Source organism: Streptomyces regalis, from assembly GCF_001509475.1.
Classification (GTDB): domain Bacteria; phylum Actinomycetota; class Actinomycetes; order Streptomycetales; family Streptomycetaceae; genus Streptomyces; species Streptomyces regalis.
The window spans coordinates 1-49,966 of sequence record NZ_LLZG01000374.1 but is presented as its reverse complement, the minus strand read 5'-3'; the positions used below and the strand labels follow the sequence as shown (position 1 = coordinate 49,966).

39 protein-coding genes and 3 pseudogenes are annotated in these 49,966 nt (G+C 71.0%); 30 read left to right on the top strand and 12 right to left on the bottom strand.

Translation table 11 applies throughout. From position 1 onward, the window contains the following. Positions 1-3,870, top strand: a 3,870-nt coding sequence (locus ADL12_RS36220) for an SDR family NAD(P)-dependent oxidoreductase (RefSeq protein ID WP_159053391.1), incomplete at its 5' end; no start/stop codon positions are given. Between the two features lie 97 nt (positions 3,871-3,967). Further along, positions 3,968-7,099, top strand: coding sequence for a type I polyketide synthase (locus ADL12_RS36215; protein ID WP_062710596.1), 3,132 nt, complete (start codon positions 3,968-3,970; stop codon positions 7,097-7,099). 81 nt (positions 7,100-7,180) lie between these two features. On the opposite strand, the gene ADL12_RS36210 is transcribed toward ADL12_RS36215, so the two are convergent. Next, positions 7,181-8,407 carry a cytochrome P450 gene (locus ADL12_RS36210; RefSeq protein ID WP_062710580.1) on the bottom strand — a complete coding sequence of 409 codons (1,227 nt, stop codon included), beginning with the start codon at positions 8,405-8,407 and terminating at the stop codon, positions 7,181-7,183. Between the two features lie 501 nt (positions 8,408-8,908). Between ADL12_RS36210 and ADL12_RS36205 the strand changes: the two genes are divergently transcribed. The 3 genes from ADL12_RS36205 to ADL12_RS36200 all read left to right on the top strand — a co-directional run bounded on the left by ADL12_RS36205 (position 8,909) and on the right by ADL12_RS36200 (position 11,803). Then, the gene (locus ADL12_RS36205; RefSeq protein WP_062710594.1) at positions 8,909-10,087 is read left to right on the top strand and encodes a Cmx/CmrA family chloramphenicol efflux MFS transporter; all 1,179 of its coding nucleotides are present in this window, start codon (positions 8,909-8,911) and stop codon (positions 10,085-10,087) included. Continuing rightward, positions 10,084-10,227 (top strand): hypothetical protein, encoded by a 144-nt coding sequence (locus tag ADL12_RS54435; protein WP_159053390.1) that lies wholly within the window; start codon positions 10,084-10,086, stop codon positions 10,225-10,227. The genes ADL12_RS36205 and ADL12_RS54435 overlap by 4 nt, the downstream gene beginning before the upstream one ends. A gap of 247 nt (positions 10,228-10,474) precedes the next feature. After that, positions 10,475-11,803, top strand: a complete 1,329-nt coding sequence (locus ADL12_RS36200) for a nicotinate phosphoribosyltransferase (RefSeq protein ID WP_062710591.1) — start codon at positions 10,475-10,477, stop codon at positions 11,801-11,803. A gap of 115 nt (positions 11,804-11,918) precedes the next feature. Here ADL12_RS36200 and ADL12_RS36195 read toward each other — a convergent pair whose 3' ends face one another. Beyond that, entirely contained in the window at positions 11,919-12,422 is a 504-nt protein-coding gene (locus ADL12_RS36195; protein ID WP_062710576.1) for a DUF3291 domain-containing protein, read from the bottom strand. Between the two features lie 137 nt (positions 12,423-12,559). Here ADL12_RS36195 and ADL12_RS36190 point away from each other — a divergent pair, with 137 nt between their 5' ends. Next, positions 12,560-13,129 (top strand): transposase, encoded by a 570-nt coding sequence (locus tag ADL12_RS36190; protein ID WP_244188169.1) that lies wholly within the window; start codon positions 12,560-12,562, stop codon positions 13,127-13,129. Between the two features lie 44 nt (positions 13,130-13,173). On the opposite strand, the gene ADL12_RS36185 is transcribed toward ADL12_RS36190, so the two are convergent. After that, entirely contained in the window at positions 13,174-14,046 is an 873-nt protein-coding gene (locus tag ADL12_RS36185) for a universal stress protein (protein WP_062710588.1), read from the bottom strand. A gap of 480 nt (positions 14,047-14,526) precedes the next feature. Here ADL12_RS36185 and ADL12_RS36180 point away from each other — a divergent pair, with 480 nt between their 5' ends. After that, on the top strand, positions 14,527-14,865 hold the full coding sequence (locus ADL12_RS36180) for an STAS domain-containing protein (RefSeq protein ID WP_062710586.1): 339 nt from the start codon (positions 14,527-14,529) through the stop codon (positions 14,863-14,865). Positions 14,866-15,167: 302 nt separating this feature from the next. Here the strand turns inward: ADL12_RS36180 and ADL12_RS36175 are convergent, their stop codons facing one another. The 3 genes from ADL12_RS36175 to ADL12_RS54430 all read right to left on the bottom strand — a co-directional run bounded on the left by ADL12_RS36175 (position 15,168) and on the right by ADL12_RS54430 (position 16,194). Continuing rightward, positions 15,168-15,404 (bottom strand): YciI family protein, encoded by a 237-nt coding sequence (locus ADL12_RS36175; protein WP_062710574.1) that lies wholly within the window; start codon positions 15,402-15,404, stop codon positions 15,168-15,170. A gap of 303 nt (positions 15,405-15,707) precedes the next feature. Then, complete coding sequence (locus ADL12_RS36170) at positions 15,708-16,046, bottom strand: TfoX/Sxy family protein (protein WP_062710571.1); 339 nt, start codon at positions 16,044-16,046, stop codon at positions 15,708-15,710. Beyond that, complete coding sequence (locus ADL12_RS54430; RefSeq protein ID WP_159053389.1) at positions 16,036-16,194, bottom strand: hypothetical protein; 159 nt, start codon at positions 16,192-16,194, stop codon at positions 16,036-16,038. Before ADL12_RS54430 ends, ADL12_RS36170 begins: the two co-directional genes overlap by 11 nt. A gap of 214 nt (positions 16,195-16,408) precedes the next feature. On the opposite strand from ADL12_RS54430, the gene ADL12_RS36165 reads away from it, so the two are divergent. Together ADL12_RS36165 and ADL12_RS36160 are read left to right on the top strand one after the other, a co-directional pair. Continuing rightward, positions 16,409-17,068: a DUF1326 domain-containing protein gene (locus ADL12_RS36165; RefSeq protein ID WP_062710567.1), complete on the top strand. Its 660-nt coding sequence runs from the start codon at positions 16,409-16,411 to the stop codon at positions 17,066-17,068. A 166-nt stretch (positions 17,069-17,234) separates the two neighbouring features. Then, entirely contained in the window at positions 17,235-17,858 is a 624-nt protein-coding gene (locus ADL12_RS36160; protein WP_062710566.1) for a DUF1326 domain-containing protein, read from the top strand. A gap of 162 nt (positions 17,859-18,020) precedes the next feature. Here the strand turns inward: ADL12_RS36160 and ADL12_RS36155 are convergent, their stop codons facing one another. Both ADL12_RS36155 and ADL12_RS36150 read right to left on the bottom strand, forming a co-directional pair. Further along, positions 18,021-18,857, bottom strand: a complete 837-nt coding sequence (locus ADL12_RS36155) for a DUF2182 domain-containing protein (RefSeq protein ID WP_062710563.1) — start codon at positions 18,855-18,857, stop codon at positions 18,021-18,023. A gap of 398 nt (positions 18,858-19,255) precedes the next feature. Next, entirely contained in the window at positions 19,256-20,002 is a 747-nt protein-coding gene (locus ADL12_RS36150) for a phosphotransferase family protein (RefSeq protein WP_062710559.1), read from the bottom strand. Between the two features lie 228 nt (positions 20,003-20,230). Here ADL12_RS36150 and ADL12_RS36145 point away from each other — a divergent pair, with 228 nt between their 5' ends. The 3 genes and pseudogenes from ADL12_RS36145 to ADL12_RS58645 form a co-directional block, all read left to right on the top strand. Continuing rightward, positions 20,231-21,562: a cytochrome P450 gene (locus ADL12_RS36145; protein ID WP_062710556.1), complete on the top strand. Its 1,332-nt coding sequence runs from the start codon at positions 20,231-20,233 to the stop codon at positions 21,560-21,562. Between the two features lie 1,311 nt (positions 21,563-22,873). Then, entirely contained in the window at positions 22,874-26,230 is a 3,357-nt protein-coding gene (locus ADL12_RS36140; RefSeq protein WP_062710553.1) for a DEAD/DEAH box helicase, read from the top strand. Continuing rightward, positions 26,227-26,565: pseudogene (locus tag ADL12_RS58645) on the top strand (hypothetical protein); the annotation flags it as partial. The gene ADL12_RS36140 and the pseudogene ADL12_RS58645, both read left to right, overlap by 4 nt. 199 nt (positions 26,566-26,764) lie before the next feature. On the opposite strand, the gene ADL12_RS36130 reads toward ADL12_RS58645, so the two are convergent. After that, positions 26,765-28,153, bottom strand: coding sequence for a glycoside hydrolase family 43 protein (locus ADL12_RS36130; protein ID WP_062710548.1), 1,389 nt, complete (start codon positions 28,151-28,153; stop codon positions 26,765-26,767). 221 nt (positions 28,154-28,374) lie between these two features. On the opposite strand from ADL12_RS36130, the gene ADL12_RS36125 reads away from it, so the two are divergent. The 4 genes and pseudogenes from ADL12_RS36125 (at position 28,375) to ADL12_RS36110 (ending at position 31,476) form a co-directional block, all read left to right on the top strand. Beyond that, entirely contained in the window at positions 28,375-29,799 is a 1,425-nt protein-coding gene (locus ADL12_RS36125; protein ID WP_062710545.1) for an amidase, read from the top strand. A 63-nt stretch (positions 29,800-29,862) separates the two neighbouring features. Beyond that, complete coding sequence (locus tag ADL12_RS57860) at positions 29,863-29,997, top strand: hypothetical protein (RefSeq protein ID WP_279617183.1); 135 nt, start codon at positions 29,863-29,865, stop codon at positions 29,995-29,997. Positions 29,998-30,069: 72 nt separating this feature from the next. Further along, positions 30,070-30,986 (top strand): annotated as a pseudogene (locus ADL12_RS51420) (flotillin family protein); the annotation flags it as partial. A 43-nt stretch (positions 30,987-31,029) separates the two neighbouring features. Continuing rightward, complete coding sequence (locus ADL12_RS36110) at positions 31,030-31,476, top strand: type II toxin-antitoxin system PemK/MazF family toxin (RefSeq protein WP_062710535.1); 447 nt, start codon at positions 31,030-31,032, stop codon at positions 31,474-31,476. Between the two features lie 2 nt (positions 31,477-31,478). Here ADL12_RS36110 and ADL12_RS36105 read toward each other — a convergent pair whose 3' ends face one another. Further along, complete coding sequence (locus ADL12_RS36105) at positions 31,479-32,303, bottom strand: TIGR02452 family protein (protein ID WP_062710530.1); 825 nt, start codon at positions 32,301-32,303, stop codon at positions 31,479-31,481. Between the two features lie 357 nt (positions 32,304-32,660). Here ADL12_RS36105 and egtA point away from each other — a divergent pair, with 357 nt between their 5' ends. From egtA to ADL12_RS36080, 5 genes are all read left to right on the top strand, one after another. Then, a complete protein-coding gene (gene egtA / locus ADL12_RS36100) occupies positions 32,661-33,965 on the top strand; it encodes an ergothioneine biosynthesis glutamate--cysteine ligase EgtA (protein WP_062710527.1) in 1,305 nt (434 codons plus the stop codon). Beyond that, positions 33,962-35,266 carry an ergothioneine biosynthesis protein EgtB gene (gene egtB / locus ADL12_RS36095; protein ID WP_062710524.1) on the top strand — a complete coding sequence of 435 codons (1,305 nt, stop codon included), beginning with the start codon at positions 33,962-33,964 and terminating at the stop codon, positions 35,264-35,266. Before egtA ends, egtB begins: the two co-directional genes overlap by 4 nt. Then, positions 35,266-36,057 carry an ergothioneine biosynthesis protein EgtC gene (gene egtC / locus ADL12_RS36090; RefSeq protein WP_062710520.1) on the top strand — a complete coding sequence of 264 codons (792 nt, stop codon included), beginning with the start codon at positions 35,266-35,268 and terminating at the stop codon, positions 36,055-36,057. Before egtB ends, egtC begins: the two co-directional genes overlap by 1 nt. Continuing rightward, entirely contained in the window at positions 36,054-37,016 is a 963-nt protein-coding gene (gene egtD, locus ADL12_RS36085) for an L-histidine N(alpha)-methyltransferase (RefSeq protein WP_062710518.1), read from the top strand. Before egtC ends, egtD begins: the two co-directional genes overlap by 4 nt. 79 nt (positions 37,017-37,095) lie before the next feature. Next, positions 37,096-37,311: a dodecin gene (locus tag ADL12_RS36080; RefSeq protein ID WP_062710514.1), complete on the top strand. Its 216-nt coding sequence runs from the start codon at positions 37,096-37,098 to the stop codon at positions 37,309-37,311. A gap of 54 nt (positions 37,312-37,365) precedes the next feature. Here the strand turns inward: ADL12_RS36080 and ADL12_RS36075 are convergent, their stop codons facing one another. Continuing rightward, positions 37,366-37,857, bottom strand: coding sequence for a phosphatase domain-containing protein (locus ADL12_RS36075; protein ID WP_062710512.1), 492 nt, complete (start codon positions 37,855-37,857; stop codon positions 37,366-37,368). Between the two features lie 131 nt (positions 37,858-37,988). Here ADL12_RS36075 and ADL12_RS36070 point away from each other — a divergent pair, with 131 nt between their 5' ends. From ADL12_RS36070 to ADL12_RS36035, 8 genes and pseudogenes are all read left to right on the top strand, one after another. Further along, entirely contained in the window at positions 37,989-39,212 is a 1,224-nt protein-coding gene (locus tag ADL12_RS36070) for a right-handed parallel beta-helix repeat-containing protein (protein WP_079052458.1), read from the top strand. 368 nt (positions 39,213-39,580) lie between these two features. Beyond that, positions 39,581-39,949, top strand: coding sequence for a DUF485 domain-containing protein (locus ADL12_RS36065; protein WP_425265183.1), 369 nt, complete (start codon positions 39,581-39,583; stop codon positions 39,947-39,949). A gap of 2 nt (positions 39,950-39,951) precedes the next feature. After that, the gene (locus ADL12_RS36060) at positions 39,952-41,547 is read left to right on the top strand and encodes a solute symporter family protein (protein ID WP_425265182.1); all 1,596 of its coding nucleotides are present in this window, start codon (positions 39,952-39,954) and stop codon (positions 41,545-41,547) included. Positions 41,548-41,561: 14 nt separating this feature from the next. Then, positions 41,562-41,969, top strand: coding sequence for a hypothetical protein (locus tag ADL12_RS36055; RefSeq protein WP_062710499.1), 408 nt, complete (start codon positions 41,562-41,564; stop codon positions 41,967-41,969). A 71-nt stretch (positions 41,970-42,040) separates the two neighbouring features. Continuing rightward, complete coding sequence (rpmF, locus tag ADL12_RS36050) at positions 42,041-42,211, top strand: 50S ribosomal protein L32 (protein ID WP_062710496.1); 171 nt, start codon at positions 42,041-42,043, stop codon at positions 42,209-42,211. A gap of 6 nt (positions 42,212-42,217) precedes the next feature. Then, positions 42,218-43,399, top strand: coding sequence for a GTP-binding protein (locus ADL12_RS36045; protein WP_062710492.1), 1,182 nt, complete (start codon positions 42,218-42,220; stop codon positions 43,397-43,399). A gap of 419 nt (positions 43,400-43,818) precedes the next feature. Next, positions 43,819-44,988 (top strand): annotated as a pseudogene (locus ADL12_RS36040) (FAD-binding oxidoreductase); the annotation flags it as partial. Positions 44,989-45,022: 34 nt separating this feature from the next. Next, a complete protein-coding gene (locus ADL12_RS36035; RefSeq protein ID WP_062710489.1) occupies positions 45,023-46,021 on the top strand; it encodes an LLM class flavin-dependent oxidoreductase in 999 nt (332 codons plus the stop codon). A 25-nt stretch (positions 46,022-46,046) separates the two neighbouring features. On the opposite strand, the gene ADL12_RS36030 is transcribed toward ADL12_RS36035, so the two are convergent. After that, positions 46,047-47,363, bottom strand: coding sequence for a phytase (locus ADL12_RS36030; RefSeq protein WP_062710486.1), 1,317 nt, complete (start codon positions 47,361-47,363; stop codon positions 46,047-46,049). Positions 47,364-47,530: 167 nt separating this feature from the next. Between ADL12_RS36030 and ADL12_RS36025 the strand changes: the two genes are divergently transcribed. Further along, positions 47,531-49,864, top strand: coding sequence for an ATP-binding cassette domain-containing protein (locus ADL12_RS36025; RefSeq protein ID WP_062710483.1), 2,334 nt, complete (start codon positions 47,531-47,533; stop codon positions 49,862-49,864). The last annotated feature ends 102 nt before the right edge of the window (positions 49,865-49,966 follow it).

Below are 49,966 nucleotides of genomic sequence, written 5' to 3'. Positions count from 1 at the left end.
GTCCTCACCACCCCCCTCCAAGACACCACCCACGACACCGCCCTCATCACCGGCACCCTCCGCCGCGACCACGGCACCCTCACCCGCTTCCACCAATCCCTCGCCCACCTCCACACCCACGGCCACCCCACCCACTGGCACACCCCCACCACCCCACAACCAGAAAACCTCCCCACCTACCCCTTCCAACACCACCGCTACTGGCTCGAAGGCCCGGCGGCACACGGCGATGCGGGCAGTCTGGGGCTCGACTCCAGCGACCATCCCGTGCTGTCCACGATCACGACGCTCGCGGAGGGCGACTCCGTGGTCCTCAGTGGGCGGCTGTCGACGCAGTCCCAGCGCTGGCTGGTGGACCATGCCGTGGGCGGGACCGTGCTGCTGCCCGGTACCGCGCTCCTGGAGTTCGTCCTCCAGGCCGCGCAGGCGGTCGGCCGCAACAAGGTCGACGAACTGACCCTGGAGTCGCCCCTCGTCCTCCCGGAGCGCGGCGCGGTGCGCGTGCAGGTCGCCGTGGAGGCAGCCGACGACATCGGTGGGCGCAGGGTCACCGTGCACTCCCGGCTGGATGGAGCGGAGCCCGACACGCAATGGACGCGTCACGCCACGGGCGTGCTCGCTCCCCCGGCACAGCTGCCGGCGGCCTCCGAGTGGGCTGTCTCCTGGCCCCCCGCGGACGCGGATCCGCTGGACGTGACGGACCTCTACGACGAACTCGCCGATCTGGGCTACGAGTACGGGCCGGCCTTCCGGAACCTGTCCGCTGCCTGGCGCTCGGGCGACACCGTGTACGGAGAGGTGGCGCTCGCGCCCGAGTTCCACGACGACGCCGCCCGGTTCGCCCTGCATCCGGCGCTGCTCGACTCCGCCCTGCACACGATGGGTCTGGGCGGATTCCTGGGCTCGGGGGTCCGGTTGCCGTTCAGCTGGAACGGGGTCTTCCTGGCGGCCGCCGGGGCCACGGCGCTGCGCGTGGCCATCGCTCCGGGTACGGGCGGGGAGGACTCGGTGACGGTTTCCGTCGCCGACCCCGGCGGCGCCCTGGTGGCCTCCGCCGAGTCGCTCACTCTGCGGCCCGTCGCCCCGGACCGGTTGCCGACCGCACGGCGGTCTTCGGGAGCCGCCCGGTCCCTGTACGAGCTCGGCTGGACCGAACTGCCGCTCGCCGGCACGGAGCCAGGTGTGTCGTACGAGGTCCTGGACGCCACGGAGGTGTCCACGGGCGAAGTTGCGTCGGCGGTCCGGGACGGGGTGACGGATCTGATCGGCCGGCTGCGGGAGCGGCTGGCGGAGCCAGAGCGGGCTTTGGACGTTCCTCTCGTGGTGCTGACCCGGCGCGCCGTCGCCGTCGCGCCGGGTGATCCGGTGGATCTGGCGGCCGCGCCGCTGTGGGGTCCGGCCAGGTCCGCCGCCACCGAGCACCCCGGCGGGGTGGTCCTGGTCGACATCGACGGCACGCCCGCGTCTCGGGATGCCCTCTCCGCCGCCGTGGCCACAGGTGAACCGCAACTCGCCCTGCGGGACGGCCGGTTGCTCGTACCTCGACTGGCTCCCGCCGCGGCGGACGAGGGTGTGGCACTGCCCGGTGACGGTTCCGCGTGGCGGCTGGAGACGCCCGGGGGCTCCCCGGACGACCTGCGGGTCGCGGCGCACCCGGCGGCGGACGCGCCGCTCGCCGCCGGTGAGGTACGGCTCGCGGTGCGCGCCGTCGGCCTCAACTTCCGCGATGTGCTGAGCGTCCTGGGCATGGTCCCGGTGGGCGCTCCGCTCGGTACGGAGGCGGCGGGCACCGTGCTGGAGGTCGGTCCGGGTGTCGAGGGGCTGGCCGTCGGCGACCGGGTCTTCGGGCTGGTGCCGGGGGCCGTCGGTCCGCGGGCCGTGGCGGACCGGCGGCTGATCGCCCGGATGCCGGACGGCTGGTCGTTCGCGACGGCGGCGGGTGTGCCGGCCGTCTTCACCACGGCGTACTACGGTCTGGTCGAACTGGCCGGGCTGCGCGCCGGGGAACGGCTGCTGGTCCACTCGGCGGCCGGCGGTGTCGGCCTCGCCGCGCTGCAGGTCGCACGCCATCTGGGGGCCGAGGTGTTCGCCACGGCGAGCCCGGCCAAGTGGGGTGCGCTGCGGGCGCTGGGCCTGGACGACGTACATCTCGCGTCCTCTCGAACGACGGAGTTCGAGGAGCGCGTGCGCGCGGCCACGGACGGGCAGGGCGTCGACGTCGTGCTCAACTCGCTCACCGGCGAGTTCGTAGACGCGTCGCTGCGGCTGCTGCCGTCCGGCGGTCGGTTCGTGGAAATGGGGATAGCCGATCTGCGCGACCAGGCCGGGATCGACGCCGTCCGGCCGGGTGTGGCGTATCGGCCTTTCGAACTGCTGGGGATGGATCCCGAGCGGGTCGGGAAGATCCTGGCCTCGGTGCTGGAGTTGTTCGAGCAGGGCGTACTGGCGCCGCTGCCGGTCACGACCTGGGACGTACGGCACGCTCCGGCCGCGTTCCGGTACTTCTCCCAGGCCAGGCAGGTGGGCAAGGTCGTGCTCACACTCCCCTCCCCACAGGAGAGGGGGACCGTCCTGATCACCGGGGGCACCGGCACTCTGGGCTCGGCGCTCGCCCGCCATCTGGTGACCGAACACGGGGTACGGAGCCTGCTGCTGACGGGCCGACGCGGCGCCGGGGCACCGGGGGCCGGGGAACTCGCCGCCGAGCTACGTAAGTTGGGCGCCCAGGTGCGGATCGAGGCCTGCGACACGGCCGACCGGGACGCCCTCGCCCGGCTCCTGGACTCCATCGACCCCGCGCGACCGCTGACCGACGTCATCCACGCGGCGGGCGTCCTGGACGACGGAGTGCTGGCCTCCCTGACCGAGGAGAAGGTGGCGGCGGTGCTGCGGCCCAAGGTGGACGCGGCCTGGAACCTGCACGAGCTGACCCGTGGCTCGGACCTGGCGTCGTTCGTGCTGTTCTCCTCCGCCTCGGGCCTGCTGGGCGGGGCCGGGCAGGCCAACTATGCGGCGGCCAACGTCTTCCTGGACGCCCTGGCCGGGCACCGGCGCGATCTCGGTCTGCCCGCCGTGTCGCTGGCGTGGGGCATGTGGGAGAACGCGAGCGGTATGACCGGTCACCTGGCTCAAACGGATCTGGCCCGCATCACGCGCGGCGGTCTCGTACCGATGACCGTGCCGGAGGGTATGGCTCTGTTCGACGCGGCGCTGGAGGACGGCCGGCCGTTGCTCGTCCCGGCACCGCTGGACCTGGCGGGACTGCGGGCGGGGGCCGGCACCGCCTCGGTGCCCGCCGTGCTGCGGGCACTGGTGCGCGGACCGGTCGTGCGGCGTGCCGCGCAGGGCGCCCAGGCGTCGGCGGCGACCTTCGCGGAACGGCTGGCGGCACTGCGCGGACCGGAGCGCACCCGGACCGTGCTCACCCTGGTGCGTGAGCAGGTCGCCGCGGTCCTCGGGCATCTCACGCCCGACGACATCACGGCCGACCGGGCCTTCAAGGAGATCGGCTTCGACTCGCTGACCTCCGTCGAACTGCGCAACCGGATCTCCACGGCGACGGGGATGCGGCTGCCGACGACGCTCGTCTTCGACTTCCCGACCCCCGAGGCGCTCGCCGGGCACCTGGTCGGCCTGCTCGCACCCGACGACCCCGCGGCGGAACTCGACCGTCTGCTCGCGTCTGTCGCCGTCGACGCCCCCGGCTTCCCACGGCTCAGGGAACGCCTGCGTGCGGCCCTGTGGCGGTGGGAGGAGGAGACACGGGACGGCGATACGGCGACCGAGGCCCCCACGGACGACCCCGACTTCGCCGAGGCCAGCGACGAGGACCTGTTCCGCGCCCTCGACGAGGAGCTCGATGCGACCTGACCTGCCCGGAGCGCTTGTACGGACCCCACCCGCCCCGCCGGACCCGAGGCACCTGGCCGCACGGATCGGAGAGGACAGAGAAGAGAGTGCGATGGCGATGAGCAACGAGGAGAAGCTGCGCGACTATCTGCGCCGGGCGACCGGCGATCTGCGGCAGGCCCGCCGCCGTGTCCGGGAACTGGAGGAGAGGGATCACCAGCCGATCGCGATCGTCGCGATGGGCTGCCGCCTCCCCGGCGGGGTCACCTCGCCCGAGGAGCTGTGGGAGCTAGTGTCGAAGGAGCGGGACGCGGTGTCCGGCTTCCCGGCGGACCGGGACTGGGACGTGGAAGCGCTGTACGACCCCGACCCGGACCGGCCCGGTACCACCTGCACCCGCGAGGGCGGATTCCTCCACGCCGCGGGCGAGTTCGACGCCGCTTTCTTCGGTATGGGGCCACGCGAGGCCGTGGCCACGGATCCGCAGCAGCGGCAGCTCCTGGAAGTTGCGTGGGAGACGTTCGAACGGGCCGGGATCGCGCCGGAGTCGCTGCGCGGCAGCCGGACCGGCGTGTTCGCCGGGGTGGTCTCGCAGGCGTACGTTCCGCCCGCGGGGCGGGTGCCCGACGGGTACGAGGGCCATTTGATGACCGGCAACGCGACCAGCGTGGCGTCCGGGCGGGTCGCCTACCACCTGGGCCTTGAGGGTCCGGCCGTCACACTGGACACGGCCTGCTCGTCGTCGCTGGTGGCGATGCATCTGGCGGCGCAGTCGCTGCGGCGCGGCGAATGCGATCTGGCGCTCGCGGGCGGGGTCACGGTGATGGCCACGCCGCTGCTTCTCGTCGAGTTCAGCCGCCAGCGCGGCCTGTCTCCGGACGCCCGGTGCAAGGCGTTCTCGGCGTCCGCCGACGGCACGGGGTTCGCCGAGGGGGTCGGTCTCGTGCTGCTGGAGCGGCTGGCCGACGCCCACCGCGCCGGACACCGGGTGCTCGCCGTCCTGCGGGGCTCCGCGGTCAACCAGGACGGGGCGAGCAACGGGCTGACCGCACCGAACGGGCCGACGCAGGAACGCGTCATCGAGCAGGCGCTGGCCGACGCCCGGCTGGCCCCGCAGCAGGTGGACGCGGTCGAGGCACACGGCACGGGCACCCGGCTCGGGGACCCGATCGAGGCACAGGCGCTGATCGCCGCCTACGGGCAGGGCCGCGTCGACGGCGAGCCGCTGCTGGTGGGGTCCCTCAAGTCGAACATCGGGCACACGCAGGCCGCGGCCGGTGTCGCCGGGGTGATCAAGACGGTGCTGGCGATGCGTCACGGCGTCCTGCCCAAAAGCCTCCACATCGAGGAGCCCACGCCCCATGTCGACTGGTCGGCGGGCGCGGTGGAGCTGCTCGCCACCGCCATGCCCTGGCCGGACCGGAACCGGCCGCGCCGGGCGGGGGTCTCGTCGTTCGGGATCAGCGGTACGAACGCGCACGTGATCCTGGAGCAGGCGCCGACCGGCACGTCCGGCGATCCCGAGCCCGTGCCCGACGGGGCCGGCCCCGCGGACCCGTCGGCGGTCCGGCGGCCCGCGCCGACGGCACCGTGGCTGTTGTCGGCCCGGACCAGGTCCGCGCTGCGCTCCCAGGCCGCACGGCTGGCGGACCACCTGGCCACCGCGCCCGACGTGGACCCCGTGGCCGTGGGCCGCACCCTGGCACTGGGACGGAACGCCTTCAAACACCGGGCTGTCGTGCTGCCGGTCAGCCCGGACGAGCGGCTCGCCGCACTGCGGAGCGTCGCCACCGGCCGCCCCGATCCCAAGGTGGTGTCCGGCACGGCCGCCGAACGGCCGGCCACGGCCTACCTCTTCACCGGCCAGGGCAGCCAACGCCCCGGCATGGGCCGCGAGTTGTACGAGCACCAGCCGGTGTTCCGGGAGACGGTGGACGAGCTGTGCGAGGCCTTCGGCGGGCTTGTGGAGCGCCCCCTCAAGCCACTGCTCTTCGCCGCGCAGGACAGTGCGGAAGCAGCGCTGCTCGACCGCACCGAGTACGCCCAGCCCGCCCTGTTCACCGTGGAGTTGGCGCTCTTCCGGCTGCTGCGAAAGCTGCTGCCGGAGCCGGACTTCCTGGGCGGCCACTCCATCGGCGGCCTCACGGCCGTCGCGGCGGCCGGTGCCCTGTCCGTGGCGGACGCCTGCACTCTGGTCGCCGCACGGGGCCGCCTGATGGGCAGCGGGCCCTCGGGCGGGGCGATGACGGCCTGCGAGGCCTCCGAGGAGGAGGTGCTCGCCCTGCTCGCCGACCACCCCGGGCAGGTCGACATCGCCGCGCTCAACACCCCCGCCTCGACCGTGATCTCGGGCGACGCGGACGCGGTGGCGGAGATCGCGGCACAGCTCGCCGACCGCGGCCGGCGCACCCGCAGGCTGCGGGTCAGCCACGCCTTCCACTCGGCCCACATGGACGACATCCTCGAACCCCTGCGCCAGGTCGTGTCGTCCCTGCGCTTCACCGAGCCGACCCTCCCGGTCGTCTCGGACCTGACCGGCCGGCCGGTGAGCGTCGAGGAACTGCGGCAACCCGATTACTGGGCCCGTCAGTTGCGCTCTCCCGTCCGCTTCGGAGCACTCGTGGCCACGCTGCACGAAGCGGGCGTGACCGCCTTCGTCGAAGTGGGCCCGGACGCGGTGCTGGCGCCGCTGGTGCCCGCCTGCCTGCCGGCGGACGCCGCCCCCGTCGTCGTACCGGCCCTGGTCCGGGACCGCTCGGAGGAGGGCTCGCTCGCCACGGCACTGTCACGGCTGCACGCGGCCGGAGGCGCGGTCGACTGGCGGCACTGGTACGGCGAACAGCCGGTCCCGGGAGCCGACTTGCCGACATACCCGTTCGAGCACCGCCGCTACTGGTGGCCACCCGCGACGCTCGCAGCGTCCGTCCCGGCCTCCGTGCCGCCGCCGTACGTCGTGCCCGAACCCGTGGCCGACGTGGCCGAGCCACCGCCCGCCGTACCGGAGGGCGAGGCATCGATGCTCGACCTGGTCCGAGTCCACACCGCGGAAGTTCTCGGACACGCCTCGCCCGACGTGATCAGCGCGGAGGACAACTTCCTCGACATCGGCCTGTCGTCCTTCAGCGCGCTGGAGGTGCGCAACCGCCTGTGCGAGGCCACAGGGCTGCTGCTACCGCCGGTGCTGCTGTTCGACCACCCCACGCCCGGCGCCGTGGCCCGGTTCCTCGAGGAGCAGTTGACGGCGGCCTGACGCACGACGGGCGGCGGTACCGGCAGGACTTCGGTACCGCCGCCCTCCGTCTCGGGTCGACAGGTGCGGCTCGGGGCGCGTTCACCAGGTGACGGGAAGTCTCACGATCCCTTGAACGGAACCTCCGGGTTTCGTGCCGAGCCGTTCGACCGGTTCGGCGAGTCGCAGGGCCGGCATCCGCGCGGTCAACCGGCCCAGCGCGATCTCCAGTTCCGCCCGGGCCAGGTTCTGTCCGATGCACTGGTGGACCCCGTACCCGAAGGCCAGGTGATGGCGGGTGCCCCGGCCCACGTCGAGGGTGTCGGGGTCGGTGAACGCGTCGGCGGAGCGGTTGGCCGCGGCGTTCGGCAGATAGACCCCGTCGCCCTCCTTGATGACCACGGAGCCGATCTCGATGTCGGCGGCCGCCACACGCTGCAACTCGTCCGCGACGGACAGGAACCGCAGCAGTTCCTCCATCGCCCCGGGTACCAGGCCCGGATCGGCCCGCAGCCGAGCCCACTGCTCGGGGTGCTCCAGCAGGGTCAGGATGCTCAGCCCGATCATGTTGGCCGTGGTCTCGTGGCCCGCCACCAGGAGGAACATCGCGATGGACGCAATTTCCTCCCGGCTCAGATCACCGGTGGGCAGCCGGGTCTCGATGAGTTCGTCCAGCAGTCCGGGGGCCGCCCCGCGCGCCTCGGCCCCGCCGAGTTTCGCACCGATCAGCTCGTCGAAGTAGCCGACGAGAGCAGCACCGGCGGCGGCCGCTTCCTCAGCGGTACCGGTCGCCATGAGCATCCTGCGGGTCTGCTCCTCGAAGAACTCATGGTCCTCGTACGGGACTCCGAGAAGCTCGCAGATCACGGTGGACGGTACCGGCAGCGCGAACTCGGTGACCAGGTCCGCCGGCGCGCCCTCGGCCAGCAGGACGTCGATCCGCTCGTCCACGATCCTGCGGATCGAGGGCCTGAGCCCGGTCACACGCTTCACGGTGAAGCTCGGGATGAGCATGCGGCGCTGGATGTCGTGCTCCGGCGGGTCCATGCCCACCAATGCGGTGAGCTTCGCGGCCGCCATCCGGGGCACCAGGACGGGGAAGTCCGGCCGGGTGCGGTCCGAAGACAGCCGCGGGTCGACGAGAAGCCGCCGTGTCTCGCCGTAACCGGTCACCACCCAGGCCACCCGCCCGTCGTAGAGCCGGACCCGGGACACCGGCCCACGCTCCCTCAACTCGGCGTATCCGGCGGGCGGATGATACGGGCAGGTGCGGGACATCGGAAACTCCGGCAACTCCGCGGGTGTCCGTAGCAGGTCGTCACCGCTCATATCCCTCTCCCAGCTTCGGCACTCCTGAGAGGTCGCCCCTTTGCGCGGGGTCGCCCCATGGAAACCCCGGATCCTCCGGGACTGCGATTAAGCGGCTCTAAACCGCGCGCGTGACGCTGTCGGTGATCTTGTAGTTGTCGAGGCCAGTCGCCTGCGGGCCGCCAGGACTTCGGCCGAGGGATCCCGCGCTGGTCCAGGAAGTCCTGGAAGGCAGTCGGTGGTCGGGGCGGGGGTGCTTCTCCGGCGAGCGTTGACAGTGCCTTGCACACCGGAGCGGATTGCCTGCCGGCCCGCGACATGGCCGAGGGGATGCTGATGGAGGCCATGTCGAGTCCTGAGTCAGACAAGGTGGGGGCTTTCGGTCACGCCGTCAGCCCCCTGAACGCCTGAGCTCGTAGCCCTGTCGTCGCGCCGCATTCTGCGGCCGGGCGAGTGTGCCCTTGGGGCTGGCCGCGGTGACGAGATGACCTTCTCGTGCTTCTCCTCACCTCGGAGCCTTCGATGCCTCTCCCGTTGTATCTGCTTGCCCTGGCGGTCTTCGCCATGGGCACCTCGGAGTTCATGCTCGCCGGCCTCCTGCCGGACATTGCCTCAGACCTCGACGTCACAGTCGGGACAGCATGCACGCTCACCTCGGCCTTCGCGGTCGGCATGGTCGTCGGCGCCCCCCTCGTGGCCGCGCTTGCCCGCAACTGGTCCAGGCGCTCCAGCCTTCTCGGGTTCATCCTCACTTTCACGGCAGCTCACGCCGTGGGCGCCGTCACCACCGGCTTCCCGGTCCTGTTCGCCACCCGGGTCGTCGCCGCGCTCGCGAACGCCGGGTTCCTTGCCGTCGCTCTGACGGCTGCCGCCACGCTGGTCTCGCCCGACAAGAAGGGACGTGCGCTGGCCGTGCTGCTGTCAGGCACGACGATGGCCACGATCGCCGGGGTCCCTGGTGGGTCGGTACTCGGCACGTTGCTCGGCTGGCGGGCCACCTTCTGGGCTGTCGCCGCTCTCTGCCTGCCTGCAGCTCTCGGCATCCTGAAGGGGATCCCCACGGGACGTGTGAAGGAAGAGGCGACTGGCGGGCTGGCCTTGCGAGCGGAGCTCGCCCAGCTCACCAGGCCGCGGTTGCTCCTGGTGATGCTGCTCGGCGCGCTGGTGAACGCGGCAACGTTCGCAAGCTTCACCTTCCTCGCCCCTGTGGTGACCGACACCGCCGGGCTGGGCGAGTTGTGGATCTCTGTCGTGTTGGTGCTCTTCGGGGCCGGTTCCTTCGTCGGCGTCGCCGTCGCCGACCGGCTGTCCGACCAGCGTCCCGGTCTGGTCCTCGCAGTCGGTGGTCCGTTGCTGCTCCTTGGCTGGCCGACCCTGGCGGTGCTGGCCAACGAGCCGGTCGCCCTGTTCACCTTCGTGTTCGTGCAAGGCGCGTTGTCGTTCGCGCTGGGCAGCACGCTGATCACGCGGGTCCTCTACGAGGCCGCGGGAGCCCCCACCATGGCCGGCTCGTATGCGACCGCGGCCCTCAACGTCGGCGCCGCCGTCGGACCGCTCGTCGCCGCGACCACCCTCAGTACTACGGTCGGGAACCTCGGGCCGCTGTGGGCAAGCGGGCTCCTGGTCGCCGTCGCGCTGCTCATCGCGTTCTCCCTCCGCACAGTGGTCGCGGTCCGCCGAAGCGCTGAGGTGCTCCAGTGACACACGCGAACGCCCCCTACGGCGTGGGGACGGCGCAGCGCGGCTGGCTCACCAAGGACGATGTGATCAACACCTGGACCAAGACACGGCTGCGGCGCTTCCTGCGCAAGGGGCGGCGCGAGCAGCAAGCGCGGTCCTGACCCGCTGGTCACGCTCGAGGAAGGAACCGTCCAGCGGAGTAGCGACCTCGGTTCGCCGGCCGCAGCCGCCCGCGCGACCGACTGGAGATCGTCCGGCGGCCGAGACCCCTCACAGGGCACGGATCATCTCCCTCCAACCGATCACAGAGTCCCCTCCACCGGCGCTTCGTCAGCTCCCCCAGCACCAGGTGCCGACATCGTTCGATGATGGGAATGAGGGGAACAGCGTCGGGTGGAGGTGACGCTGATGTCCGACGTGACCACGACCGATCTGTACGAGGTCACGATGGCGATGTCGTACCTGCGTGAGGGGATGACCCGGCCCGCGACGTTCAGCCTGTTCGTCCGCGACCTGCCGCCGGAACGCGGCTTTCTGGTCGCCGCGGGCCTGGAGTCGGCGCTGGACTTCCTGTCCGGCTTCCGGGTCGGCCCCGAGGACGTCGCCGCCTTCGCCTCGGCGCTGCACCGGCCCGAGCGTGATCTGGCGCTCCTGCTCGGCCTGGAGTTCACTGGCCGGGTACGGGCAGTGCCGGAGGGCCGGATCGCCCTGGCGGGCGAGCCCCTGCTGGAGGTGACCGCTCCGCTTCCGCAGGCCCAGCTCGTCGAGACGTACGTACTCAATCAGGTCAGCCATCAGACAGCGATCGCCTCCAAGGCCGCCCGCTGCGTACTCGCCGCAGCGGGACACCCTGTCATCGACTTCTCCCTGCGGCGCACCCACGGCCCCCGGGCCGGCTTCCAGGCCGCCCGGCTGGGCGCGATGGTGGGCTTCGCCGGAACGAGCAACGTCGCAGCCGCCACCGCGGAGGCGGTGCCTGCCGTGGGTACGATGGCCCACTCGTATGTCGAGGCATTCGACACCGAAGAGGCCGCCTTCTGGGCGTTCGCCCGGTCCCACCCGGGCCCGGTGACCTTCCTGGTGGACACCTACGACACCGAGGCGGGCGTGCGCGTCGCCGCTCGGGTGCTGCGGGACCTGGGCCGCGGGCCCGGCTCGGCCGTACGGCTGGACAGCGGCGACCTCGGGGCCCTGGCTGTCCGGGCACGCGCGATCCTCGACGCGGCCGGGCTGCCGGACGTCCGCGTCATCGTCAGCGGCGGTCTCGACGAGTACGCCGTCGACGACCTGGTCCGCTCCGCCGCGCCGATCGACGTCTACGCCGTCGGCACCCGGGTCGGAGTGTCGGCCGACGCCCCGTTCCTGGACTCCGCCTACAAGCTCGTCGAATACGACGGTCGGCCGGTGATGAAACTGTCCTCGGCGAAGGTGACGGCCCCCGGCCCGAAGCAGGTGTTCCGCCGCCCCGGATACGCGGATGTGATCGGGCTCAGCGATGAGCAGCCGCCCGATGGAGGCATTCCGTTGCTGGAGACGGTGATGCGGGGCGGTCGGCGCACCGGCAGACGGCCACGGCTCGCCGAGTGCGCCGAGAGGTTCGCCGCCGATCTCGCCGGGCTGCCGCCGGCGGCCCGTCGCATCAGGGACCCCGTCGCGCCGCGGGCGGTGCTCTCCGGGCGGCTGACAGACCTCGCCGACCGGGTCCGGCACCGTATCGAGGAGTCCGTAGCGCGATGAGGAGGACGCGATACCGCACACCCGGAATGGAAGGTCCGCCGTAGCGCAGACGCATCTGTTCGCCGTCGTTCAATCGAGGCGCTTGACAGCGAACCCAGTCGTTCAGGCTTCCTTGTCAGCGAGCCTGGTCGCTCTTCGGCCCGATCCCTTTGATCCTGGTCGGAGTTCCCTCCGGGGCGAACGACTGGTGGAGCCCGTCCTGCCAGGTGGGTATCACGCCGTCGGAGACCCACCAGATCACGTGATTTGGGTGCCCTGTCCTCTCGAACCAGTCGTAACGCCTGTTCAGCGCCTTACGGTGTAGACCGGTGTAGACGGCGTCGAAGGCGGGGCGCAGGTCGGTCCAGAGTGAGAGGGTCGCGGCCAGGGCGGTGGTTTCCACCGTTTGGCCCTCGCCGTACCAAGTCGGTACGGCAAACTCCCCCCATGCACCCCAGTCCGCCTCGAAGAGCATGCCCCGGTCACCGTCTGCCGCTTCAGCACGCGCGAGGTACCCGGAGTGCCGACTGATCTTCCGGTAGACGGCCTCACCACTGTCGTAGAACTCGCGCGTGAGAGGTGCGGGATCGGCGAGAGGTGACTTCAGGACGCCGAATGTGTACAGCGCAAGATGGGGCATGCGTCTCTCCCTGGCTCAGCCTGAAGGAACTGTCGAAGTTGCGTTTTCCCTGTCCAAGTGGCCTCTTGCACCGGTATCGGTTCGCCCGCCATCCCGTCCGCGCCCCCTGTCCGACAGCCCCGAGTGCCGCCGAACGCGTGCGGCTGAAGAAGATGGCCTACGACCACAAGACCGAGCACCGGCTGCGGGTGCGTGCACAGGTGGCGCTGCACGCCGCGCATGGTGCACACGGACGCGGCGGTGCCCTGGCCTACCTCGCCGCCTACGACGTCCACGCCGCGAAGGTATTCGGCCGCACCGAAGAACGCACCGGCATCGTCCCGTTCATGAACCTGGCTACCCGGGTCATGAGCCAGGAACCCTACGCAAGGGCCAAGCGCGTGTTCTGGATCGTCGACAACGGCTCCTCCCATCGTTGTCAGAAGGCGGCCGACCGGCTCACCGCGGCGTTCCCGAACACGGTCATGGTCCGCACCCCCGTGCACACCTCCTGGCTCAACCAAGTCGAGATCTACTTCTCTGCCGTCCAGCGCAAGGCCCTCTCGCCCAACGACTTCACCGGCCTCACCGACCTCACCGACCTCACCGAGGTCAGGGACCGGCTCCGAGCCTTCGAAGACCCCTACAAGGCAACGGCACAGCCGTTCCAGTGGAGGTTCACCACCGCCGATCACCATGAGGAATCCTCTGTCGCACCAGCAGCGTGAACAATCCCCGAAGGATTTAAGCGCCGACCACTAAGGCGCCCTTGCTAACCGACGGGCACCACGGCGACCGGGCAGCTCGCGTGGTGCAGGACAGCATGCACCACCGTGCCCAGGCGCAGCCCGACCCTGCCCGCGGGCGGATGGCGCGGCAGTACCAACAGGCCGGCCCCGGCAGATGCCTCCACCAGCACGGCGGCGGGCGAACCGACGACCAGCTCGGTGTCCGCATGGACATGCGGATACTCGGCGACGGGCCGGGCCGCGTGGTTCAACACCCGCTCGTGGACCTGACGTTCCTGTTCCAGCTCACTCACCTGCGGCACCATCAGGCCCGCGTGCATGAGAGGTGTCCAGGAATGGATCAGACGCACCGGGGACTCAAGCAGATCCGCCTCGGCAAGGGCGAACCGCACGGACGCCTCGTCCCCCTCATCCCGTACGCCGACCACGATGCCCCCGTCGGCCGCTTTCCTCTCGGTGTGCCCGCGTACGACGACGACCGGGCAGGTGGCATGGGCGGCCACCTTCAGGCTCACCGATCCCAGCAGCAGCCCGGCGAACCCGCCCCGCCCGCGCGTGCCCACCACGATCATGTCGGCGTTCTCCGCCGCGGTCAGGAGTGCCTCGGCCGGGTGATCCCGGGCCAGGGCGGTCTCGACTCTCAGACCGGGGTGTGCGGACACGAGCCGGGCCCGGGCGTCGTCCAGCACGCCGGCGGCCGCGTCCAGAACCAGTTGGTCGGCGTCCTGGGAGACAAGCTCGAGTTCGGCTTCCGTGATGCCGTGGACGGCATGGACGACTCTGAGCATGCCGCCGCGCAGCTGGGCTTCGGCGGCGGCCCAGTCCGCCGCGAGCCAACTGTGCGGCGTGTCGTCGAGGCCGACGAGCACAGTGCCGGTACGGCCGTGATCGGTCATCGTGCCTCCCATGTGCCTCGGGGGTGCGTGCTCCCCGCCTCGACAGAGGCGTTGTCATCAATCCAGTGACCCGAAACGCCTCCAGCCGGTCCTCGTCCGTCAGCCGCTCGACGTTCCGGCGCCCGGGTACCCGAGGAGCCCTCCCCGAACACCGCCGGACGCCAGAAGCGGCGCTTTCCCTCGCACCGACCGGATCGCATGTGTCACGGCCTGGCGGCCGAGCTGCACGGTGGGCTTGCGCGACGACTTCGACGCCACGACCGAGCCCGACCAATTCCCTGAGTGCGGTTCCCGACGGCGTGTGGCGGAGGTTGCGCACCTTGCGTCCGCGCAGCGTCGAACACCGGCGCGTCCCCCGCCGCGGCAGCAGCCCACCACAGCCGCCGTCCAGGCCGCCTGCTCCGTTCGTCTGCGCCACGCCGGGTCCGGAGGAGATACTGGAAAGCGGGGCAATCTCGGACGGTCGCGGAGGTGATCGTTGTGGCAGCCGAACCTGGCCCCACCCCGTCGCCGAGTGTGGACATCACTGCCGCCGGCGCCGAGCGCGCCCAGGTCACCCTGGCCGGTGACCTCGGGACTGGAGCCGCCCGCGAGCTGGAGGAACGCCTCGCCGACCGGCGCTTGGACGAGACCGCCGAGTGGGCCCTCGACATGAGCGGTGTCACCCACCTCGACCTCGCCTGCGCCTACGCGCTCCTCCGCGCGGCCACCGAGCAGCGACCGAAGAATGCGGCGCTCACCATCCGCGGCGCCCGGCACGATGTGCAGCGGACCCTGCGCCAGGCCGGATTCAAGGCGGTCGCCGTGATCGAGGAGTAGACGGTATGTATGAGGAGTAGACGGTATGTATATGGCGGTACACCGGAACCGGCTGTGCGAGATGAGCCCTCCGGCCACGGTCGGCCCGTCTCAAGGAGCGGCTGAAGGGCACCACCGCCCCCATCGCCCGCCCGGCCAAAAGTCCGGGTATGCGGGAACCGGCGCGGTCAGGGGCGGGCCTGGATGTCCGTGACAACCCCCGACGCGCCCTTCGGTGTATGAGGCGCCCATACAGCCAGGCCGGTCACTCGTCCGGATCCGCTGTTGCCGTCCGCTGCTCTCCATTCATGTTCCGGCAGGTCTCATCGTTCACGGCGGCACAATGCCGGACAGGGCTGGGCGGCGGTGACCCTCGCCGCCCACCCGAGCGTGGCGTCGAGGTCCTCGGCCTCGATGACGTAGAAGCCGCCGAGGTGCTCCTTCGATTCCACGAAGGGCCCGTCGGTGGTGAGCACCTCACTCCCGGAGACCCGGACTACCGTGGCGGTGTCGGGGTCGTGCAGGCGGCCGGAGAAGACCCAGGCGCTCGCGGACGTCATGGTGGCACTCCCGGTCCTCGGTGGGCACTTCCCACCTCGCACCCTTGCTACGAACGACTCTCCCGCAAATCGACACGCTGTCCCGAAGACCCGCCCCGGATCGGCCTCACCCAAGCCCGGTGGCTCGCTCCTGGCAGCCGATGAGCCGGTGAGCAGGTCAGCGCCCCAGCGGCAGGTGAGCCATCGTCGTCCCGTCGGGCAACGCCGGTGCGCCGGCAAGTTCTTGATCTCCCGGTGGACCGTGGCCGCCAGGCCACAGCGACGGGGTCATCCACATGAGCGGCCACCCGGCGCGCACCTGCCTCATTTGGCCGCTGTTTTGGGCGGCAAGGTGCGGGCGTAGGCGACGGCCTGGGCGACCCAGTCGTCGAGCGCCGGTCCTGCCAGCGCCTCCGACGTCACGAACACCATGGACTTCATGGTGCGACCGGTGAAGTCCATCGGGCGCACGCCCGGGCGCCGCAGCGCCTCGATGACGCCGTCCGGGCCGAGTCGGACCATGAGCTCGTCGTGGACGACGCCACAGAACATGTGGCCGCCCAGCAGGAAGGCCAGTCCGCCGAACATCTTGCGTTCGTCGAGGTCGGCGACCGGCGGCAGCGCGCCCCGGACCCGCTCGGCGAGGGCTTCGTCATACGGCATTCATGCCTCCCATGTATCCACGTTCGGAAAGGTGATCGGGCAGACCGAAGAGAGGGAAGGGGCCGGGCTCGGTGAAGCCGGTTGTCTCGGCGATCGTGTCACCGTCCACGGTGTGGACCATCATCCCGTAGGCGGTCGCCGTGGGCACCAAGGTGATCTGTGTCAGGGCGCCGCCGCCGGCCCCGGTAGGCCAACGGGTAAGGCGGCATCGTCAGCAGCGCGTCATGCCGGGCGACGCGACCAGCGCACACCTCACCACCACCAGTCACACGTGCCTGGCGCCACCTCGCCCGCAGAACGAGCGAGGAGCAAGCTGGAACAAAGGGAGTGATATCACCTCGAACGCGGCGGAAGGAAGCGAGATGACAGAGCAACCCACCACCGGTCCCCCGCCTTGGCATCTGGCAGGCGACTGGTTCGATGTCTGCAAGTGCGCCATCCCGTGCCCCTGTACGTTCGCGCAGGCCCCGACCTACGGCGACTGCGAGGGCGTGCTGGCCTGGCACATACGGGACGGCAACTTCGGTGACGTGCGGCTCGACGGCCTCAACGTACTGATGCTCGGCTCCTTCGTGGGCAACGCCTGGGCCCGCGAGCACACGGACGCCTACGCCGCGGTCTTCTTCGACGAGCGCGCCGACGAACAGCAGCGCACCGCCCTCCAGGCGATCTTCGGCGGCGAGGCGGGCGGATGGCCCGCAGAGTTCGGCGAGATGTTCGGCCCCGAGATGAGAGGCATGGACTTCGCGCCCATCCGCATCGAGGTCGACGAGAACCTGGCAGCCTGGCGCGCGGAAATCCCCGGAAAGGTCACGGCAACCGCCGAGGCGCTGACCGGCCCGACCACCCCGGAAGGCGCACGGGTGCAGGTGCACAACGCCCCCGGCGCCGAGGTCGGCCCCGGCCAGATCGCCACCTGGGGCCGCGCCACCACCGACCGGGCCGACGCCTTCGGCTTCACCTGGGACCGTTCGGGCAAGTCAAGCAAACACTTCCCCTTCGACTGGACCGGCCCAACCTGACCACACACGCCAGCCCCGGTAGAGGCCGGGAGCGGTGATCGCGCGGCGTTTCCTGCAGCAGTCGCGGCGGTGACACGGTCGATCAAGGCGACGACGAGCAGGTCTCATCGGCACCATCATTCAGCTCGCCCGGTTTGCCGGGAAACGAAATTTAAGGGAGCAGCTTATGTCGTGGACGATATCCGGCACGTACGTCGCCGGCTGCTCGTGCGCCGTGCTGTGCAGCTGCCCGTACGACGGGCAGCCCCGGGACGCCAAGGGCGGCACCGAATGCCTGGGCACGGCCGTCTTCCACGTGGCGGACGGAAATCTGGACGATGTGGACCTGTCCGGTGTGGACTTCGCCTTCTACAACTACTTCCCGTCCAACCTGACCTCCGGCAACTGGAAGGTCGGACTGGTGGTCGACAGCGCGGCCAGCGGCGAGCAGGCGGACGCCCTGGAGCGCATCCTGTCCGGCCGCGAGGGCGGTCCGTTCGGCCAGCTCTCGCAGTTCTACGGCGAGTACCTGGGAATGGAACGGGCGAAGGTATCCCTCTCCGACGGCGAAAGGCCCGGCCTCACGGTCGAGGGCAGGACGGAGCTGTCCTACGAGCCGCTCACCGGCCCCGACGGCAGTTCGACAAAGATCAGGAACGCCATGTTCGGGTTCGCTCCCGAGTTCGAGGTCGGCAGGTCCAGCGGGCGTTCCGATGCTTTCGGGCTGAGTTACGAGGCGTCGTACGGCGAGACGGCCGACTACGTCTTCAGCAGCGAGGAGACCGAAGGAGCCAGCCAGGGACGTGCCTGACGAGAGCGCGCATCAGCACACACGTGCGGTGATCACGGCCGGGGATGCCACGGCCGCGACCTGGTGGCGTGTGCTGTTCAACTACGTGGTGCCGTTCTGTGTGTCGAGTGCGGGCTTCTTCAGCTGCCGGCGGGCGACCTGGCGGGACGATGACCAGGTGAGTCACATGCCGTCCATCGACGGCATCGAGCCCTGCAGCCCCGGCAGCAGCCAGTCCTGGAACGGCGCGAGCACCGCCAGGACGAGGAACGCCAAGCCCACGACGCGGGCGAGCAGCGGGCCCCGGGACCACAGCTTCTCCACGAAGATCACCAGGGCAAGTCCGGCCATCGCCGCCACGTTCATCACGCCGAGCGGGATGAGGACGACCATCAGCCCGGCGCAGCATCCGACGCAGTAGGCGCCGTGATGGACGCCCACCCGCAGGTCGCGCGCCGGTGGCCGAAAGCCGGCGTAGTGCATCAGGTGGCTCATGGGGTCGCGGCAGTGCCGCAGGCACACGTACTTCAGCGGGCCGAGCTGGTACAGGCCGGCGAGGAGGAACGCGGTGAAGCCGATCCAGCGCCCGGCGGTCGGATGGTCGGCCACCAGGTCACCGGTGAGGGCCAGGGCCGCGTAGGCGAGCGCCCCGAAGACGGTCCACACCATCAGGTACCCGCCGACGAACTCGACGGTGCGCGCGGCCCGGGTCCAGCCTGAGGACTGCCGACCGATCCCCCGCACCCACGTGATGGCAACCGGCGCCATGGACGGCAGCATCATGGCCGCCATCATCGTCACCCACAGCAGCAGGAACAGGGGCAGCGCCACCCCCATCGTCCCGGGCTCGACCCCCATGTCCCGAGCCTGGCCGATCGTGAGCGCCCACGCGGGCACCGCGATCAGGACGACGAGGAACCAGGCGGCCGCGAGATCCCGCTTCGGCAGCAACCCTCCGCCGGCTCCGGTCGGCGCGGGCGACCGCGTGGGGGCGAGGACAGAGGTAAGGGTGTGACGCATCGTGCCCTCCTACGGATACATCCAGCAGACCACTCCTCCAAGTACGGCGCGACCTCGCCAGCAATTGCTCGGTCGTGGGCACAGGGCACCCGTCTTTGGCGTATCGGTCGGGCTCCGGCCGGGCGAGGGCCCTGAAGAGCAGCACACCGGCGGTGATGATCGGTGCCCAGAACAGGATCACGCCATCCGTCCCGACTCGTGCCAGCAGCAGCGGAATGTGCGACAGGCCGGACCGGGTTTCCGGAACGCAAGGAAGGTCGAGGTCTCATCCGGCGCCGTCATCTGCTGGCGACGACTGCGCACCGCACTTTGCTGAGAGTTGGGGCAGACGATGCGCCCCAGGGGATGGCCTGCTCGATGCGTCAGAACGCATACCTGGCAGTCGGGCCGGCACAGCGTCACATCCGGGATCTCAGCACGTCGACCTCACAGCCTGGCGCGAAGGGGTCGAAGCCGTGCTCGATCAGCCAGCGAACTATCAGCAGGCTTCGCAAGGACCACCACCCGTGGATCACGTCGAGGTCGATGTCGGTGCCGTAGCCGGCGATGACGTCGTCGAGGTGCTCCTCGTTTCCGAGCGTGAAGGTGGCGAGGTCGTACAGGGCATCACCCTGACCCGCCTCGGACCAGTCGATGATGCCCGTGACCTCGTCGCCGTCGACGAAGACGTGCGCGATCTGCAGGTCGCCGTGAGTGAACGCCGCAGTCCACGGCCGGAGCGCGGCCTCGGCGACCTGGCGGTTGCGGGTGACCAGGTCCGCGGGCAGGACGCCGTTCGTCACGAGCCACTCGCACTCGTCGTCGAGTTCCGCCACCAGCGCGACGATGCTCCGGCCGGCCTGGCCCGACCGGGACGGCAGCGGCGCGTCGTGCAGCTTCCGGATGGCGGCGCCCGCTGCGGCCCACGCCGCCGGCGACCCGGTCGACGGCCCGCCGAGGCGCCCGAGCGTCGTCCCCGGTAGTGCGGCGATCGCGAGCACGGACGGCTTGCGCCACAGGACCTCCGGGGTCGGGACCGGCGCGAGGGACATCGCCTCGACCTCGACATCGATGCGCGCCTGATCGGCGTCCACCTTCAGGAACACGTCGCCGACGCGCAGAGTCGCGCGCTCGGAATGGGCGACGACGACTTCGACCTCATCCATGGGCGACCAGTATCCCGGGGATGTTCACCGACGTCGCCGGGTTTATCGCGTGCGATTACGCGGCTGACCGCGTCCCGCCACCCAGCGGCCTCGTGCACGACACCGGCCTCTGACCAGGTCAAGCCCACCACTTTTGTCAGGAGTCCTTGGCCTGAAGTTCTCCGAGGCGCCGCACGGCAACCGCGCCGACGAGACCCTGCGCTCCGGCGCAACCACTAACATCCGACAATGCGCACATCCTCATCGCTGCTGCGGGCCTTTCGGCCCCAAGTCCAAGAGCGCCTCTACGACTTCTACGAAGAGCTGCGGAGCGCCGACGACCTCTTCTGGGACCGCCACCTGGACGCCTGGGTCGCGACCGGGCACGCAGTGGTCAGCAGCGCCGCAGGTGACCCGAGGCTGTCCTCAGTGCGCTATCCCGACATCGCAGCCCTCTCCGAGGAACTGCGGCCGCTGGCCCGCGTCCTGAGCCGACAGATGCTCTACAGCGACGCCCCCGACCACCCCCGGCTGCGGGCCCTGATCAGCAGGGCCTTCACCCCCAGGGCAGTAGCGGCACTCCGAGCCCGGATCGCCGAAGCCGTCGACCGGATCATCACCCACGCCGCGCCGACCGGCCGGATGGACATCGTCGCGGACCTCGCCCGCCCCCTGCCTCTCACCATCATCTGCGACCTGCTCGACGTACCGCATCAGGACCGCCCCGCCCTCGCCGCCTGGTCCGAGCCGATCGCCGAAGCCATCGGCAACTCCCGGCTCGACGCCGACGGCAACCGCGCGGCCTCGCAGAGCATGGCGGACATGCTCGCCTACCTCCGCGAACACTTCACCCGCCACGACACCCCGCCGGCCCTCCATACCCTGCGCGCGCTGGTGACCGCACAGGCACAGGACACCGACCAGGACTTCGACGAACTCCTCGCCAACTGCGCCCTGCTCCTGATCGCCGGCCACGAGACCACCACCCACTTCATCGGCAACGCCACACTCGCCCTGCTCCGCCACCCGCACGCGGCCGACCAACTGCGCCGCCGGCCCGATCTGATGCCCGCCGCAGTCGAGGAACTCCTGCGCTACGACGCCCCGGTACAGCTGATGCTGCGCCGGGCGCGCCACGACCTGGACCTGGCCGGCCGCACTGTCACCGAAGGGCAGACAGTGCTCCTCGTGTGCGGCGCCGCCAACCGGGATCCGGCCGTGTTTCCCGATCCCCATGTACTGGACTTCGAGCGGCCCGGCGGACGGCACATGGCGTTCGGGCACGGACCGCACTTCTGCCTCGGCGCGGCGCTGGCCCGGCTGGAAGGTACTGTCGCACTGGAAGCGCTTCTCACCCGGCTCCCCGGTCTGCGCCTCGACGGCACCGCGCCGCAGTGGCAGCGCAGCCTCAACTTCCGCGCGCTCACCCGCCTGGACGTCGCCTTCACCCCACTCCCGGACGAAACCGGCCAAGTCACGCAGGATCTGCCGACCGACGGTCCCCCACCCGGCCTCGGCCGCGCGACGCATGCCGGCGAGTGCCCCGCCCGGACGGCTCCCGGCGGCGTCGCGGGCGCTTGACCGCGGCCCAGTCCAGAGTGCATGGGGCGGCCGGGCCGATATCGATCCAGAGGTGGGAAGGAGCCAAAGGCCCGCGTCCGCCCATCTCCACGGGTCACGGGGTTCACTCTGCCGAGACAACTACCCACCTCGAAGCGGGCCGACGAAACCCTCCGCCCAACAGTCACTCAGCGTGCCTACGGCAGCGATGGTTTCCCGCTCGCCACTCCATGTGACAGCTGGATGGCCGCCGGCGTACTTCGTCCATCTGCCGCAACTGGTCTGGAACTTCACCGAGCGTCTCACCGGTTGTGGGTGTTCAGCGCTCGTCAGGCTGAGGTTGCAGGCCATGTGTCCGGGGTTGTCGCGGTCGTCGTCCAGCGTGACGTTCTGCAGAGCCGTCTGCCGACGCGGGCCCCACGCCAGGATGGTGAGCAACTGGTCCTTGTCCGGCTGCCCGTCCTCGTCGTTCTCGTAATCTCCGGGGTGGTACGGGCGCCTTGCTGCAGATGGCTTCCCCCAGCCAGGCAGCCCGGAGAGGGCACGTCCGTCGGGCAGCCGCAGCCGTGGCCCGTCGGCCTCGAGGCTCTCCGCGAGATCGTGAAGCAATGGCGTGGGATTGCTCTGGGGCATGCCTCACGGTGACGTCGTACCAGGAGCCCGAGATCAGCGGCCGCATCACCGGTTGCCTCCGGGACGAACGCAAGGTCGTCCCCGTCGGGATGTGTGACCCCGGGGTCATGGCGCCAGTGGTGCACCACGGGGGTTTGGCCCATGCCTGGATGCGTTGGCCGAAGACTGCGGCTTGCCGCAACAACGATCATCGGGGCGAGTGTGACCACGAAGACCAGCAGCGTGGCCGGCATCGCGGCCACCCCGAGGCAGATCGTGCCCCACAGACCGGGGTCCCGTGCGAGGCCGTCCCGGCGCACGACCGCGCCGGTCCAGCCCGCGCTCAGCACCGCCCACACGATCACCGCCCGCCGAGCCGCTGCCATCCGATCACGCCTTCTCGCTCGCCGCCTCGTGGGATCTCCTAACGGATGGCGACTGACAATGGGGCGTTCACAATGGCGCGGACAGCAGCCCAGACACGTGCTGAGGCAGACGTTCCGGAGGCGCAGCCGGTACCACCACGCCCGGTGAACAGGCCTGTTCGTAGGCAGATTGAAGGTTGGGGTCGTGTCAGGCCTGGGCAGGCTGTCCTTCGCCCCGTGTGACCGGCGGCGCCGGTCGTCGCGGTTGCCGGTAGGGGGCAGTTGGTCGGGCAGGACGGCGGCTGCGTAGGTGCCGCAAGCGGCGGGACTCGGATCTGAGGGGCTTGGGCGGGGCATGGAGGATGAACGGCTGCGGCGGGCCGGAATCGTGGACTACTGGCGTGCGGTGGAGCTGTTCAGCCCGCAGAAGATCCCGGCCGTCTCCGCGCGTGACCGCGTCTACTCGGTGACGGCGGACGGCCCGCTGCCGTGGGAGACGGGACACCCGCTGCGCTCGGTGCCGCTGGAGCCCGGCTACGCATGGCAACACGTGGTGTACGGCGGCGCGTACACGCTCCGCGCGGTGCGCGACACCCTGCTGCGCGTCTTCGGGGAGAGCGAGGAGGACCACGACGGGAGGATGGACGGCGAGAGCGCGCTGTTCGCCCTGACGGTCACCGATGAGGGGCGGTTGCTGCTCGACTCCCCGGTGTTGTCCGCGTGTGCATGGGCCACCGGACGGGCGCTGTCGCCGGGGCCGGCCAGCCCGGGGTGGCTCGACGGGTTCGAGGAGGAGGCAGGGGCCTGGGCCGCCAGGGCGATGGGGCTGGGTGAACTGCCAACGTTCAACAGAACCGTTGGGACCGGCACCGGTGAACGACGCGAGGGAGACGTCGGCTCGGAATCGGACGGTGAATCGCCCGAGGACGACCCGGAGGACTGGGACGACGACGCCGACGCCGGCGCCGAGGACGACGAGCGCGAGGACCAAAGGCCGCGCGTCGGGGAACGGTTGCTGTCAGCCAAGGAACTGCTGGAGTTCGCAAGGGAGTTGTCCCAGGGCTGGGGTGTGGCGGAGACGTTGTGCCCCGACGGCGTGCGGATCCGGAGCGTGGCCGTACGCCAGGACCTCGCGCAGGAAGCCGACCAGCAGGACTTCCTGAACAGTTTCATCGCCGCAGACCTGTACTCGGTGGCGCAGGCGCTGCGCGAGGAGGATCCGGGCGCCGGGCTGTCCGCGTATCTCACGCCCGGTGCCGAGGTGAACACCGCGTGGCGGATCGACCTGCGTCAGCGCCCCGAGGTCGCGCTCGCCACGGTGACGCCCGCCGCCGTACCGGTGGGGCGGTGGCCTGCCGAGCCCGGGCATCCGCTGGCGCTGAGCCAGCAGTTCGCCGTGACCACCATCCGGACACACCTGAACAACACGGGCGGGCTGTTCGCCGTCAACGGGCCGCCCGGCACCGGTAAGACCACCATGCTGCGCGACTGCTTCGCCTCGGTGATCGTGGAGCGTGCCGTGCGGCTGTCCGCGCTGCGGATGCCGTCGCAGGCCTTCGCCGAACAGGCGCCGTACACCTGGAAGAGCGGCGACTACACACGCACCGTCACCCCTCTGCGGCCCGAGTTCACCGGCTTCGAGATGGTGGTGGCCTCGGCGAACAACGGAGCGGTGGAGAACATCTCCACCGAGATCCCCGCCCGCCTGGCGCTCGGGGAGCCGTGGCGGGACGATGCCGACTACTTCGCCGAGCAGGCCACCCGTCTACTCAACGGCGTTCCGGCGTGGGGCGTGGTCGCGGCCCGGCTGGGCAACAAACGGAACCGCATGGAGTTCGTCAACCGGCTCTGGCACGGCAAGTACCGGATGTCCGACCAGGACGCGCCGCCTCCGCCGCCCCCGCCTCGCGGACGCCGCCGCCGTAACCGCAACGGCTGGGTCGACAGCGAACGCGGGCTGGCTCAACTGCTGCGCGAGTACGGCAAAACACCGCACAGCGGTGCGTGGCGCGAGGCCAGGCAACGCTTCCGGACCGCGCTCGCCACCGTCGAACGGCTGGGAGTCGAGCGCGAGTCCGCCGCAGCCGCACTGCGGAATCTCCCCGCTGCGGAGGCTGAGCTGCGTACGGCCGAGGAGGCCGCCGACCGGGCCGCCGACCGGGTGTCGGCGTGCCGCGCCGCAGTCTCCGGCGCCGAACAAGACCTGACCGACGCCGAGACACCCCTCGCCGAGGCGGAAGCCCGTCGCGCGGCGCACTTCGAGCGCCAACCCGGCCTGGTGGTCAGTCTGTTCACCCTGGGGCGAGCCGCCCGGGACTGGCACGGTATCGACCAGGACCTCGCCACCCGGGAGGAGGAGCAGCGCGCCGTACGAAACAGCGCTCGTGCCCGGCTTGATGAGGCCCGGCAGGCGGTGGCCCACGCCGTGGCGGAGCGGAACGCATGCGAGCAGGCCCGTGACGAAGCCGCAGCCCGCCGCATGCGGCTGAGGGACAGCGTTGCCCGGGCCCACTCCCGGTGGGACGGTCACGTGCCCCGCGAGCACTGGCTGAGCGACGACACCACGCGTGAGCTGTCCGCACCGTGGGCGGACGAAGAGATCACCCGCGCCCACAGCGAGCTCTTCCTTGCCGCGCTCGACCTGCATCACGCGTTCCTGCGCTGCACGGCCCGCACCATGTACGGCAACCTCATGGCGGCCATGGACGCGGTGACCGGAGCGGCTCCCAGGACGGTGTCGGAGGAGCGACTGCGGGCGGCCTGGCAGAGCCTGTTCCTGGTGGTGCCCGTCGTGTCGACGACCTTCGCGTCGCTGGACCGGGTCTTCGGCCGGCTGGGCCGCGAGGCACTGGGCTGGCTGTTCATCGACGAGGCCGGCCAGGCCGCGCCGCAGCTGGCGGTGGGCGGCATGTGGCGGGCGAAGCGCACCGTCGTCGTCGGTGACCCGCTGCAGCTCGAACCGGTCGTCGTCCTGCCGTGGACGGCGCAGCGGGCCCTGCGTGACGACTTCGGCGTCAGCGAGGAGTGGGCGCCCAGTCGCACATCGGTGCAGCAACTGGCCGACCGCACCAACCGCTACGGCACCCTCCTGCCCGCTGAACTCCCCGATGGCGCCCAGGAAGTGTGGGTCGGCGCCCCGCTGCGCGTCCACCGCCGCTGCGACGACCCCATGTTCGGCGTCAGCAACGCCATCGCCTACGACAACTTCATGGTGTACGGCACGCCTGACCGCGGCCCCTACCGCTACGGCCCGCGCAGCTGCTGGGTACACGTCCCCTCCGCCGAAGCCGACGGGCACTGGATCCCCGAGGAGGGCCGGGCACTGAGCCGGGTCCTTCAGAAGCTGCGCGACGAAGGCGGCGTCGATCTGGCCCGGGAGGTGTACGTCATCAGCCCCTTCCGCGCTGTCGTCGCCGGTGCGCGGAAGACCTGCCGGGACTTGCTGCCCGACAACCGGGTCGGCACCATCCACACCACCCAGGGCAAGGAAGCGGACGTCGTGATCCTCGTCCTCGGCACCGACCCGCGCCGCCCCGGCGCCCGCGCCTGGGCCGCCTCCCGCCCCAACCTCCTCAACGTCGCCGTCAGCCGCGCCAAGCGCCGTCTGTTCGTCATCGGCAACCGCGACGCCTGGCGCGACCAGCGCTTCTTCACCACCCTCGCCGAGGCCCTCCCCGCCCACGCCTGGCAGCCCGACCGAAGGCAGGAGTGACATCAGGTCCTCGCTCCGGGGCAGTGTTCGTCAGGCGAGCGCAGAGACCGCAACCTCGACGAGGTGCACGCGTTCGAGGAGGGCGAACTGCCCCGCCGCCTGTGGCGGGCCCGGCCCGCGCGCAGCGCCGTCGTCAGGGAGCGGAGGTCCTCCGCATACCCGGGAAGAGCGGCGGAGGCATACCACGCCACGCCCCTGCAGACATCGAGATCGAGGGCGTCACGATCCAGGCCGGTGACCTCGTCTTCGACAACGGCGCCGCCAACCACGACCCCTCCGTCGACGGCAGGGGTGGCAACGACCGGATCTGCGGACTGGGTGGGGACGACACCATCCAGGGCGGTCTCGGCGATGACCAGATCGACGGCGGAGCGGGCGATGCCTTCCTGATCGGCGACGTCTACTCCACAACCGGCAACGCCGAAGGCGGAGGCAGGGACTACATCGACGGCGGTTCCGGGGACGAAATCACCGCCGGTCTGTTCGGGCCGCCTCATCCCTCCACGCAACGCCCCAGCTCAGCAAGGGTGCAGGTCAGGCCCAGGCTGCCACCGGCACAAACGAACTGTCCTGTCGGAACAGGTCCGTTCCGTCCGACCGTTCCACCCGCAGCTGGTAGCTGTAGTGCCGCAGGTAGTACCCGGGGTAGTTGTACGACTCGAAGCGGATCGAGCCGCTCGAGGCACCCGTGCGGGCGACGAACGTGGCGTCCTTGGCGAACGTCGACGTCCCGTCGTTGGCGTCGAAGCGGGCGCGGTAGTCCCAGTGGCGCAGGTATCTGCCGGACGAGTCCCGGAAGGAGTAGCCGTTCGCGTCCGCGAGGCCGGGCACGACCGTGAACGTCGAGGCCTGCTTCTCGGCGGTGGCGCTGGAGCTGCTGACCACCGGGAGGTTGAGCAGGGAGGACTGCACCTGCCAGTACCGGGTGGAGTAGTTGGCCGACTGGAAGGAGCGGGTGACGTTCTTCGCCAGGGCCGGGCCGCCCGAGACGGTCTCCTTGATGACCGTGAAGTGGCGGGCCGTCCCCGAGACGGCGGGCAGGGCGGCCGGGGCGGACCAGGTGGCGAAGGTGTCGTAGCTGTCGCTGTAGTAGTAGGTGCCGTCGCCGTAGCCGTCGAAGAAGAGCCGCCAGCCGCCGTTGTCGAGCTGCACCAGCGCGGGGCCCTCGCGGTAGCTGCCCCAGCCCGCCCAGTTGCCCGTGCGGGAGATCGTGTAGGGGCCGGTGAGGTTCGATGCGGTGGCGTACTCGATGTACTTCGTCGTCTCGTTCTTCGTGAAGGCGTGGTAGGTGGAGCCGATCTTCACGATGAAGGTGTCGATGTGGTTCGCACCGATGCCGGACAGCGCCACCGGTGAACTCCACGTCGTCAGCGCGGAGTTCGTGGCCTTCAGCAGGTACGGCGTGAAGATCCACTGGTCGTTGGTGGTCGAGCAGGAGACGATGACGTTCACGCTGCCGTCGCTGTCGACGAACCACTCCGGCGCCCAGGCCCGGGAGAGACCCGCGATCGGGACCGTGTAGTCGTACAGGAACGTCCAGTTGACCCGGTCGGTGCTGCGGGCGAAGCCGATGGTGGTGCTGGTGTCCTGCCAGGTGTGGGTCGTGTAGGTGATGTAGTAGTAGCCGTTGGTGTGCTTGAAGATGCTCGCGTCGCGGATGCGGTTGCTCGGCGGCGTGTAGGCGGAGGCCTTGGCCAGACGGAAGTCGGTGGCGTCGTCCGACTGGTAGACGTTCACGGTCCCGTCGTTGCTGTTCAGGAACGGCACGATCGTGTAGCGGGTGGCCGAGCCGCTGGGCGGTGCGGCCGCCAGTGCCGTGCCGAGCAGGCCGGGTGCCTCGCCCAGGATCAGTGCCGAGGCGGGCAGTGCGGCCATCGCGCGCAGCAGGCTGCGGCGGGACGGGGTGTGGGGACGTCTGGTCACGTGCGGCTCTCCCTCAATGAGGTTCGATATCCCGAACTCAGTTCGGGAATTCGATCAGAAGGTAGGCGTGAGGTCGGAGTGCGTCAATGGTTTGCACATGAGGAAGCGGGGCCTGGGAGAAACCTGTGGTGAACCTGGGAGCCGCACCGGGCGAAACCGTTCCGCCGCAGACCGCTGGAGGTTACCGTTCGGTAGACAGTGTCGTCCCGGAGGTGCCCCGTATGACACCCGACCGTGCCGCAGGTCTCGCCGCGTCCGCCCGAGCGCTGGCCGCCGGGGAGGTGACGTCGCGGGAGCTGGTCGCGGCGGCGTTGGCGCGGATCGAGGCGACCCAAGGGACCTTCAACGCGTTCCGGGTGGTCCGGGCCGAGGCCGCCCTCGCCGAGGCGAAGGCCGCCGACGCGGAGCTCGCCGCCGGGGTGCGGGGGCCACTGCTGGGCGTGCCGGTCGCGGTGAAGGACGACATGGACGTGGCGGGCGAGCCGACCGCGTTCGGCTGCAGCGGGGAGTTCCCGCCGGTCACCGAGGACGGCGAGGCGGTACGGCGGCTGCGCGCGGCCGGTGCGGTGATCGTCGGCAAGACCAACACCTGCGAGCTGGGGCAGTGGCCGTTCACCGAGGGGCCCGCCTTCGGCGCGACGCGTAATCCGTGGCACCCGGAGCACACCCCCGGTGGCTCGTCCGGCGGTTCCGCCGCCGCGGTCGCCGCCGGGCTCGTCCCCGCCGCGCTCGGCTCGGACGGCGCCGGCTCGGTGCGGATCCCCGCGTCCTGGACCCATCTGATCGGCATCAAGCCGCAGCGCGGCCGCATCTCCACCTGGCCGCGCGGCGAGTCGTTCCAGGGCATCACCGTCAACGGCACCCTCGCCCGTACGGTGGCCGACGCGGCCCTGCTGCTGGACGCCGCCGCCGGCAACCACGATCTCGACCCGCACCGGCCGCCGGCGATCAACGCCTCCGAGGCCGTGGGCCGCGACCCCGGCCGGCTGCGCATCGCGCTCTCTCTCAAGCCGCCGTTCACCGCCGTGCCCGCCCGCCTGCAGCCGCAGGTGCGGGCCAGGGTCGTCCAACTCGCCGAGAAGCTGGGTGCGTTGGGGCACATCGTCGAGGAGGCGGATCCGCCGTACGGGCAGATCGGGCTCACCTTCGTACCCCGCGCGACGGTCGGCATCGCCGAGTGGGTGAGCGTGACGCCCTCCCCCGCGCTGCTCGACCCGCGCACCCGGGGCGCCGCCCGGCTGGGCCGGCTGCTCGGTGGGGCGCCGCTGCGGGCGGCCCGGCGCGCGGAGGCGGTTCTGCACCGTCGTATCGGCGCGTTCTACGAGTCGTACGACGTGATCCTGGCCCCCACAACGGCCGCTCCCCCACCCCGGATCGGCGCGATGCTCGGGCTCGGCGGCTTCGCCACCGACCGCGCGATGATCGCCGCCTGCCCCTACGCCTGGCCGTGGAACGTGCTGGGCTGGCCGGGCATCAACGTCCCGGCCGGATTCGTGGACGGTCTGCCGGTCGGCGCCCAGTTGCTGGGGCCGGCGAACAGTGAGCCCCTGCTGATCTCGCTGGCCGCGCAGTTGGAGGCGGAGCTGCGCTGGCATGAACTGTGGCCGCCGCAGCAGGGCGAGGAAGAACGCATCGCGGTCGTCTGAGGCGACGCCGACACCAACCCTTCGGCGCAGGCCCTGCTCTGTGGCCATGCGAGGTGATCCCGGGTGCGCGGCGGCGCCGAGCACTTCCTCGCCTATCCCGCGACCGGCACGGACCGTTTGGAGCGGGGCACGGTGGTGATGGTGGTGGAGTACCTGCCGCCGAGAACCGTCTACGTCCAGGCCGCATACGACAGTTGAGCCCGCGCAGGCGCACACTCCCTTCGGTCGGTGCCGAAAGGGCACCATGCAAAGGGGGCCGGCCGCGGCACACTGGCGCTGGACTGCGTGACCCACCAGGGCATTCCGCTGAGGGTGCGGGGCGTGGTCATCTTCAAGGTGGGCGACGACTTCGTGTCGATCGCGAACGCGGCCTGCGGTACGGAGATGGAGAAGCTCGGGCTCATCGTCGACTCCTTGCAGATCCACGAGATCGAGGATCCGACCGGGTACATCCAGAGCCTCGCCATGCCGCACGCGGCGGCCGTCCAGCGGGACGCGCGCATCGCGCAGGCGGAGGCGAACCGGCTGGCCACGGAGGCCGAGCAGCAGTCGCTCGCGCGGATGACCGAGGCGACCCGGGACAGCGAGATCCTGCAGGCCGGCTACCAGGCCGAGCGCGACAAGGCAGGCGCCAAGGCCCGGCAGGAAGTCGTCGTCCAGGAGACGCGGGTCGCCGAGCTGGAGGCGCACTGGCGCGAACAGCAGCTCCAGGCGGATGTCCTAAGCCCGCCGACGCGCAGGCGTACGAGAAGCGCACGCTCGCGGAGGCCGAGCGCGACGCGCGGATCTCGGCGGCGCAGGCCAAGGCGAAGGAGACGGAGCCGGCGGCTGCGGCCGAGGCGACACGGGTCAAGGCGGCCGCGGGTGCCGAGGCCGAGGCGACCAAGACGCGCGGTGCGGCCATGGCGGCCGCCACCCGGGCCACCGGTGAGGCCCAGCAACTCGCCGAGAACTGGCCGGAGATCGTCAGGGCCGGGGCGTCCGCGTTCGGCAGCGTCGACAACATGGTGCTGCGCAACGGCGCCGACGGCATGGCGGACATGTTCGCCAAGGCGCTCACCATGGGCGGTACGGGGCTGGGGCCGGCCCGTCAGCTGCTGGCGTCGATGAACCAGAACGGGCAGGCATCGAAGGAGGATTCGCCGCTCAACGGGCTCGCCCATAAGGTGCCGATGGACGAGAAGTGACCCCTCACGCGCAGCTCACGGGCGCAGCCCCTAAGGTGCCCCCGTGAGCACGTTTACCGATGAGAACGTCCCGGGCCGCTACGGCCCCACCGCAACCGCTGAGGCCGACCCCCGCGGGGTCGGCAAGGTGCGCACCGAGTACTCCCCCGCGCACGACGGCGACCCCGATCCCGGGGAGATCGTCTGGACCTGGGTGCCCTTCGAGGAGAACGACGGGCGGGGCAAGGACCGCCCGGTGCTCGTGGTGGCCCGTGAGGCCGGCGGCACCTTCCTCGCCGTGCAGCTGTCGAGCAAGCGGCACGACGGGGACCGTGAGTGGGTGGCCATCGGCAGCGGGCCGTGGGACCGGACGGGGCGCGACTCCTGGGTGGACGTGGACCGCATCCTCCGCCTGCACGAGGAGGGCATGCGCCGGGAGGCGTGCGCGCTGGACCGCGGGCGGTTCAACCTGGTCAGGCACCGGCTGCACGAGCGGTACGCCTGGACCTGACGTCACGACTGGGTCTGACGCTCCGGGAACGCCCGTACGAACGCGGCTCGCACCGGGCTGTCCGGCGTGCGGTCCAGGATGCCGAACACCACATGCTCGAAGGCCCCGGCGAACCGTCCGCCCGGCGCGAGCAGGGCCCGGAACGCGCCCGCCACCTGCTCCGGGTCGTTCTGGAACACCCCGCAGCCCCACGCGCCCAGCACCAGCCGCCGGTACCCGTGCGCCGCGGCCGTCTCCAGCACGCGCTCGGCGCGCACGGCCAGCGCGTGCGGGAGCTCGGACGTGCGCTGCGGGGCCGTACGCCGTATGACGCCCGCGTTCGGTGCGGCGGCCGTCAGGAAGCCCGCGGTGTACGGCTCGTCGAGCAGGCGGCCGCGGTCGTCGCGGAAGACGGGGACGCCCGGTGAGTGGATGACGCGGTCCGTGTAGAAGGGGTCGCGGTGCGCGCGGTGATGGTCGTAGAACGCGCGGGCTTCGAGCAGGCACGTGTACAGCGCCGAGGCGCGGCACAGGGCCTCCTCCTGGGCCTGGGCGCCGTTCAGATAGCCGCCGCCCGGGTTGCGCGCGGAGGCGAAGTTGAGCACGGCCGTCCCACCGCCGAGGCGACGGGCCGCCTCCAGGCTGCTCTCCCCCGTGACCTCGAAGAACGTCTCTCCTACGGGGACCTGCGGCACCGGCACCGGGTCCGGCCCGTACATCCGCGTGCCGGCTCGTGCCGCCTCGATCTGCGCCGCGAGGGGCACCTGTCGTCCGTCCGGCGCGCGGTACGCCCCCGTCGCCACGATCTGTTCCGTCTGCTGCGCGATGCCGCGCAGGCGCGCGCTCATGGCGCCACCCCCGTGCGCGCCATGACCGCGCGACCGCGTCGGCTGCGCGCGATCTCCCCCGTCGTGCTCACGCAGGCATCGTGGGCGATGCTGGTCATGCGATGCAACAGAGTTTTCCGGGCCCACTACCGATCGAGCAACACACCGAGAACCAAATCGAGAACCACATCGCGAACCACCTCGCGAACGACCGGGAAATCCCCTGCTAACGCCCGGAGAGCCGAGATTACCGACCCGGAACGTGCCGGTACGCACTCTTGTGCGATGCGACGCGAGCGTCTTGGGTGGAACGAGTGTGCCGGCCCGCCCACAAGATCCGGGCCGGGCGGCATCGTGGACTCTCAGGAGGATCCCGACATGTCAGATTCGGTGAGTGACTGTACGGCGCAGCCCCGCACCGCAGTCACCGAACCCGAGGTGGAGGCCCTGGTCCGGGGCATCTGCTTCAAGACCGGCCCACCCCGCACCCTCGGGGTCGAAGTGGAATGGCTCGTCCACGAGCTGCGCAGCCCGCAGCTCCCCGTGACACCCGAACGACTCGAAGCGGCCTACGCCGCACTGCGGACCGTGCCCCTGAGGTCGGCGCTCACCGTCGAACCCGGCGGTCAGCTGGAGCTGAGCTCCCCTCCCGCCGCCTCGCTGATGGAGTGCATCGGTACCGTCTCCGCCGACCTCGACGCCGCCCGCGCGGTCCTGCGCGAGCACGATCTCGGTCTCGTCGGCCTCGGCAACGACCCCTGGCACTCGCCCCGCCGGTTCCTGCGCGAGCCGCGGTACGACGCCATGGAAGCCTGTCTGGACCGCACCGGCCCGGCCGGCCGCGCCATGATGTGCACCTCGGCCTCCGTGCAGGTGTGCCTGGACGCCGGACACGAGGAGCCCGGCCCGCTCGGGCACGGACGGCGCTGGTGGCTGGCGCACCAGCTGGGCGCGGTCCTGGTGGCCGCCTTCGCCAACTCCCCGCTGGCCGGGCAGGAGCCCACCGGCTGGCTCTCCACCCGGCAGCTGCTGTGGATGGAGATCGGCGCGGGCCGCGCGGGCGCACCCCCGCTGGACGGCGACCCCCGGGCCGCCTGGGCGCGGCACGTGCTGGACGCGCCGGTGATGTGCGTACGGCAGAACGGCGGCCCCTGGCACGTCCCGGACGGCCTGACGTTCCGGGAGTGGACCAGATCCGGGTCGCCCAGGCCGCCGACGCACGAGGACCTCGACTACCACCTCACGACGCTGTTCCCGCCGGTCAGACCGCGCGGCCATCTGGAACTGCGCATGATCGACGCCCAGCCCGGCGAGGACGGCTGGATCGTGCCGCTCGCCGTGGCCACCGCGCTGTTCGACGACCCCGAGGCCGCCGAGACCGCCTACCGCGCCGTGAAGCCGCTGGCCGAGCGCTCCCTGTCGCTGCCCGCGCCGCACAATCCGCTGTGGATCGACGCGGCCCGCTCGGGCCTCGCCGACCCCGAGCTGCGGGAGGTGGCCATCACCTGCTTCGCGGCGGCGCTGGAGGCTCTGCCCCGGCTGGGGGCCACGACCGAGGTCATGGCCGCCGTGGCGGCGTACCAGGACCGTTACGTCATCCAGGGCCGCTGCCCCGCCGACGACCTGCTGGACGAGCTCTACGGCACGGACCGCACCCTGCACGGGAAGGACATCCGGACATGATCGACGCCGACACGCTCCGCGAGCGGGCGCTGACCACCCTGACCACCGCCCGTGCCCGGACGACCCTGCTGACCAGCTGCGTCGACGACCCCGACCTGACCGCCCAGCACTCGCCGCTGATGTCCCCGCTGGTGTGGGACCTCGCGCACATCGGCAACCAGGAGGAGCAGTGGCTGCTGCGGGCGGTCGCCGGACGGGAGGCGATGCGGCCCGAGATCGACGGCCTCTACGACGCCTTCGAGCATCCGCGCGCCGAACGCCCCTCGCTGCCGCTGCTGCCGCCGGCCGAGGCCCGGCACTACGCCTCCGAGGTGCGCGGCCGGGTGCTGGACCTGCTGGAGAGCACGGCCTTCCACGGGACGCGGCTGACCGAGGCGGGCTTCGCCTTCGGGATGATCGCGCAGCACGAGCAGCAGCACGACGAGACGATGCTGATCACCCATCAGCTCCGCACGGGCCCGCAGGCCCTGACCGCCCCCGACCCGGATCCGGTGCCCCTGTTCACGGGGCCGTCCGAAGTCCTGGTCCCCGGCGGCCCGTTCACCATGGGCACCTCCACCGAGCCCTGGGCGCTGGACAACGAACGCCCGGCGCACCGGCGCGAGGTGCCACCGTTCTACATCGACACGACCCCGGTGACGAACGCCGCGTACCAGGCGTTCATCGAGGACAGCGGCTACGACAGCGAACGCTGGTGGACGCCGGAGGGCTGGGCTCACATACGGCAGCACTCCATTCACGCCCCGCTGTTCTGGCGCCGGGACGGCAAGCAGTGGCTCAGGCGCCGCTTCGGCGTCACCGAGGTCGTACCGCCCGACGAGCCGGTGCTGCACGTGTGCTGGTACGAGGCCGACGCCTACGCCCGCTGGGCCGGCCGCCGGCTGCCCACCGAGGCCGAGTGGGAGAAGGCCGCCCGCCACGACCCCGCCGGGGACCGCTCGACGCGCTACCCGTGGGGCGACGCCGACCCGGCGCCGGAGCACGCCAACCTCGGTCAGCGGCATCTGCGCCCGGCGCCGGCCGGAAGCTACCCGGAGGGCGAATCGCCTCTCGGCGTACGGCAGTTGATCGGTGATGTGTGGGAGTGGACGGCGAGCGACTTCCTGCCGTACCCGGGGTTCCAGGCGTTCCCGTACAAGGAGTACTCGGAGGTGTTCTTCGGGCCCGAGTACAAGGTGCTGCGCGGCGGTTCGTTCGCCGTGGACGCGGTCGCCTGCCGGGGCACCTTCCGCAACTGGGACTATCCGATCCGGCGGCAGATCTTCTCCGGCTTCCGTACGGCCCGTTCGGGGGATGTCTGATGTGCCGTCATCTGGCTTATCTGGGGCCCGAGGAGCCGCTCGGCAGACTCCTCGTGGAGCCCGCGCACGCCCTGTACCGCCAGTCGTGGGCGCCTCGGCGGCAGCGGCATGGGACCGTCAACGCCGATGGTTTCGGGGTCGGTTGGTATGCCGAGGGGGACCCGGTGCCGGCGCGGTACCGCCGGGCCGGGCCCGTCTGGGCGGATCTGTCCTTCGCCGATCTGACCCGGGTCGTACGGTCCACCGCGCTGCTCGCCGCCGTCCGGGACGCGACGCTGGCGGGCGCCGACGCGGAGGCCGCGGCGGCGCCGTTCGCCGCGGGTGCCTGGCTGTTCAGCCACAACGGCGCCGTGAAGGGCTGGCCGGGTTCGCTGGCACCGCTCGTTTCGAGCCTGCCCGCGGTGGACCTGCTGTCGATGGAGGCCCGCAACGACTCCGCGCTCGTGTGGGCGCTCGTCCTGGCCCGGCTGCGCGGCGGCGACGACGAGGGGCAGGCACTGGCCGACACCGTCCTGGAGGTCGCCGAGGCAGCCCCCGGCTCCCGGCTCAACCTGCTGCTCACCAACGGCGAGACCATCACCGCGACCGCCTGGGGCGACACCCTCTGGTATCTGACCCGGCCCGGCGGCGGCACCGTCGTGGCCTCCGAGCCCTACGACGACGACCCGCACTGGCAGGAGGTCCCCGACCGCACCCTCCTGGCGGCCAGCCGCACCGATGTGCTGCTCACGCCGCTGAAGGACCCGAGCGACGCCCTGGCACCCGCACCTCCGAAGGAGCCCAGCACGTGAGTCCGTTCCTTCTCACCCGCACCCTGCCCGAGGACGCCACCGACGCCGCCCTGCGCGCCGATGTCCTCAAGGGCCTGACGAGCACGCCCAAGACGCTGCCGCCGAAGTGGTTCTACGACGCGCAGGGCAGCGAACTCTTCGAGCAGATCACCGAGTTGCCCGAGTACTACCCGACGCGCGCCGAGCGCGAGATCCTCGTCGACCGGGCCGGCGAGATCGCCGTCGCCACCGGCGCCCGCACCCTCGTGGAGCTGGGCTCCGGCTCCTCGGAGAAGACGCGGTACGTCATCGACGCGCTCACCGGGTTGCACACGTACGTCCCCGTCGACGTCAGCGACAGCGCGCTCACCCAGGCCGGGCACGCGCTCATCGAGGAGCGGCCGGGGCTCGACGTGCACGCGCTGATCGCCGACTTCACCGACGGGCTGGACCTGCCGGACACGCCGGGTCCCCGGCTGGTGGCGTTCCTCGGCGGCACGATCGGCAATCTGCTGCCGGTCGAGCGCGCGGCGTTCCTCGCCTCGGTCCGGGCGCTGCTGTCCCCCGGTGACGCGCTGCTGCTCGGCACGGACCTGGTCAAGGACGAGAGAGTCCTGGTCGAGGCGTACGACGACGCGGCCGGGGTGACGGCTGCCTTCAACAAGAACGTCCTGACCGTGATCAACCGCGAGTTGGGCGCCGACTTCGATCCCGGCGCCTTCGACCACGTGGCGCACTGGGACGCCGACAACGAGTGGATCGAGATGCGGCTGCGCTCCCGCACGGCGCAGACAGTGAAGGTGCCCGCGCTCGACCTGGCCGTCGACTTCGCGGCGGGCGAGGAGATGCGCACCGAGGTGTCGGCGAAGTTCCGCAGGGACGGGGTACGCGCGGAACTGTCGGCGGCCGGGTTGGAGCTGGCGCACTGGTGGACGGACGGTCAGGGCCGTTTCGCGTTGTCGCTGAGCGTGGCGCGGTGACGTGGCGCGGTGACGGACGGCTCGCGCGATGTCCCGCCTTGAGGCACGGTGGAGTGACGTGTGTGAGAGGAGCACCGGCATGTCGAATCACACCTACCGGGTCACGGACATCGTCGGCACCTCGCCCGAGGGCGTGGACCGAGCCATCCGCAACGGTATCGAGCGCGCCTCGCAGACCCTGCGCAACCTGGACTGGTTCGAGGTGACCGAGGTGCGCGGCCAGCTCGACAACGGACAGATCGCGCACTGGCAGGTGACCATGAAGGTCGGCTTCCGCCTCGAGGAAGCCGAGTAGCGGTGCGTGCCGGGCGCCGCCGGGCACGCAGGATGTGCCGACGGCGCCCGGTCCTCAGGTCCGCCCCTCCCGCTCCTGCGCCACCTTCAGCGCGGCGGAGGGGGCGGCCCAGCGCGCCCGTACGACGGTGAAACCGGCCCGTTCGGCGTCCTCGCAGACCAGCTCGTCGTCGTCCACCAGGACCCGGATCTCGCGGGTGCCGGCGAGGCGGCGCAGGATCTCGAGCTTGGTGCGCCGGGCGGGCCTGCGGTCGTCGTTGCGCCGCATGTACACGCGTCCGTCGGGCAGTCCGTGGGCCGCGAGCCAGTCGAGCGTGTCACGCCGGCAGCGCTCGGGCCGGCCGGTCAGATAGCGGACCTCGCACTCCTTCGCGCTCTCCAGCGCCAGCGCGATGCCCTCCGCGAGGGGCGGGTCCTGCGGGGCGGCCGCGAAGAAGGCGTCCCAGTCGCGCGGTGTGCGCTCCAGGAAGTGCTGCCGGTGTCCGGTGTCGGCGAGGGTGTTGTCCAGGTCGAACACGGCGAGCGGGCGTTTGTTGCTGTCGGTCACACCGCTCACCCTAGGGCCTGTCCGGCAATCCCCACCTTCCCCGCGACGCCCGGCCCCGTACCCCGGCAACCTCCGCGCGCCGGGCGGCCACTGCTGTGCGACACGGCACACAGGCGGAGGCGGGAGGCCCCATGGGCAACACGGCAAGAGGCATGCGCGGTACGGCGATCTGGACGGCGGCAGCGGTGGGCGCGGCCCTGCTGACGGTGTGGGGCCCGGCGAGCGAGGCGTCCGGCGCGACGACGCTGGTCGTGGCGACCGACGGGAGCGACTCGGCGCCGGGCACCCTGGCCCAGCCGCTGCGGACCATCCAGCGGGCCGTGGACCTGGCGAGGCCCGGCGACGTCATCACCGTACGCGGCGGCATCTACGCCCTCACCGACAACATCACCATCACCGCCTCGGGCACCGCCTCCCAGCCGGTCAGCCTCGGCCCCTACCAGGGCGAGCGCGTGGTCGTCGACGGCGAGCAACTCCCCGCCAGCCACACGCCGGTGGGCGGCAGCATTCCGCGCGCCGAGCGCGGGGCGATCCACATGGAGGCCTCGTACTGGCGGATCTCCGGTCTGGAGCTGGTCAACGGCCCGTACGGCATCTACTGCGACGGCTGCAACAACAATGTCTTCTCCCGGCTGTCCACGCACGACAACTACGAGTCGGGCTTCCAGCTCCAGGGAGCCTCCAGCAACAACCAGATCCTGAATCTGGACAGTTACGGCAACCGAGACCCGCGCAAGAACGGTGAGAGCGCCGACGGCCTGGCCATCAAGGAAGGCAGCGGAACCGGGAACGTGGTGCGCGGCGCCCGGTTGTGGAACAACGTCGACGACGGATTTGATGCCTGGAAGTTCGCCTCGCCGATTCAAATCGAGAACACGATCGCGTACGGCAACGGCTACAACCGCTGGAACTTCCCGGACTTCTCGGGCGACGGCAACGGCTTCAAGATGGGCGGCGGCAGCCCCGCCCCGGCAGTCGCCCACACCCTGCGCAACACGATGTCGTATCGGAACGCGGCGCACGGTGTCACGGACAACGGCAATCCCGGCGCCATGGCGCTGACCCGCAACACGACCTGGGCCAACGCCGGCACCGGCTTCGACGCCGACGTCTCGGGCGGTACCGCCACCCTGACCGCCAACCTGTCCCTCGCCGACGCCCGCGCGGCGGCCGTGGGCTCGGGGACGACCGCCAGCGGCAACTCCTGGAATCTGGGCGGGACTTGGAACGCGTCCTCGGTGCTCAGCACCGACCCGGCCCCGATCACCGGCCCGCGCTCCGCCGACGGATCGCTGCCGTCGGCCCCGAGCTTCCTCGTGCCGCGCAGCGGCGCGGCTGTGGGCGCCAGGTTCTGAGCCGCCCGGCCGGACTGTCCCAGGCGAGTCGCGTTTGAGACAGTCCGGCCGAAAGAAATGGTCCGGACTATTTCCCGGAGGGCCCTTTTCGCAGGGCACACCGGGCCATAAAGCGATCACGAGGGGCATGAATGCGCCACCGCAGTGCGGTAATTCCCCTCGGCGGTTGATTCTCCAAAGAGCCCGCTGCCATACTCCGGCTTCCGGACCTGCCGCCGCTCACCCACTCCCCACACGCAAAGCCCGCGCCCATCGTATGTCCGGCATGCCGCAGCAAAGAAGGTGCGCCTGTGCCCGAATTTTCACCTTGGCACGACAATTCTTTCACAAACAGTTCCCCGAATAATGAACCCGCCCCGCGCCGGCGCATATCCGAAGATCCCGAATTTCACTCCCTGCGACGCGCCCAGCGCCGGTTCGGTGTCCGTGCGACGCTCCTCTCGGTCGGCGGATTCCTGCTGTACGTACTGCTGTCGCATTCCGTCCCGGGTCTGATGAACCAGCGTCTGCTCGGCCACCTCACGCTCGGTCTCGCCCTGGGTCTCGGGCAGTTCGTCGTGATGGGCGTGACGGCCTGGTGCTATGTCCGACACATGCGCACCCGGGTCGACCCTCTCGCCCGCGGCCTGGGCTCGCGACTGGACCAGCACGAAGCCAACTCGCACCGTGCCAACTCGCACCGCGGCGAGGCCGCGCAGACCCCCCAGCCCGGCTCCAGGGGGTACCGCACGTGGTGACCATGTCCGCAGGCATCGCCGACCGGTTCAGCCTGAACCTGACGTTCGTGCTGTTCCTGTCGGTGGTCGTGGTCACGCTGTTCATGGCCCTGCTGACGGCCCCTCAGCGCGACGAGATCAGCGAGTTCTACCTCGGCAACCGCACCATGTCCCCGCTGCGCAACGGCCTCGCGATGTGCGGCGACTACCTGTCGGCCGCGACCCTGCTGGGCAGCACGGGACTGGTCGCCCTCAACGGCTACGACGGACTGCTGTACCTCGGCGGCACCGTCGTCGCCTGGATGATGGTGCTGCTGCTGATCGCCGAACCCCTGCGTCGGACGGGCAAGTTCACCCTGGGCGACACACTGGCCCTGCGCCTGACCCGGCTGCAGCGCCCGGTGCGGCTCGCCCTGGCCGTGTGCACCCTGGCCATCACGACCCTCTATCTGGTGGCCCAACTCGTCGGCAGCATCGCCCTGTTGACCCAGTTCACCGGCGAACCCAGCGCCGCTACGCGCACCTTGTGCGTGATCGTGATCGGCACCGTCGTCATCGTGTACGCCGCCATCGGCGGCGCGCCCGGCGCCACGGTCATCCAGATCATCAAGGCCGTGATGCTGGTCGCGGGCGTGACGGTCACCGCGGTCATGGTGCTCAACCACTACAGCTGGAACCCGGGCGCCCTGCTGTCCGCGGCTGCGAACCACAGCGGCACCGGCACGCAGTTCCTCGAACCCGGACTGCGCTACGGCGTCAGCACCACCAGCAAGCTCGACTTCTTCAGCCTGGAACTGGCCATCGTCCTCGGCCTCGCCGCACTCCCCCACGTACTGATGCGCCTGCTCGCCCCGCGCAAGATCGATGTACTGCGCTCCTCCCTCGTGTGGGCGGTCGGCCTGGTCGGTCTGGTCTGCCTGGCGGCGGGCATCCTCGGCCTCGGCGCCACCGCCATCGTCGGTCGCGAGACCATCGCGGAGACGGACCACAAGGGCGACTCCGCGGTCCTGCTCCTCGCGGGCGCCCTCGGCGGCGGCATCCTCACGGCCCTGCTGTCCTGCCTCGCCTTCGTCACGCTGCTCGCCGTCGCGGCCGGCCTCACCCTCGCCGCCGCCTCGTCCCTCGCCCACGACCTGTACGGCGAGGTGATCCGCAAGGGCCGCGCGAGCGAGACCGAGGAGCTGATGGTGGCCCGGCTGTCCGCGGCCGTCATCGGTGTCCTCGCAATGATGCTCGCCCTCGTCTCCTGGGGCGCCAACACCGCGACGCTCGCCTTTCTCGCCTTCGCCATCGCGGCATCCGCGATCCTGCCGACGATCGTGTACACCCTCTTCTGGCGCCGCTTCACGGGGCGGGGCGCCCTGCTCAGCCTCTGGGGCGGCCTGGTCTGCTCGGTCCTGCTGGTCCTGTTCTCCCCCGTGGTCTCCTCCACGCCGGACTCGTTCTACCCGGAGTCGGACTTCGCCTGGTTCCCGCTGCAGAACCCCGGCATCGTCTCCATCCCGGCGGGCTTCTTCCTCGGTTGGCTCGGCACCGTGCTGAGCAACCGCCAGGAACCGCAGGAGGCGGCCGCCTACGAGGAGTTCGAGGTGCGGATGCTGGTGGGCGCCAAGGAGTAGGAGATGCTTCTGTCATGCCCACTCATACGTTCCTGATCGGCGCCGCCCGCGAGCGCCCCTGCACGCTCGTCGTCTGCCGGGGGTGCTGCTGCGGCAATCCGCGCAAGCACCCCGGCACCGATCACACCGGGCAGGTGGAACGGCTGCGCGCCGCCGGGGCCGAGCACGGGTTCCAGGTCCGTACGACCGACTGCCTGGGCCCCTGCGACCAGGCCAACGTGATCGTCGTCCAGCCGTCGGCCGCGGGGCGCCGGGCCGGCGGGCGGGCCACCTGGGTGGGCTTCGCGATGGACGACGACGGCACGGAGGAGATCGTGCGGTGGGCCGCCGCGGGTGGACCGGGTCTGGCCGATCCGCCCGTCACGCTGGAGCTGCAGTTCATCCGGCCGCCACGGGACGCACGGGTGCGGTCCCGTCGCTGACTCGGGCCAATTGTTAATGGGATCCATTTTCATGTAGCGTCCTCGGTGTTCACCCACCGAGGAGGTCCGTCATGGCTGTCCCCAAGCGGAAGATGTCCCGCAGCAACACCCGCCACCGCCGCGCCCAGTGGAAGGCGATCACGCCGCAGCTCGTGCCCGTCACCATCGACGGGGTCAGCCACCTCGTGCCGCAGCACCTGGTCAAGGCGTACGAGCGCGGGCTGCTGCGCCCCGAAGGCTGACCGGGGATGCCGCACGACCGCCGACTGCCCGTCACCGTCCTGTCCGGTTTCCTCGGGGCGGGCAAGACGACCCTGCTCAACCATGTCCTGACCAACCGCCAGGGACTGCGTGTGGCGGTCATCGTCAACGACATGAGCGAGATCAACATCGACGCCGCGCTGGTGCGGGGCGGCGAGGCCGCGCTGTCGCGGACCGAGGAACGCCTGGTCGAGATGACCAACGGCTGCATCTGCTGCACCCTGCGCGACGACCTCCTCGAGGAGGTCGACCGGCTCGCCCGTGAGGGCCGCTTCGACCATCTCCTCATCGAGTCGTCCGGCATCTCCGAACCCATGCCGGTCGCGGCCACCTTCGCGTTCGCCCGCGACGACGGTGCCACCCTCGGCGACCTCGCCCTGCTGGACACCATGGTCACGGTCGTCGACGCCGCCAACTTCCTGTCCGAGCTGGACAGTGGCGACGAGCTCGCCGAGCGCGGCCTCGACCAGTACGAGGACGACGAGCGCACCGTCAGCGATCTCCTCGTCGACCAGGTCGAGTTCGCAGACGTCATCGTGCTCAACAAGCGGGACCTGGTCGACGCCGTGACGGCGGACCGGCTGCGTGCGGCGCTGGGCCGGCTCAACCCCGCCGCACGGATCGTCGACGCCGTGCAGGGACAAGTACGTCTCCAGGAGGTGCTCGGCACGCGGCTGTTCGACCTGGAGCGCGCCCAGCAGGCGCCCGGCTGGGTGCGGGAACTCAACGGCGACCACGTCCCCGAGACCGAGGAGTACGGGATCTCGTCCACGGTGTTCCGCTCCGAACTCCCCTTCCACCCCGAGCGGTTGTTCACCTTCGTCACCGAGGAGCTCGACAGCGGCGCGTACGGGAAGGTGCTGCGCTCCAAGGGGTTCTTCACCCTCGCCAGCCGCCCGCAGGTGACGGGGCTGTGGTCGCAGGCCGGTTCCGTCGCCCGCTTCGAGCCCAGCGCCGCGCGCGACACCGACGCGCCGTACGCCCAGGAGCTGGTCTTCATCGGCACGCATCTGCGCGGCGAGGCGCTCCGGGCCGCCCTGGCCGAGTGCCTCATGGCGGACGGCGAGGCCCTCCCGGCCGCCGACCCGTTCCCGGCGTGGGACACGTACGGCATCGACGACGCCTGCGATCACGAGCACGCGGCGCCGCTGGAGGTGTCCGTTCACTGAGTCCCGCGGCGCCCGGCCCGCCTGTCCTGGTGAAGGTCCGGTCCTGCTCGCAGAGCGCGAGAAGGGAGCCGCGGGTGACCGAGCGGACGATCGACAGGGCGGCCGCGGACACCTTGCGGCGGGCCAGGGACGCCGCTGCCCGTGGGGCGAGGCGTACCGGCTGCTGGACGCCTGGACGCCGTCCGCCCCAGCCCCGACGACTGCCCCGCGTTCGCCGACGCCGCCTGGTGGACACGCCGGATCGACGAGTCGATCGTCCAGCGGATGCGGGCCTACTCCGGATATGTCGCGGCGGGCGCGGCCCGGCAGGCGGGGCTCATGGCCTGGCTCCTGTTCTACAACCATCAGCTCGCGGGGCGCACGGCCGTGGCCGCAGGCTGGCTGCGCCGGGCACGGCGGCATCTGCGGGGTGAGCCGGACGGCCGGCGATCATCGTCAGGGCCGTCGACGCGGGCGACGTCATCGCCACGGTGGACTTCGCCCGCGAACAGGGCCTGCCGCTCGCCGTGCGCGGCGGCAGCCACGGCGTCCCCGGCTGCGGCACCTGCGACGGCGGTGCCGTCCTCGATCTCGGCCTGATGCGCGGCATCCGCGTCGACCCCGAGACGCGGACGGCATGGGTCGAGGGCGGCTGCACCTGGGCGGACGTCAACCACGCCACGTATGCCTTCGGGCTGGCCACGACCGGCGGGATGGTCTCCACGACCGGCGTCGGTGGCCTGACGACCGGCGGCGGCATGGGGTATCTGGCCCGGCGCTGCGGTCTGTCCTGCGACAACCTGACCTCCGTGGACCTGGTGACTGCCGACGGCTCCTTCGTGACCTGCACCGACGAGCAGAACAGCGACCTGATGTGGGCGGTGCGCGGGGGCGGGGGCAACTTCGGGGTCGTGACGTCGTTCGCGTTCCGGCTGCACCCTGTCGCCGACATCCTCGGCGGTCCGACGTTCTTCCCGCTCGACGGCGACGTGATCCGCCGGTACCGGGAGCTGGTCGCCGAGGCGGACGAGGGGCTCGGAGCCACGTTCGTCGTGGGACTCGGGCCACCGGTGCCGTTCCTGCCCGAACGCCGGCACGGGCGCCCGGTGCTGGGCCGGCACCTGGAGCGCATGCCCTGTCCGGTGATCAACACCCTGTTCGACGACCTGGTGCCCGCCGGGCTGTACCACTACTGGAAGGGCGCCTTCACGCAAGGCCTGCCGGACGGCGTCGTCGACGCCTTCGTCGAGTACGGTGCCGCCACGCCCTCGATCCGGAGCATGACGGTCGTCTTCCCCATCGACGGGGCCTGCCACCACCTCGGACCGGAGGAGACCGCCTTCGCCTACCGGGACGCCGACTACTCGATCGCGCTCAGCCCGACCCTGACCACCCGGCAGGAATGCGAGGCGCAGAAGGACTGGGTGCGCGCCTTCCACCGGGCGCTGGAGGCTTACTCCATGCCAGGCGCCTACGTGAACTTCATGGACGGCGACGACCAGCACCGCGTGCAGGCCGACTACCGCGGCAACCACGCTCGTCCGACCGCCCTGAAGCGGCGCTACGACCCGGGCAACCTGTTCCGTCTGAACCACAACATCGCGCCCTGAGGAATCCTACGGCGGCGGCGTTGTTGAACCCCATATGAGTTCCGTGATCGCGGCGACCCGCTTCTCCGTCCTCGACCGCTCCCGCACCCGGGAAGGCCATACGAACGCCGAGGCACTGCGCGACACCGTAGAGCTGGCGCGGGAGCTGGAAGAGCTGGGCTACCACCGCATCTGGGTCTCGGAGCACCACGGCGTACCCGGCGTCGCCGGCTCGGCGCCGACTGTGCTGGCCGCCGCCGTCGCCTCCGCGACCCGCACGATCCGGGTCGGGACCGGCGGGGTGATGCTGCCCAACCACCAACCGCTGGTCGTGGCCGAGCAGTTCGGGGTGCTGGAGTCCCTCTTTCCGGGGCGGATCGACATGGGCCTCGGCCGCTCGGTCGGCTTCACCGACGGGGTGCGCAGGGCGCTCGGGCGGGACAAGGGGGACGCGGAGGACTTCGCCGCGCAGATCCAGGAGTTGCTCGGCTGGTTCCGCGGCACCTCGCCGACGGGGGTGCACGCCCGGCCCGCCGAGGGCCTGACCGTGCCGCCGTTCGTGCTGGCCATGGGCGAGGGCGCGGACATCGCCGCCCGCGCGGGCCTGCCGATGGTCATCGGGGACTTCCGGAACCGGGCGAAGATGCAGCACGGGATCGACCACTACCGCGACTGCTTCCGCCCCTCCCCCTGGGCGAGCGAGCCGTACGTCGTGATCTCCGGCTCGGTCGCGGTGGCGGCCACACCGCAGGACGCCCGGCGTCTGCTGGTCCCGGAGGCCTGGTCCATGGCCCACTCCCGCACGCACGGCACCTTCCCGCCGCTCCCGCCCGCCGAGCGCGTCGAGGGGCTCACGATGACCGACAAGGAGCGCGGCTTCTACGAGGGCGGCCTCGCCGGGCACATCGCGGGCACGGAGGAGCAGGTCGCGCACGAGCTGGAGACGCTGCTGAAGGAGACGGGCGCGCAGGAGGTGCTGGTCACGACCAGTACGTACGACCGTCAGGCTCTGCTGGACTCCTACCGGAGGCTCGCCCGGATCGCCTACGCGTGATCCGGGCGGGCGGCCGGCATGTGGGTCAGTCCGTGTCGCGCGGGTCGAACGACTTGGTGTCGATCGTCAGCGGCTTCGGGAACGCACCGGCCACCGACTCCCAGCCCGTGAACTTGAAGTCGGTTCCCTCCCGGTCCCCGTCCGCGGGTGTGGCCTCGCCGTCGTGGGTGACGAGCAGGCCCTTGGGGAAGGACCGGCCCAGCGGGACGTTGACCACGGTGGAGCCGTCGGAGTGCTGCACCCCGTCGGCGGCGGCGCTGTCGGTGACGGCGAAGGAGCCGAGGTAGGCATTGCGGCCTTGGCGCTCGTACACGGCGAAGGTGTTGTCGCCCTGGCTGGAGGCGAGCAGATATCCCTTGCCGTCGGCGGCGTGGTAGATCGCGGCGCCCTCGGCGTCGGCGCTCAGGTGCTCACCGCCGAAGCCGGGGTCGTCGGCGGTGTCGAGGACGCACTCCTCTTCCTCGGCGTCATACGTCCACGGAGTGCCGTACTCCCGCACACGGTCGATCAGTTGGGGCCGGTCGAACTCCTCGTCGTCGAGGTCGACCCGCCACAGCCCGACGTCCTCCTGCGCCGCGTACAGGACGTGCTGCTCCTGGTCGACGACCATGCCCTCGACCTGCGGCCGGTCGCCCGGGTCGGCACACGGCGTCCAGCTCGTCCCGTTCGGCAGGGTGAAGGAGGTCGGCAGGTCGAGGGTGTCCTCGGTCTTGTAGCCGACGCGCCCGTTCCGGTCCTCCAGCTGCAGCAGCCGTACCCGGGTCTCCGAGCGGCGCGACACCACGGCGTAGGCGTGGTCGTCGTCGCTGAAGGCGGCGAGCCCGTAGGCGGTGCGCTGGTCGTCGACCTCTGCCTCACTCGCGGAGAAGACCCGCGCGGCGTCGGCCGCCGTCACGTCCTTCAGCGGGGGCCTGCCGGCTGCCACGGCCGCCGGGTCGATCGCGTAGGCCCGGACCCGGTCCCGGCCGCGGTCGCTGACCAGGGCCAAGTCGGTCTTCTTGCCGCCCAGTTCGAAGCCGTAGACGACGTCGACGTTGTTGAAGCGGCCGGGTGCGGCGTCGTCGTTCGGGGCCGCGGGCGCCGCGATGTGCTGGAGCCGCCTGCCGTCGAGGCCGTACACGTCGAGGCCGGCCTCCTTGAGGGTGCCGATCACAAGGCTGCGGCCCGGGTGGTCGGGGTCGACCCAGACGGCCGGGTCGTCGGCGTCGGCGTTGCCGCCCGCCTCGTCGTCGTACACGGCGGGCGTCTCGACGCGTGCGGAGACGGCGACCGGCTGCGGGGCGGCTGTGCCCGAGACCATCAGCAGCGCGGCGGTGAGAGTGCTCAGAGCTGAAGCGCTCACGATACTCCTCGGTAGGAAGAAAGACTGGCGAGACGTTATGGGCGGCTGGTGTGAGTGAGCCGACGGCCTCGTGAACATCAGGTGGCTCGAACGGGTGCGCGTCTGGTTCGCATAGAATCGCGGGGTTTGCCCACGCCCTCGACTCGCACATCCCGGAGCTCGTACCCATGCACTCCCCGCACGACCCGTACGTCCGTGTCCGCGGCGCCCGTGAGCACAACCTCAAGGGCGTGGACGTCGACATTCCGCGGGATGTGCTGGCCGTGTTCACGGGTGTGTCCGGGTCCGGGAAGTCGTCGCTCGCCTTCGGCACGATCTACGCGGAGGCCCAGCGCCGCTACTTCGAGTCGGTCGCGCCGTACGCACGCAGGCTGATCCACCAGGTCGGCGCGCCGAAGGTCGGCGAGATCACCGGACTTCCGCCCGCCGTGTCCCTCCAGCAGCGACGCTCGGCGCCGACGTCCCGCTCCTCCGTCGGCACGGTCACCAACCTCTCCAACTCCCTGCGGATGCTGTTCTCCCGGGCGGGCGACTACCCGCCGGGCGCCGAGCGCCTCGACTCCGACGCCTTCTCGCCGAACACGGCGGCCGGGGCGTGCCCTCAGTGCCACGGGCTCGGCCAAGTGCACCGTACGACCGAGGAGTTGCTGGTCCCCGACCCGTCGCTGTCGATCCGCGAGGGGGCGATCGCCGCGTGGCCGGGGGCCTGGCAGGGCAAGAACCTGCGCGACATCCTCGACGCGCTGGGCCACGACGTCGACCGGCCCTGGCGCGAGCTGCCCGCCGAGAACCGGCAGTGGATCCTGTTCACCGATGAGCAACCGGTCGTCACCGTGCACCCGGTGCGCGACGCCGACCGCATCCAACGGCCGTACCAGGGCACGTACATGAGCGCCCATCGGTACGTCATGAAGACCTTCTCCGACTCCAAGAGTCCGACCCTCAGGGCCAAGGCGGAGCGCTTCCTCGCCTCCGCACCCTGTCCGGCGTGCGGCGGCAGCAGACTGCGGCCCGAGGCGCTGGCGGTGACGTTCGCCGGCCGGACGATCGCCGAGCTGGCCGCGCTGCCGCTCACCGAGCTGGCGGACACGCTGGACGGCGGCACCTCGGAGACGGCCCGTGTCCTCACCGAGGACCTCAAGTCCCGTATCGGGCCCGTCGTCGAGCTCGGCCTCGGCTATCTCAGCCTCGACCGTGCCACCCCCACCCTCTCGGCGGGCGAACTGCAGCGCCTGCGGCTCGCGACCCAGCTGCGGTCCGGGCTCTTCGGTGTCGTGTACGTCCTCGACGAGCCGTCCGCGGGTCTGCACCCGGCGGACACGGAGGCGCTGTTGACGGTGCTGGCGCGACTGAAGGCGGCCGGGAACACGGTGTTCGTGGTCGAGCACCACCTCGACGTCGTGCGTGGCGCCGACTGGCTGGTCGACGTGGGGCCGCATGCGGGCGAGCACGGCGGGCAGGTGCTGCACAGCGGGCCGGTGGCCGAGCTGGCGGCCGTCGCGGAGTCGGCGACAGCACGCTTCCTGTTCGACGACTCCCCCGCCGCCGTACGCCAAGTGCGTGCGCCGCGCGGCCAGTTGACGGTCGGCCCCGTCACCCGGCACAGCCTGCGCGGGGTCACCGCCGAGTTCCCGCTCGGCGTGTTCACAGCCGTCACCGGGGTCTCCGGGTCGGGCAAATCGACACTCATCGGCGAGATCACCGAGGACCTCGCGGGCGTGGGCCGCCTGGTCTCGGTCGACCAGAAGCCGATCGGCCGCACCCCGCGCTCCAATCTCGCCACCTACACCGGCCTCTTCGACGTCGTACGCAAGGTGTTCGCCGCAACCGACGAGGCGCGGGCCCGTGGTTACGGCGTCGGGCGCTTCTCCTTCAATGTCGCGGGCGGGCGCTGCGAGACCTGCCAGGGCGAGGGGTTCGTCAGCGTCGAGCTGCTGTTCCTGCCGAGCACGTACGCGCCGTGCCCGGACTGCGGTGGGGCGCGCTACAACCCCGAGACGCTCCAAGTGGCGTACCGGGGACGGAACATCGCGCAGGTACTGGACCTCACGGTCGAGGCTGCCGCGGATTTCTTCGCGGACACGCCGACCGTTGCCCGCAGCCTGGGCACCCTGCTCGACGTCGGCCTGGGCTACCTGCGGCTCGGCCAGCCCGCCACCGAGCTCTCCGGCGGAGAGGCCCAGCGCATCAAGCTGGCGAGCGAGCTCCAGCGCGCCCGTCGCGGCCACACGCTCTACCTCCTCGACGAGCCGACGACCGGACTCCACCCGGCCGACGTCGAGGTGCTCATGCGCCAGCTGCACGGGCTGGTCGACGCCGGGCACACCGTCGTCGTGGTCGAGCACGACATGTCCGTCGTCGCGGGCGCCGACTGGGTGATCGATCTCGGACCGAGCGGCGGTGACGCGGGCGGACGGATCGTGGCGGCGGGTCCGCCCGCTCAGGTCGCACGGGCGAGAAGCAGCGCTACAGCGCCGTATCTCGCCCGGGTCATGCCGTAACAGCCTCGCGCGACGGGACCTACGACGACTGACCGGCGTCGGCGACGGGCGCCGTACGGACCACACCGGGCGCCGATGACACGGGAGAACGGATCACGGTGA

Bases quoted from the DNA above. Each gene is read 5' to 3' on its own strand.
- ADL12_RS36215 (WP_062710596.1), top strand. From the start codon at position 3,968: ATGAGCAACGAGGAGAAGCTGCGCGACTATCTGCGCCGGGCGACCGGC.
- ADL12_RS36210 (WP_062710580.1), bottom strand. From the start codon at position 8,407: ATGAGCGGTGACGACCTGCTACGGACACCCGCGGAGTTGCCGGAGTTT.
- ADL12_RS36205 (WP_062710594.1), top strand. From the start codon at position 8,909: ATGCCTCTCCCGTTGTATCTGCTTGCCCTGGCGGTCTTCGCCATGGGC.
- ADL12_RS36200 (WP_062710591.1), top strand. From the start codon at position 10,475: ATGTCCGACGTGACCACGACCGATCTGTACGAGGTCACGATGGCGATG.
- ADL12_RS36195 (WP_062710576.1), bottom strand. From the start codon at position 12,422: ATGCCCCATCTTGCGCTGTACACATTCGGCGTCCTGAAGTCACCTCTC.
- ADL12_RS36185 (WP_062710588.1), bottom strand. From the start codon at position 14,046: ATGACCGATCACGGCCGTACCGGCACTGTGCTCGTCGGCCTCGACGAC.
- ADL12_RS36175 (WP_062710574.1), bottom strand. From the start codon at position 15,404: ATGACGTCCGCGAGCGCCTGGGTCTTCTCCGGCCGCCTGCACGACCCC.
- ADL12_RS36170 (WP_062710571.1), bottom strand. From the start codon at position 16,046: ATGCCGTATGACGAAGCCCTCGCCGAGCGGGTCCGGGGCGCGCTGCCG.
- ADL12_RS36165 (WP_062710567.1), top strand. From the start codon at position 16,409: ATGACAGAGCAACCCACCACCGGTCCCCCGCCTTGGCATCTGGCAGGC.
- ADL12_RS36160 (WP_062710566.1), top strand. From the start codon at position 17,235: ATGTCGTGGACGATATCCGGCACGTACGTCGCCGGCTGCTCGTGCGCC.
- ADL12_RS36155 (WP_062710563.1), bottom strand. From the start codon at position 18,857: ATGCGTCACACCCTTACCTCTGTCCTCGCCCCCACGCGGTCGCCCGCG.
- ADL12_RS36150 (WP_062710559.1), bottom strand. From the start codon at position 20,002: ATGGATGAGGTCGAAGTCGTCGTCGCCCATTCCGAGCGCGCGACTCTG.
- ADL12_RS36145 (WP_062710556.1), top strand. From the start codon at position 20,231: ATGCGCACATCCTCATCGCTGCTGCGGGCCTTTCGGCCCCAAGTCCAA.
- ADL12_RS36140 (WP_062710553.1), top strand. From the start codon at position 22,874: ATGGAGGATGAACGGCTGCGGCGGGCCGGAATCGTGGACTACTGGCGT.
- ADL12_RS36125 (WP_062710545.1), top strand. From the start codon at position 28,375: ATGACACCCGACCGTGCCGCAGGTCTCGCCGCGTCCGCCCGAGCGCTG.
- ADL12_RS36105 (WP_062710530.1), bottom strand. From the start codon at position 32,303: ATGAGCGCGCGCCTGCGCGGCATCGCGCAGCAGACGGAACAGATCGTG.
- egtA (WP_062710527.1), top strand. From the start codon at position 32,661: ATGTCAGATTCGGTGAGTGACTGTACGGCGCAGCCCCGCACCGCAGTC.
- egtB (WP_062710524.1), top strand. From the start codon at position 33,962: ATGATCGACGCCGACACGCTCCGCGAGCGGGCGCTGACCACCCTGACC.
- egtC (WP_062710520.1), top strand. From the start codon at position 35,266: ATGTGCCGTCATCTGGCTTATCTGGGGCCCGAGGAGCCGCTCGGCAGA.
- ADL12_RS36080 (WP_062710514.1), top strand. From the start codon at position 37,096: ATGTCGAATCACACCTACCGGGTCACGGACATCGTCGGCACCTCGCCC.
- ADL12_RS36070 (WP_079052458.1), top strand. From the start codon at position 37,989: ATGGGCAACACGGCAAGAGGCATGCGCGGTACGGCGATCTGGACGGCG.
- ADL12_RS36060 (WP_425265182.1), top strand. From the start codon at position 39,952: ATGTCCGCAGGCATCGCCGACCGGTTCAGCCTGAACCTGACGTTCGTG.
- ADL12_RS36055 (WP_062710499.1), top strand. From the start codon at position 41,562: ATGCCCACTCATACGTTCCTGATCGGCGCCGCCCGCGAGCGCCCCTGC.
- rpmF (WP_062710496.1), top strand. From the start codon at position 42,041: ATGGCTGTCCCCAAGCGGAAGATGTCCCGCAGCAACACCCGCCACCGC.
- ADL12_RS36045 (WP_062710492.1), top strand. From the start codon at position 42,218: ATGCCGCACGACCGCCGACTGCCCGTCACCGTCCTGTCCGGTTTCCTC.
- ADL12_RS36035 (WP_062710489.1), top strand. From the start codon at position 45,023: ATGAGTTCCGTGATCGCGGCGACCCGCTTCTCCGTCCTCGACCGCTCC.
- ADL12_RS36025 (WP_062710483.1), top strand. From the start codon at position 47,531: ATGCACTCCCCGCACGACCCGTACGTCCGTGTCCGCGGCGCCCGTGAG.